The sequence below is a fragment of the Methylobacterium sp. WL120 genome (assembly GCF_008039465.1).
Taxonomy (GTDB): Bacteria; Pseudomonadota; Alphaproteobacteria; order Rhizobiales; family Beijerinckiaceae; genus Methylobacterium; species Methylobacterium cerastii.
This window is the reverse complement of record NZ_VRUT01000001.1, coordinates 56,505-111,207: the sequence shown is the minus strand read 5'-3', so window position 1 is coordinate 111,207 and position 54,703 is coordinate 56,505. Positions and strand designations below refer to the sequence as shown.

Below are 54,703 nucleotides of genomic sequence, written 5' to 3'. Positions count from 1 at the left end.
GGCGGCGGCCGTGGGCCGCCTCCAGGCCGAGGGCCAGCGCGCCGGCGGCGTCGCGGTCGAACGGCGCGCCGAGGGAGACCAGCCAGTCGATCAGCCGCGGGCCTTCCGCGGCGACCCGCAGGGCGACCGCGGGATCGGTGAGGCCTGCGCCGGCGGCCTCGGTGTCGGCGGCATGAAGCGACGGCGCGTCGTCGGCGCCGATCGCGGCGGCGATGCCGCCCTGGGCCCAGCCGGTGGCGGTGCCGAGCCCGAGCGGCGCGGCGCTGACGAGCGTCACCGGTCGCGGCGCGAGCCGCAGGGCGACGCTCAAGCCGGCGACGCCGGCGCCGACGACGACGACGCGGTCGGCGGGGTTGCGCGAGAACGCGTTCATCGCGCACCCACCGCGAGCATGCGCTCCACGGCGGCCCGCGCCCGGTCGGCCAGCGCGGGATCGACGACGACCTCGTGGGTCATGGTCTCCAGGGCGTGCCGGATGTTCGACAGGCTCATGCGCTTCATGTGCGGGCACATGTTGCAGGGCTTGATGAACTCGATGTCCGGGTTGGCGGCGGCGATGTTGTCGGCCATCGAACACTCGGTGACGAGCACGACCTGGGCCGGGCGCTTCTCCAGGACGAAGTTCATCATCATCGCGGTCGAGCCCGAGAAGTCGGATTCGGCCACCACGTCCGGCGGGCATTCGGGGTGAGCGATGACGGTGACGCCGGGATAGCTCTCGCGCACGTCGCGGATGTCGGCGGGCGTGAAGCGCTCGTGCACCTCGCAGTGGCCGGCCCAGGTCAGGATCTCGATCTCGGGCAGCACCGCCTGGACGTTCTGCGCCAGGAACTCGTCCGGGATCATCAGCACGCGCTTCACGCCGAGCGAGCGGATCACCTCCACCGCGTTGCCAGAGGTGCAGCACAGGTCGGACTCGGCCTTCACCGCGGCCGAGGTGTTGACGTAGGTCACGATCGGCACGCCGGGGTACTTCGCGCGCAGGCCGCGCACGTCCGCGGCGGTGATCGAGTCGGCGAGCGAGCAGCCGGCGGCGAGGTCCGGGATCAGCACGGTCTTGCCCGGATTGAGGAGCTTGGCGGTCTCGGCCATGAAGTGCACGCCGGCGAGCACGATCACGTCGGCCTTCACCGTCACCGCCTCGCGGGCGAGCGCCAGGCTGTCGCCGACGATGTCGGCCACCGTGTGGAAGATTTCCGGCGCCTGGTAGTTGTGCGCCAGGATCACGGCGTTGCGCTCGCGCTTGAGGCGGAGGATCGCCTCGATGTCGGGCACGAGGGCCGGCCACTCGATCGCCGGGATGTGCCGGCTGACGCGGGCGTAGATGTCGGGCAGCGGCATCCCGGCGGGGACGGCGCGGGGGGCGGAGACAGGAAACGCGGTCGACGCCATGGCGCCCTCCATTATGCTCAGTTTGAGCATTGTGCCGCCTAAGTTAGGCGCGCCGCATCGCCCTGTCTAGATATGCTGAGACTGAGCATAACGGTTTTGCGACGCACCCGCCCGCATGCGTCGCGACACGCCGCCCGTCCACACGAGCCGCGTCGGCGCCGACCCAGATCGCCGCAGGCCGAAATCGCTCGAAGATAACCTATGTTGCTGCGGTGCCCGAACGATTGCGCGAAATCCCGATTGGGTGCCGAGGCGCCATCGGAACTCCAGCTGCGCGGGGCACGATGCTCATCACCACGGAAGACTGTAACGGCACCTCGGAATCCCTGTCCGTCGAGGCGCCGAAACTGTCCGATGCTATCCGCATCCACCTGGGTGAGCATCTAAGAACCACCTATGCCGCCTCGATGCAGGCCCCGCCGCCGCCGCATCTCGGCGACCTGCTGGCGCGGCTCGAGGCCCTGCTCGCCGACGCGAAGGGGCGCGACGACGCGGCGTTCCGCGCCGGCCTCCTCGAAGCGGCGACCAGCCTGCACAGCTTCGCCATCTCGCTGACGCGCAACCCGTCGGCAGCCGACGACCTGGTGCAGGACACGATGCTGCGCGCCTGGCGCAGCCGCGGCAGCTTCAAGGTCGGCACCAACCTCGGTGCGTGGCTGTTCACGATCATGCGGAACGCTTTCTACAGCGTGCACCGCAAGCACGCCCGCGAGGTCGCCGACAGCGACGGCGACCACGCCGCACGCCTGACGAGCCTGCCCGAGCAGGGCGGCCATCTCGACCTGCAGGACGTGCAGGCCGCGCTCGGGCGGCTGTCGCCGCCGATGCGCGAGGCGCTGATCCTGGTGGCGGTCGAGAACGTGTCCTACGAGGAGGCGGCCGCGATCCTCAAATGCCGGATCGGCACGGTGAAGAGCCGGGTCTGGCGCGCCCGCGACCAGCTCGCCCACATGCTCGGCTACACCGGCGCCGAGGTCGGGGCGGACCACCTCACCCTGTCGGCGATCGGCGAAAGCGCCGTCGGCGTCGGAGCCTGACCGAAGCGGCGGCGCGCCTGCGAGCCTCCACGACGCCGCCTGCGCGACGCCCGGTTGCTTTCTGCCGATCGCATTCTTCATCCAGTTGCGCCGATACGGCGCAGTTTGGAACGGATCGAATCAATCCGTCTGGCGTTCCCGTTGCGACACCGCCCTGCGGGCACGCCCTTCGCCCGCACCACAGCGCCCGGCATGCCGGCCGCACGGGACAGCGAGCATGACGGACAAGACACGAGACGGCGCCTTCGCGCTGACCCGGCGGACGCTGGTGGAAAGCTGTGCGGCCGCCGCGGCGGCCACGGGCTTCGGCGTTTCGGCAAGGCCTGCCTTCGCCACGGAGCCCGGCGACCCGGCCCCGCAGATGCTGCCGGTCCGCCTGACCGTGAACGGCACGGCGCACGACCTCACCCTCGACACCCGCACGACGCTCCTCGACGCGTTGCGCGAGCATCTCGACCTCAACGGCTCGAAGAAGGGTTGCGACCACGGCCAGTGCGGCGCCTGCACGGTTCTGATCGACGGGCGCCGGATCAATTCCTGCCTGACGCTGGCCGCGATGCACGAGGGCGACGCGATCACCACCATCGAGGGCCTCGGCACCGAAGAGCAGCTTCACCCGCTTCAGGCCGCCTTCCTCCACCATGACGGCTTCCAGTGCGGATACTGCACGCCGGGCCAGATCTGCTCCAGTGTCGGCATGCTGTCGGAGGCCAAGGCCGGCTGGCCGAGCCACGTCACCGAGGACCTCGTCGGCAAGGCCGACTTCACCGATGCCGAGATCCGCGAGCGGATGAGCGGCAACCTCTGTCGCTGCAGCGCCTACCCGAACATCGTCGCCGCGATCCGCGAAGTGGCGGATTCCTCCGCCGGCACCGAACTCTAAAGGGCGCGCGCGATGAAAGCCTTCACCTACGAGCGCCCCGCCACCGTGCGCGACGCCGCCCGCCTCGCGGCCGAGCGGCCGAACGCCAAGTTCATCGCCGGCGGCACCAACCTGCTCGACCTGATGAAGCTGCAGGTCGAGACGCCGACGACCTTGATCGACATCAACCGCCTACCGCTCGACAAGGTGGAAGCCACCGCCGACGGCGGCCTGCGCATCGGCGCACTTGTGCGCAACTCGGACCTCGCCGCCGACCCTCGGGTGCGCAAGGATTACGCGGTGCTGGCCAAGGCCCTGCTCGCGGGCGCCTCAGGGCAGCTGCGCAATAAGGCGACCACCGCTGGAAACCTGCTTCAGCGCACCCGATGCTACTACTTCTACGACACGTCGAAACCCTGCAACAAACGCGAGCCCGGCTCGGGCTGCTCAGCGATCGGCGGGTTCAACCGCATCATGGCGGTGCTCGACACCAGCGACGCCTGCATCGCCACCAACCCGTCCGACATGAACGTCGCGATGCGCGTCCTCGATGCCGGCGTCGAGACCCTGTCGCCGAACGGCGCGACCCGCACGATCCCGATGGCGCAGTTCCACCGCCTGCCGGGCGACACCCCGCAGATCGAGACCGCTCTGCAACCCGGCGAGATCATCACCGCGGTGACGCTGCCGAAGCCGGTCGAGGGCCTGCACGTCTACCGCAAGGTCCGCGACCGCGCCTCCTACGCCTTCGCTACCGTCTCGATCGCCGCGGTGATCGGGAAGGCGGACGGCAAGATCACCCAGGCGCGGATGGCGTTCGGCGGGCTCGCGCACAAGCCGTGGCGGGTCGAGGCGGCCGAGGCCACGCTCGCGAAGGGCGGCAGCGCGGACGACGCCGCCGACGCGGTGCTCGCCGGCGCCCGCGGCTACGGCACCAACGACTTCAAGATCCCGCTGACCCGGCGGACGCTCCGCGCGGTGGTGACCGACGCCACCCGGACCTGACCGTCCCAAGCTTCCAGGATGAACGCCATGGAGATGAACCAGCCGGTCGGCAAGACGCCGCTCGACGACAAGGCCGACGGCCTCGTCGGGCGGCCGATCGACCGCATCGACGGCCGCCTCAAGGTGATGGGGCGCGCGCCCTACGCCTACGAGACCCGCGAGGTGAAGAACCCGGCCTATGGCTTCATCGTCGGCGCGACGATCGCCGCCGGCACGATCCGCTCGATCGACACGGCCGCAGCCGTGAAGGCGCCGGGCGTCATCCATGTGATGACCCACGAGAACGTGCCCGCGCAGGGCGAGAAGAAGGAGCAGGTCTGGCCCCAGCTCACCGGGACGAATGTCGCGTTCTTCGACCAGCCGGTGGCCTTCGTCGTCGCCGAGACCTTCGAGCAGGCCCGTGCCGCGGCCAAGCTCGTCAAGGTCGCCTACGACGTCCGGACGCCCAAGGCATCGCTTCGGGCGGCCCTGCCGCAGGCGATCGAGCCGAAGAAGGTCCAGACCGACCCGGACTCGAAGCTCGGCGACTTCGACGGCGCGTTCGCGTCCGCCCCGGTCAAGCTCGATGTCGAGTACACCACCCCGACGCAGATCCACGCCCAGATGGAGCCGCATGCCACCATCGCCTCCTGGGAGGGCGACAAGGTCGTGCTCTATACGGCGAACCAGATGCTCAACCGAGGGCAGAAGTCGTTGGCCTCGGTGCTGAAGCTGCCGGTCGAGAACGTCCGGCTGGTGAGCCACTACATCGGCGGCGGCTTCGGTTCGAAGCTCCAGCCGATGCCGGAGGCGACGCTGGCGGCGCTGGCCTCCAAGGCGACCGGGCGCCCGGTGAAGGTCGCGCTGACCCGGCAGCAGGAATTCCACGTCGCGACCCACCGCACCGACACGATCCAGCGCATTCGGCTGGCCTCGGATCGCGATGGCAAGCTGACGGCTCTGTCGCACGAATCGTGGTCCGACACCGCGCAGGGCGACGAGTTCTACGAAACCTCGGCCAACGTCACGCGCTCGCTCTACGCCGCGCCGAACCGCATCACCCGCCACCGCCTGGCCAAGCTCGACCTACCGATCGCCTCGTCGATGCGCGCGCCCGGCGAGGCCGTCGGCATGTTGGCCTTCGAGTGCGCCATGGACGAGCTGGCCGAGCAGATCGGCCTCGATCCGATCGAGTTGCGCGTCCGCAACGAGCCGACGCAGGACCCCGAGAAGCAGGTGCCGTTCACGGTGCGCCAGCTCGTACCGTGCATGCGGGAAGGGGCCAAGCTCTTCGGCTGGGACCGGCGTAAGCCCGCCGGCACGACGCATGACGGCAACTGGATGGTCGGCATGGGCATGTCGGCGGCGGCCCGCCTCAACCCGCTGATGCCCTCTTCGGCTTCGGTGAAGCTCGGTGCCGACGGATACCTCACCGTGCGGATGGCGATGACCGACATCGGGACGGGCACCTACACCATCCTCGCTCAGATCGCCGGGGAGATGATGGGCCTACCAATCGAGCGCATCCGCGTCGAGATCGGCGACACCGCCTACCCGGCGGCCTCCGGCTCCGGCGGATCGTTCGGGGCGGGCTCGGCCGGCTCAGCGCTCTACGTCGCCTGCGCGGCTTTGCGCGACAAGCTCGTGGCGGCGACCGACCTGCACCCGGATGGCGTCGTCTTCGCCGACGGGCGCGTCACCTCCGGCAACCGCTCGGAGGCGCTGGTGGACCTCGCCGGCGCCGACGGCGTCTCGGCGGAGGGCGAGATCAAGCCGGGCGCCTTGAAGGAGAAGTACTCGCACTACTCGTTCGGCGCGCACTTCGCCGAGGTCGGCGTCGATCGCGACACCGGCGAGATCCGGCTCCGCCGGATGCTCGGCGTCTTCACCGGTGGGCGCATCCTCAATGCGAAGACCGCCCGAAGCCAGGCGATCGGCGGGATGACCTTCGGCGTCGGCGCAGCATTGATGGAGGATGCGGTGATCGACGAACGCACCGCCACCTACGTCAACCACGACCTCGCCGAGTACCATGTCCCGGTGCACGCCGACATTCCGGCGATGGATGCGGTGTTCCTCCCCGAGGTCGACGACAAGGCCAACCCGCTCAAGAGCAAGGGCCTCGGCGAGCTGGGCATCTGCGGCGCCGGCGCGGCTCTGGCCAACGCCGTCTACAACGCCACCGGCATCCGCATCCGCGACTACCCGCTGACGCTGGACAAGGTGCTGAAGGGTTTCGAGGAGCAGGACGGACGGGCCCCGCGCCGGGCATGATCGACACCGCAGGTTGACGGCGGCACGTTCGGTGGACATCCCGCGATGAGCCAACATCCGGGAGCCACACCATGGTGTCCGCCGACCGCCATCCCCCGCCCCGCTTCAACGCGACGCGCTACTGCCTCGGGGTGAACGCCGAGGCGCGGTCGGAGAAGACTGCGCTGATCCTGGTCGGCGCGGACGACGCGGTCGAGAGCCTGACCTTCGCCGAGGCCGACCGGGCCGTGCGCGGAATCGCGGCCGGGCTCCTCGCCCGTGGGCTGCGCCGCGGCGACCGGGTGATGATCCGGATGGGCAACGAGGCCGACTACGTCCTCGTCTACTTCGCTGCGCTCGCCGCCGGGCTCGTCGCCCTGCCCTCCTCGCCGCAGCTGACGCCGGCCGAGGCGGCGTTCCTCATGGAGAATTCCGGCGCGGCCGCGGTCGCCGTCGGCGGAGGCTGCGTGATCGAGCCGGCCGACCTCGGCGACCGCATCCTCCTCGACGGCGCCGCGATCGCCGCGATGAAGGCCGGAGACCCGATCCCCGACTACGCCGACACGGCCGCCGACGACCCGGCGACCCTGGTCTACACCTCCGGCACCACGAGCCGGCCGAAGGGCGTGCTGCACGCCCACCGCACGATCTACGGGCGGCGCCCGATGCTCGACCACTGGCTCGGACTGTCGGAAGCCGACACGATGCTGCATGCCGGCACGATGAACTGGACCTATACGCTCGGCGTCGGCATCACCGATCCGTGGTCGGTCGGGGCGACGGCGGTGCTCTACAACGGCCCGCGCGACCCGGTCGTCTGGCCGCGGCTGATCGCGCGCCATCGCGCCACGATCTTCGCCGCCGTCCCGAGCCTCTACCGCCAGATCCTCAAATACGGCGACCCGGCCGCCTTCGACCTGTCGAGCCTGCGCCACGGCTGCACCGCGGGCGAGGCGCTCCCCGGGGACGTGCTCGACGCCTGGACCCAAGCCACGGGAAAGCCGCTCTACGAGGCGCTGGGCATGAGCGAGATCTCGACCTACGTCTCGACCGGGCCGACGATCCCGCAGCGCCGCGGCTCGCCCGGCAAGCCGCAGCCGGGCCGTCACGTGGCGATCCTCCCCGTCGCCGGACCGCCCGAGCCGCTGCCGCCCGGCGAGACCGGCCTCCTCGCCGTCCACCGCTCGGAGCCTGGCCTGATGCTCGGCTACTGGAACCGCCCCGACGAGGAGGCGCAGGTGATGCGCGGCGACTGGTTCGCCGGGGGCGACCTCGCCTGCCTCGATGCGGAGGGCTACCTCTGGTTCGAGGGCCGCAACGACGACCTGATGAATGCGATGGGCTACCGCGTCTCGCCCAACGAGGTCGAGGGCGCGCTGATCGCCCATCCGAGCGTCGCCGAGGCCGGTGTCGCCGAGTTGCCGGTGCGGGCCGACGTGTCGGTGATCTGCGGCTTCGTTGTGCTGCAGCCGGGCGCGGAGCCGGATGCCGACGCGCTGATCGCGTGGTGTGCCGAGCGGCTGGCCGCCTACAAGCGCCCGCGCGAGATCCGCTTCCTCGACGCCCTCCCCCGCACCGCCAACGGCAAGGTGCAGCGCAAGCGGCTCGCCGCCGCGGCCGGAGCTCGTAGCACGTGACCGCGAACCCGCCGAACGGCACGATCGCCCTGCCGATCTCCGTCTTCATCATCGCCCGCAACGAGGCGGACCGCATCGGCGCGACGATCCGCGCGGTGCGAGACCTCACCGACGACCTCGTCGTGGTCGATTCCGGCTCGACCGACGGGACTCAGGCGCTGGCCGCCTCGCTCGGCGCCCGGGTGATCCACAACGACTGGCCGGGCTACGGCCCGCAGAAGCGCTTCGCCGAGGACCGGTGCCGCCACGACTGGCTCCTGAACCTCGACGCCGACGAGGTGGTGCCCCCCGACCTCGCGAGTGACATCCGCGCCCTGTTCGCCGAGGGCGAGCCCGGCAAGGCCGCCTGGCGCATCGCCATCGCCGAGGTCTTCCCCGGCGAGAGCCGCCCCCACCGCTGGGCCTACGCGCTGACGCCGGTGCGGCTCTACCGGAAGGACCGCGGGCGCTATTCGCCCTCCCCCGTCCACGACCGCGTGGCGCTCGAGCCCGGCGTCGAGCCCGGGCGGCTGAAGGGGGTGATCCACCATTTCTCGGTGCGCTCGCTCGGCGACCAGCTCGACAAGCTCAACCGCTATTCCGACCAGCAGGCCGACGACCTCGAGGCGCGCGGCGTCGCGATCCCGACCTGGCGAGTGTTCGTCGAGCTGCCCGGCAACTTCCTGAAGGCGTATCTCGGCCGCCGCCACTGCATGCGCGGCGTCTACGGCTTCCTCACCGCGATGAACTACGCGATCTCGCGCCACCTGCGCATCGCGAAACACTACGAGCGCCGAAGGGCCTCCGCGGCCTCTCCGCCCCGAGATTCGCTTGACCGCCCCGGTCCGACCTCTTAGAGCCGACGACGCTGGAGACGTGGCCGAGCGGCTGAAGGCACTCGTTTGCTAAATGAGCATACCCAGAAATGGGTATCGAGGGTTCGAATCCCTCCGTCTCCGCCACCCATGCGTGGCCCCGAAAAGCGAAGCGATTTCAACGGGTCGCAAACATCTACGCCGATCCTCGTACCGCACACGTACCGCAAATCGCCGGCCCGTGCGTACCGCGCCGGGGGCCGCCATCCACAAGGATCGGCCGCCCGATCCTTCCGCACTCACCGCCCCGCGGCCCGCGCCGCGTCCCGGTCCCGGCGCTCCCGCCCCAACTTTCTCGCCAGGTCGGCCGGCCTCGATGCCCGCACGTAGCCGCGGCTGACCTGCCCGGACACGGTCGCCAGTTCCTGCAGGGCGTCGCCCAGCGCCCGCCGCAGAGCGTCGCGCGCGTCGCCGTCGGCCGCCTCCAGATAGGCCTGCTCCATCTCGTCCACGGCGCGCTCCATTGATTCGTCCATCAGAACAAATGGAGAACAAATCCGCCGCGGAGTCGATCCCTGGCCGCGGCATTTCGCGACCTCCAACGTATCGCGGACGGGACCGTATCGGCCGTGCCGCATCATCTACGGAACGCCCCGGCGCGGACCGGCGGGCCGACGTCGGGCGCACGTGCGCCCATGTGCTCCCGTGTGCGCCTTCCGTATACCCTAGGCTATACTTTCCGAATTCGAGCGCCGTTGCAGTCGTTTATGGGTCAGGTATAGCAACGGTCATATTACGGGATCGGCGTTACCAGTGTTCCTTGCCCGTTCGGCACCTTGTCAACCAGTGGCCGCCCCTCGATACGGATGAGACCGCCGGTCCGCATAAGGGCGGCGTGGGCTTCGGCCATCTCCTCGAAGGTCAGGTACCGATCGGCGGGAGGCAGGTAGGGCGCAGCCTCAATCGCCTCGCTCAGGGGGATGACCTTGAAGATGTCGGACATCGGCATGTCAGGCCTCCGCCTGTAGCAACGCGATCGCCTCGAAAAGCTGCTGGTCAGGCAATGGGGCGGTCTGCTGGCTGAGGACGTCCTCCAGGATGGGGATCACCTTGGCGAGGCGCCCGGCCGGGACGACCCGCTCGACGAGGCGAACCTCCCGCCGGGACAGCGGCTGCTCATAGTCCGAGCCGATCTCCGTGATCCCGTACGGCTCGTCACCCTGGAACGAGATGGAGGCTGGCTCCAGCGGCACGCCCTCGCACGTCTCGACCCACCAGAACTCGTCCGGGCGGTTCGGCACGGGCTCGGGCTGCGGCTCGCGCCTCGGCAGGGGCCACCCGAAAGATGCGGTCACGTTCATCGTCCCCTCCCTCAGCTGAAAAACGACCCGCACGCCGGCAGCCCGCCGCCGCGGCGGATCCGGGCGTCCTCGTGCGTGAAGCGGTCCAACGACAGTTCGGTGTGCCCTCCCCGCGGGAGGCCTTGCGCCGGCGCCGGGACGGCCCGAGAATCGTGGGCATGCGCTACGTCCTCGACATCAACCCGAGCCGCCGCGAGCCTGGCCGGCTGAACGTTCAGCTGACCGTCGGCCCGAGCGGCTGCCCCGTCCTGCTGGACACCCTGGACGGGCCGGAGATCCCCCGCGCCGTCATGGAGGCTCTCAGCCAGGATTTGGCGATCCGCCTGACGGGCGAGCCAGGCGGCGTGCCCGGGGTTGCCGGCGAACCGCTTGGAGAGCCGGGCGAGTAGGGCGGGCGACAGCGTCCCTTGCGAGGGACGGTGGTAGCTATCCGACATGCGCATCGACCTCGCTGAACTCGGCCCCGCCATCCGCGCCCGCAGGCTCGCCCTGCGGATGCCGCTCGCCCGCCTCGCCGATCAGGCCCGGATCCCGCGGGGACAGCTCGCCGCCCTGGAGCGCGGCGAGATCGAGGACCTCCCGTTCGGCCGGCTGCAGCGCGTCCTCGTCGCCCTCGGCGCCGACATGTACCTCGGCACCTTCAACCACGGCCGGCCGACCCTGGATGAGATGCAGCGGGCGAACGACGCCGCGGAGCGCATCGACCGCCGCTCGACCGGCCTCGACCTGTGGTTCTACGGGCCCTGACGTTGCCGGGGCTGGAGAGCGGCAAACGTAGAACAGACCCGTCATGGCCATGACCGAGGCGTAGGCCGCCAGCGTCACGGGATCTCCGGATCGGGCGGGATCCAAGACCGTGCCGTCGTTCAGCATGACGACAAGATGGCCGCCCGGGCCGCCAGCATCCACGAGGCAGAGGTGCACGGGGGGCCACGGGGCCGCGGGCCAGACGTCGCGCTTCGCCTGTGTGAGTTGGTGGACGCGGAACAGGTGCTGGACCGCGTACCCCTGAGCCGCCAGGAACTCGCTCCAGGCGCCATCAGTGAGGCCTCGGCCCGGATCCCCGATCTCGGCCCTGACATCATCGTAGGTGCGCCCCAGGACTGTCGCCAGGCACGCCACCGCACATCCGAACCTGTCCTTCTGCTGGACGGCCTTGACCTCGCGCATTCTCCAGACGTGCTTCGCGTGCCGGGTCATCCCTTCCTCCTCGCGGCGGCCTTCGCGCGCCTGCAGACATCCCAGCACTCGGCGTTCCCCTCGGCCCGATCGAGGCATCCCCCGTTGCACCGGGCGTAGGCCCCGAGCATGCGGGCGAACGCCGGGTCGGCGGGCTCGCCTGTCAGGTACGGGGCGACGGCCTCGCGGGCCCGGGCCGGCGCAGGGGTGGCGGGGCGGCTCATGCCGCGGCCCGCTCCGGGTAGAGCAGGTTGAAGCGGGCGAGGCGGTCCCGGGCCACGCGGATCGCCTCGGCGGCCGTGCGGTAGGCCAGCATCGACTCGCCGGTCAGCTCGCCGCGCTTGTCGACCATGGCGAAGCGGGACGCGAACTCGTCCTCGGCGATCGCCTCGTCGAGGTGCGCCTGCAGGCCCCGGCGCGCCAGGGCGATCATGTCGAACTCGGTGGGCTCGATGGTCATCACTCGGCTCCCGGATGCGCCGGCGTCGGCGTGTTGTCTGTCCTGAGCAGCCGCGGATCGACCTTGCGGCCCCGCGGGGTGACGGCGACCTCTCCGGCCGCGGTGAGCCGGATCCGCAGCGGGCCGGCCCCGGCCACCAGGCCGAGGGTCACCAGCCGCAGCCACGTGTCCGCCAGGAACGGCAGGCGCTCGCCGGCCGCGACGACGCCACCATGCCTGTCGATCGCCCCCTCGCCGCCGGCCGCGCGCAGGGCGGACAGGGCGTCCCGCTGGGAATCCGTGAGGGTCATGGGGTGTGGATCGCCCAAGTCGGACGAGGCACGTCCTTGGCGATCTCCTCCACCAGCTTCTTCTTCGGCTGGGGCAGCGAGGTCGCGAACCCGCTGTGGTTCTCACCGGTGAGGGCATCTAGGCCCCGGAGGAGCCAGTGCTTGAGCGAGGGCCCGTTCTCGATCGGGCGGCCGCGACGGGCCATGCCCTCGATCTCGGTCACGACCTCCCGGATCCGGGTGATCGCCTCGGGCAGGTCCACCTTGGCGTCCCGGCCTCGACCTTCCGCGAGTTCGCGAACCTCATCGACGATGTCGTAGATCTCGAATTCGTGCCGGGGACCGTGCAGGTGGTGGACGATGTTCCGGATCCCGACCTCCCAGCGGTTCTCGCGGGCATGGTTCGGCAGTGGTCCGGTCAGACGCGCGAAGCCGGCATCCACCAGCCCCCTGGCAACCGCGAGCACGTCGAGGTCGAATATCGTCGGACCGCGACGGGCATCCTTCAGGATGAAGTCCAGAGCCTGGAAGTCGCCCAACGCCCGCAGCTTGGCGACCCGTGACGCATCGGCGTCCTTGGCCCGTACGTCGGCCAGCATGCCGTCGAAGTAGTCCCGCTCCGCCTGGGGCAGCCCGGCGACCGCGCGCGCCATCTCGGCGACCTGTTCGATTTCCATGGAGGCTTGCCTCGAATAAGCGGCCATGACCGGAGCGCCCCGGTCATGGCCTTCACTGCGGCGGTCGCTGCCGGACGACACTGAGGAGGCCGTCGGAACCCTCACCGGCATCCCCCGGTGCTGAGGCCTCTCCCAGGCAACTGAGAGGAAGAGGCGTGCCCCTCTGTTCGTCCGGGACCTGAGTGATCCCGGCTCGCCGCCGCGGGCCATCCACAGGGTCGCACCGGTTCCGGATTCGTACAGAGGCGCGCAAGCAACACCGAACCGACATCCGAGACGTACAGACGGCCGGGGACTCCCCAATACTGTCGGGCGGCAGCATCTTCGGGTCATGCAGCGGCCAACACGGCGCTGCCCCCGCCCTGGTCGCGGGGATGACACTGGCTGGCCCCCTCGTGCACGAGGTGACCCTGCCCCCTGCAGAAGACATGCAGGGATGAAACATTCAGGCAGCCGAATGGCCGCCCGTCTCGACCTTCCCTGCCTCGGCGGGGATGACACGCGGCTTATCCCGGAGTGCGCGGGAAACGGCCTCCCCCGCCAGGTTGAGCGGGGATGACACTCCCTGGACCGCAAGTGCAGCGGCTACCGCGGGCAAATCCCCCGCCCGGTTCGGGCGGGATCGACAAGGGAAGGCCTCGGGGAAACCCGGGGCCTTCTCTGTTACAAAGTGATGACCGATCCGCTGATCTGTCATCATCTTGTAACGCCGCCCCCAGAGCCCAGGGATTTCTTTACCAGGTCATCGATCGCCCGTTGCCCCGGGATTCCTCGTCTGTCATGGTCCTCGCCATGAGCACGCTCCTGAAATCGAAACGCGCCGCCTTCCTCGCCGCCTGAGCCCAGCGCTCGGCGCCCTGCGCGTCCTCGATCCAGTGAGTATCCCCCGTGTCCAAGATGAATGCCTCGGCCGTGAAGGCCGTGCGGAAGCACCTGTCCGCCTACACGCAGCCCCGCTGGCACACGCCCGGCAACCCGCTCCCCACGACCGTGGAACTGCTGTCCGGCGCCGAGTTCGTCGACGGCTCGGCGCTGGTGGACATGGAGGCTGTCCTTCGGCCGCTCATCGCGCCGGAGAGCAAGCACCGGCTGCCGAAGGGCCTGGCGCGGGCCATCAGGGCCGCGCTCGCCAAGCCGCGGATCAGCACCCTGCGCGCCCTGGAGGCCGAGTGCCTCGCCATCGTCGAGCAGGCGGAATCCGGCGACGCGCCGGTGCTGTCCGAGACGCTGGTCGTCATCCGCGACATTCACGAGCGGGCGGCCGTCTACGGCGCGGCGCTGGGCTGCGAGCATGCCTGCGCGCGCTGCGCGGTCCTGTGCACGCGCTACTGGATGCAGCGGCCGCACCACAGCTTCGTCGACGCCATCACATACGGCCTGATACGGAGCACGGTCGACTACCTGGCGACGGCCGACTCGCCCTGCATCGACGATGGCGAGAGCTATCTCCCCGAAAGCAGGCACATCCAGATCGACATCCTCGACAAGTCGGTCTGGGGCCTCGCCCACGTGCTGGGCGTCGTGCACGAGGCGATCGCCGCCGGCGAGATCGGCTCGGTCGACGCGCTGAACGAGGAGTTCGCCGCGATCGAGGCGGCCGCCGTCGCCGAGGACCGCGCCGGAATCGTGCGCCGGCCCGCCGAGAAGGTGGAGCCCCGCCCCGATCCGGTCGACGGCGGGCTCGACCTCGACGGGTGGCTGCCGACGGGACCGGGCCTACGGGTCGTCGGCGACGTCTCCCACGTCAGGAAGGGGTCCAAGGGGGACGACCCGGTCAAGGAAGCCGAGGCGATCGTCGGCAAGCGCCTGCCGCTCGTGATGCCGCCGGACGACCTGGCGGCGGTGCGGGCCGAGCTGCTGGCCGAGTTCCCGCACTGCGCGCGCATCATCGACCGGCTCCTGCGCCCACTCGCGATGCAGGACTCGATCCGGCTGCCGCACGTCCTCCTGTGGGGACCTCCGGGCGGGGGCAAGACCCGGTTCGCCCGGCGCCTCGGCGAGGTTCTGCACCTGCAGCCAGCGGTCTATTCGATGGCCGCCGCGATGGATGCCATGACAATTCTCGGAACAGCGAGGGGCTGGGCCACCGCAAATTTCTCGGCGCCAGTCCGGGATCTGATCAGGACGAAGATCGCCAACCCGGTCCTGATCGTCGACGAGGCCGACAAGATGAGCACGTCGCGGCACAACGGCAACGCGGCGGACGCCCTCGTGAATATGCTGGGGTCAGAGACGTCGGAGCGGTACCGCGACATCTATCTGACCGCCGACGTCAATATCTCCCGCGTGCAGTGGATCCTCACGGCCAACGGCCTCGCCACCGTCCCGCGGGCACTGCTCGACAGGTGTCTTGTCCTGCGCGTCGACGAGCCGGGTCCGGAGCACCTGCGCACGCTGGCGACGTCGATCCTGGAGGACGTGAAGGCCGACCGCGGCCTGGACGATGTCTGGGCACCCCCGTTCGACGGCGTGGAATGGGCTGCCCTGGAGGAGAACTGGTCTCAGGGTGGCAGCCTACGCGCCCTCCGCCGCCTGATCGAGGTCGTCCTCGACGCCCGCGAGGGGGGGCCCCGCCAATGAGCGTCGTCCTCTCCGAGCTGCGCGCCCTGCGCGCCGACGTGGAGGCCGACGTCGAGATGGAGCGCGTCGACGCCCACCTCGGCCGCGGCGTCCACGGGTACCTGGGGGCACTCGCCCGCCTCGTCGCCGACGGGGACCGGGATCCCACCCGGGCCCTGAACGAAGGCCGCTCGGCTGCGGGATTCCTCCGCGCCGTCCCCCGCCTGCCAGCCCCCCGCCCATGGAGCGACCGATGCCGCGCGTGATCCCCCACGAGGCCATGCAGTTCCTCCGCGGCGCGCTGGGCGATGACGGCGCCATCGGGATCGCCGTCGAGGGCGTCGATCAGACCCCGGCGGGCCCCCGCGTGCGGTTCGTCGTGCCCCGCCTGCGCCGGGCCCGCGTCGACCCACAGCGCGTGCCGGACCGCGATTCGATCTCGGAGCTCGTCAGCCGGATGGTCGCGATGCGCTGGCGCTACGGCGCCGCGCCGCGCCCCGTCCCGGTCGAGAGCGGCCTCGTCCTGATGGAGACGCACCCCGAGATCTACAGCGGCCCCACGGAGACCGGCGACGGCTGGCACTGGCTTCTGGCCACTGTCGCCGAGTGGATCAAGGAAGGCGGGGTCCCGGCGGAGTGGCAGGACGAACAGGTCAAGGAGAAGTACGGGACGCTGCGGTTCTACGCGAGCGGCGTCGACGGCCGCACCGCCAGGATCCTCGCCGGTGCGGAGTGGGTGTCCGGAGCGGTGTGCGAAACCTGCGGCGCCCCGGGGCGGACGCAGGCGAGCGGGTGGGTCAGGACGGCGTGCGACGCCCACGCCGAGACGCACCGTGGCTGACGTCTACCGCAACCTCACCCGGCGGGCGTGGTCCATCCGGATCGCGGGCCGCGTCGTCGGGCACGTCGCGGCGATCGCGCTCGCCGGCGTGACGCTCCGGACCTCGGAGGCCTCCAGGCTCCGGTGCCTGCGCCTCGGGATCCGCGACGTCCACGCATGGGCCCGGGGCGTCCCCGTCCCGGGACTGCCCCGGCCGGCGGATGCGGTCCGGATCCGGTACCGGGTCGACCGCCCCGGGTTCCGGGATCCGGATGGCCGTCCCGTCGCCCTAGCGGATGCTTGCTGGTTCGAGGCTGACGGCAGCGCATGGTGCCTTGCAGGGCCGGGTGAGAGGCTGGGGGCGGGAGGGACCGACATGGCCAGACCTGACGACCGCAAGATCCTGAGCTCCGACCTCGCGCACGTGTCGCGCGCCGGGCTGCTGGATGACTGGGCATTCCAGCGCGCCGGCCGCCGCGGTGACGGCCTCGTCCTCGTCGGGACCGACGAGCAGGGGCGCGTCCGGGAGACCGGCGCCGTCCAAGGTTTCGACGTCGAAGCCGGCTGGGCCTGGGTGACGGGCACGGGACTGCTCCGCCTCGGCACACCCCGATCCGCCATCCCCACGACCGGAGTGACGCTGTGAGACCACGCGACCTCCGCCCCGACGAACTGGTGGAGATGGCGCTCCGGCGCGCCCGCCTCCGCGAGGTCCTGGAGAACCTCCGGACCGACTGGAATCCGGGCGTGGCCGCCGTCGCCGCGGCCCCCTATCTCGACCGGTGGGAAACCGCCCGGCACCCATGGACGGGCCAGCCTTGCCTAAAGGGTACGGTCTACGGCCACCCGGTCCATGGCGATGCCTTCCTGACGACCAGCGCCATCCGCCACGAGGGCAACGGGTTCGCCATCACCGAGAGCTCGGGGCGGCTCTACGTCCTCGGCCGAGAGGACCGGCAGCACAAGCGCACCCGGATCCTGAGCGGCCGCCGCGGCGCGTTCCGGCCCGCTCAGGCCGCCCCGCCGCCCCCGTCCGAGGACACCCACGACGACCTCCCCGAACTCGAAGGACCCCCGCTGTGATGCGTACCCTGTTCCTCGCCGCGGCCGTCGCCGCCATCGCCACGCCGTCCCTCGCGGAGGATGTGACCTGGCTCCTGCCCGCCCCCGGGTTCTATTGCCCGATCGGCGAGAACGTCATGCCGATCCGGATCAAGGAGGACGGCGGAATGGTGATCGACTCCCTGGACTGCGGGAGGGTGCGCCTGGAAGGCGGCCAGGTGCTGTCGCCGTCGTGCGTCACGAACGGCGGCGACCGGGTGCCCTACACGACCGATCTGGAGGTCCTGCCCTCGGGCGCGATGGTGCACGATGGGGTGACGTTCCGGCGCCGCGACGGCCGGCCGCCCTGCCCGTAGGCCGACGTCGGGCGCACGTGCGCCCGTGTGCGCCTTCCGGTTAGCCTATGCTATACTTTCCGAATTCTTGCGGCCTGAAAGCATCTTAGCGGTCAGGTATAGCAACGGGCATAATCCCGGATCCGCGTTACCACTCTTTCAGGCGGCCTTCACGACCGGCATCGAGCTCGCGTCGTAGGCCTTGAGGATCCGGATGGTCTCGGGGCTGCGGATCCGGCCGTCTAGGAACGTCCCGGCGTCGATCGCATCCAGGAGGATCGCGCAGGTCGCCCGGATGTGGGCGAGGTGGCTGACGCCGGACTGGTCGTCCGCGTCCTCGCCGGCGGTCCACAGCGTCAGGTGCCGCTCGATGGCGCCGACGTATGTCTCGGCGTCGATCGGGTCGGTGCGCCAGTTGTGCCGTCCGTAGGCCTTGGCCGGGCAGTCGGCGCCGAGCCCGAGGACGGCCGCCTCCTGCACCAGTGCGATGCGCGGGATCAGCTCCAGGGGGAGCTTGCGGATGCCGACGGTGCGCTTCGGGTTCTCGCGCGGCGCCGGGGCCGCGTCCTGCAGGGCCTCGATCGCGGCGCGAGCGTCGTCCTCGTAGGGGCAGGGCTTCAAGGTGTTGACGCAGCAGCTGTCGCCGAGTCCGCACAGGGCCGCGGCGACCAGGTGCACGGTGTTCGCGTTACTTGGCATAGAACGCCCCGATCATGTCCTCGCCGGCCAGCCAGCCGGCCGGGGCGGTGACCATGGTGCCCGGGGTGAGGTGCAACGGCTCGACCGGCTGCACCCTCGTCCCGGCCGGGAGGTGGATCTCGGTGAGGCCCTTCAGGACCTCCAGGGTGGTCTCGCCGGCGTAGGGCTTCTCGGGCAGCACCGCCGTCCAGACCTCGCGCATCAGGTCCGGGTGGAACAGCGGAAGCGCCGGGTAGCCCTCGTCCGGCCCGGCTTCCATCGAGCCGATGGCGTAGGCGCCGCTGTCGTGCTGGCCGACGGGCTGGACGTAGTAGACCGGTAGCCGGGCCTCGTGGGCCCATACGATCTCCTGCGCGATGCCCTTGGACCGCTCCCACCCCGGCAGCATGACGACGACGACGAGCTGGCAGGCCAGCAGCATGGCCTTGTCGCGGATCATCCAGTCGGCGTGCGTGAGCTTCGCGCCGCCGATCGCCTCGACCCCGTAGGAATCGGCGATCGGCGAGTAGACCGCGAGCGGCGTGCAGGCCTGCAGCGCGGCCGCGGCCCTGCAGGCGTCCTTCCAGGCCATCTCCTTCGTCGGGTACACCGTGAAGGGGCTCGCCATGTAGATGCGGCTGCCGATGGCGTGCTGCAGGCAGGCGCGCAGGGCGACGTTGTCGGTGCGGATCATCAGGCGTTCCCCTCGGGCTGCGCGTCGAGGATGGCCTCGCGGGCTCGCGACACCTCCCCGTAGGCGCGGTGATAGGTGATGGTCTGGATCGAGCGCCCGGACAGGAGGCCGGCGCCATAATGCCAGGCGTCCTGCGCCACCGGCACCTGGTGGGACTCGGCCACGACCGCGCCGGCCTCGAAGCCCAGCAGCCGCTTGTGGTGGATGTGGAAGCCGTGAGCGTAGCGGAACCGTGTCAGGCCCCAGTCCTCGGCGCGCCGGGCCGCCATGACGCCAGGCAGGTCCTGGAGCTTCGTCTCGTAGCCGTTAGTGGCGGCCAGCATCACCCGGCCGAACCGGGCGTACCAGAACAGCGACGGGTCGAGGTCGACGGCGACCCGGGGCTCGTTGCGGTACAAGGCGTAGAGGAAGTGGGCGATCGCGACGGCGCAGTGCTCGTCGTGGTTCCCCTTGAGGATCCGGACGACGACGCGGTCGTGCCTGCGCAGCATGGCATCGACGGTCCGGACGGTGAGCCGGGAGGCGACGTCGAACACCTTCGGGTACCGGCCGTCGACGTCGAGCTGGTTTCCGGACCGGGCGGTGCGGTTGTCCTGGTTGTCGGCGTGCATCAGGTCGCCGCCCCCGAGGACGACGCCGAGGCCCGAGGCCGGGGACCGCTCGACGACGTTCTCGACGGCGCGGCCGATGACCTCTTCGGCGATCTTCAGGTCCCAGTCCGTCCCGGTCTCGCGGCCCAAGCTGTGCGCCCCGATGTGCCAGTCGGCCAGAGGCAGCAGCGTCAGCAGGTCGGCTCCCGCGGCCGCCGGCGCCGGGATCGGCTCGTGCCGGCCCTCGTAGCCCTCGAAGGCCGCCTTGATCGCCTCGATGACGTCCTGAGGGTCCCGGCCCTCGCGGGTCTTCACCCATTCCTGGGTCACCCGGCCCGAGGAATCCTTCAGGATGGACACGCCCTTCAGCACACGGCCGGCTGGAATTTCAGCCAGGCGGCCCGGGGCCTTGGACTGGGTCACGTACCCGCGGGCGACGTCGCCGTGCCTGTCGAGGACCGCCGTCGTCCGCTTCAGCTCGAAGCCCGGGAGCACCGACTTGGTGCCGAGTTCCCCGCGATAGGCACTGAAAGCCCGTTCGGTATCATTACTCTGCACCGTCCCTGAGAGCCGTTTGACGCGCTCCCAGACGCTCGATCGGGCCATCCCGAGGGCCTTGGCGGCGGCCCGGACGGAGCCGGCGTCCCGGACGGCGGACAGGATCTGGTCGTCGGTGGCGCGTGCGGCGGTCATCAGGCGGCCTTCCGGGTGAGTGTCTGTGCCATGGCCTCGGCCTCGCGGACCCGACGCTGGGTGGACGCGTTACGTCAGGGCGACCATCCGGACCGACCAGCGCCGCAGCATCCGCAGCAGGGCATCAGGCTCGACCGGGAAATCCCAGGCCGGTGCGGGGGCCGGGCGGATCGGGACGACCCAGGGCGACGTCGCCGTCTGCCGGGCCTCCAACCTTGCGAGCCTGGCGGCCATCTCCTCGATGAGGTGTTCGTGGCTGGCCAGCCTACGCAACAGGTCGGCGACCTGGTCGACCTCGGCCGGGACGATGGGGGTGGCCCGGGGCGCCGGAGCCGACTGGCGCTCGACAAGCCGTGGGGCCGGCATGGGACGCGGGGGACGGGCTGGCGGGGCCTCGACCTCCTCGACCTCGGGCCCGGCGGGCCGGGGGACGCGCCTCCAGGTCTCGCCGGCCACCTTCATGCGGCGACCTTCCTGGGCAATCGCGTGGATGAAGGCGTAGGCCCAGTGCCAGCGCTCGCGGGCGATGCCGAGGCCGTAGCCGTCGACGATCTCGGCCACCTTGCGCGGGTCGATCTCGCCGCAAAGCTGGCGGAATGTGCCGTCCTTGGGGCGGGCCATCAGGACCTCCGGGTCACGGGATTGCGGAAGGTGGAGGCGGCGAGGCGCTCGCCGGCGTCGGCGATGACGTTCCGGATCGCGGCCTCGCCGTAGCGCTGGGCGGGCCCCTTCGTCGGGGACACCGACCGCAGCAGGGCGATCTCGGCCTTGAGGAGGGTGATGTCCGAGGCGGTCATGCTGCGCGCTCTGGGCCGTAGCCGCGCAGCTCGCGGAACCGGCGCACAAGCCGGGCGAGCTCCACTGCCTTGTCCCCGATGAGTTCGACGGTCGCGATCCCGTCGCAGTCCTAGTCCGTGTCGCTCGCGACGAGGATCAGGGCGAAGCCCCGGGGCCCGGCGACCTGAACCAGTTGGTCCGCCCGATGCGGCAGGCCCTCCGATTCCAGCCAGGCGAGGATCGTCGGGGTGACGGTCGCCAAGACCTCGGCGACGTACGCGGTGGCGGGCAGGCGCCCGCGCAGGTCCTCGACGATCGAGGGGACTGTCTGGCACCCAGCGGCGGCCGGCGTCGCCGCCAGGGCCCCCAGGACGAGGAAGGCGGCGAGGCGGGTCACGCGGTGGGCGGGGGCGCATCAGTCGGCATCCCTCAGGGCTCGGGTGGCCAGTTCGCGCAGGCGGTCCCGGGCGGCGCGGTGCAGCTGGAGGTTCGCCCGCTGGAAGTCCTCGGGCTCCCAGCCCGCGTAGGTCTCCCGGACGATCGCGACGGCGGCGAAATGGGTCAGGCGATCCCCGTCGACCCGGGGCGCCCATGTGGTGGTGGCGAGCTCGTGGCCGCCGGCGACCGCCTTCACGGTGGCGTCGTCGATGCGGGCGAGCGTGAGGTCGTGGCCGCGCATCAGTATGCCCTCCGGCGCAGGTTGCGGTGGGTGAGCCCGTACCGGCCGATCAGCTCGGCCTCGGCGCGACCCTCGTGCTTGATCAGGCGGAAGGTCGTCGGCGCGTGCGCGGGCCAGAGCCGGCGGGCCAGGTTGAGCGACGTCTTCTTGTCGGCGCTGACGCCGGTGCGGGCCTTCCACAAGGTCGGGTCGACCGAGTCCCGCGGGATCGCCAGCAGGTCGAGGACCGCCAGCACCGCGCCGTAGCGGCGGCCGAAGTTGAACCGGCCCGAGATCCCCATGGCCCGGCCCTTGATCCGGGTGATCTGCCCGACGAGCTCGACGGTGGCAGCCTGGGGCGCCAGGTCGCGCCAGGTGTCGGCGAGCCTAACGACGTCGATCTCGCCGTCGGCGCCGATCGGGAAGTCGCCGGCGACCAGCAGCAGGCCGTGCCCGTCGAGGAGCGCCCAAGCCCCATGCAGGCCGGGGTCGACGCCGAGGTGCCGATCCGGGGCATCTCGGGCCGGCCCGCCTCGGAGGCGACGGCTGCGCACTCTGCCGCCGGTCCGGCCATTTTGACCTTTCACGCGACGCGGGTACCATCCTCGAATTCGTCGGTGGGAGTGCTGCCCCGTCGACGGTCCCGTTCCCCGTGCTGACCGTTGAGCCCCTTGCTCCCCTCTCCCTCAGACCGCCTTGCGCTCCAGCGCCGACACATCCGGGAACTTCACCCGCGGCGGTCGCGCGGGAAAATCTGCACGGCCCGGGCCGCTCGGGACGGCCGCGGCTGGGACGAGGGCATCGTCGCACCGTCCTCGAAGGCGCTCTCCAAGCAGATCGCCGAAGCCGAGATCGAGTACCAGGGGCAGCTCAGGTTCTCCGGCCGTCGGGGCAACGCCAACGTCACCGGCATTGGGGCGGCGTCCCTGGACTACGACTTTTACAAGCCGGGGTTGCCCTACGCCCATTTGTCGGCCGAGGAAGTCGCGGCCCTGCTCATCGAGACCTACGACAAGGCTGGGATCCCGCGGCTCTCGCTCGTTCCCGACAGCGGACAGGGATGCTACGGATCCTGGCTGTTCACCACTCAGATGGACGGCAAGGCCCTGCCGCGATGGCAACTCGCCATGCAGGGCCTGCGCGGCCCGACACTCGACAATGACGGCAACGTCCCGAAGGCGCGCCCCCGGAAAGACAAGGACGGCAACCTCGTCGAGGCCAAGGTCGACCCCAAGGTCGAGGCGTTCAACGCCCGGATGCTGCAGGTCTGGCGCCTCCATCGCGACCTCGGCCTCGACACCGGCGCCATCGACCCGGCGCGCGTTCTAAAGATCATGGGCACGGTCCACCGCGAGACGGGGCGCATGTCCAGGATGGCGTGGCCATCCTCGTGGGAGGACGTCGAGCGCGTCGATTTCGACGCCTGGTGCGACGCCCTGATGCCCTACACGCGGGCCGAGATGCGCCAGATCAGGAAGGACCGGCAGGCCTGGAAGGCCGAGAACCCGGACTACGTGCCGCCCGTCCGCAAGCCGCGCCAGGTCCTCAACGGCACGAAGTGGTGCCTGATCGGCGAGGACCTCGACCGCCTACTCGACCATCGCGGGCAGGGCTGGTTCGAGCAGCACAAGACGCGCGACTGGTGGGTCATGTTCCGGTCCATCGCCATCGCCATGACCGAGGGAGGCACAGCCCTGGAATGGGCCCAGCGGCTAGCACCCCGCATCGGCCTGCCGGTAGCCGAGGTCGCCTCGTCCCTCAAGGGCGTCGAGAACGGCATCCGCGCCCACGATGCGGGGCAGCGCAAGGACTGGAAGGGAACCGCCGACCGCCCCGCGTTCTACGACTACAGCTACACGACCGTCGCCGGACGGCTCCTCGTCGACGCCGGCGTGGCTTCGGACTTCGGGTTGCTCGTCGTGCGTCCTGACGGCGCCCCTGCGCGGACCCCTGCGGAGCGCCAGAGGGTCAGCAGGACGGCCCGCGACCCGCAGCGCGCAACGAGGGACAGCCAGTCCGAGGACCGGATCGGTTGGGGTTCCTACGCCCGCCTGATGCGCCTCGACGGCGCCACGTACCCAGAGCTCGTCGAGGCGTTCGGCAAGCACGAGGACACGATCCGCAAGGCGATCCGCGAGGCCGATGCCGCATGGATCGAGGCCGAGGCTATCCTGTCCGTCGAGACCGCCTCAGCCCGCTCGGATGTAGACGATTCTACGACCCCGACACCCGAAGGAGTGTCACACCCTATAGTGGTCATAGACCCGATCCTGCCCGCCGCCTCCACCCCCCTTCCCTCGTCGGCTCCGGCGGTTCCTGCCGGCACGGTGCGCGTCAACCGGATCACCCGGGTGTTCGCGACCGTCGAGACCGCCACCGGGACGTGGGAGTGGCTTAGGATCGAGGACTGGTGGTCTCGGGGGTCCGTGGAGGTCAACGCCCGCCTGCTGACGGATCCTGCCGCTGTTTCCCCGGCCGATGCCGCCCTCGCCGCCGCCGCCTTCCAGGACCTCGCCACGGCCTCCGCCAAGCCCGTCAGGACGTCGTTCCGTGCCGACCGCCGTCGTGTCTCCCGGCGCCGTCCCTTGCCCATCCAGCCGGCCGCGCTGGCTCCGCTCGACATCGCGGCGGACCGGGTCCGGGAGGTCGAACTCTATCGGGAAGCATCCGGTGGCGGTGGTCTCCGGCACCGCATCGGCCTTGTCGCTGCCTAGGCGCTGCGGTATATTCTTCAGGCGTATCAGCACGCGGGATGCAGCACATCTCGAACGCCCTCTCGGTCTCCGGGGGGGCGTTCCTCGTTTGAGGCCGCACGTCACGCCATTGTCCCTTGCAGGGGACGGGCGGACACTCCGGGATCGCAACCCGGAGCCCATCCCATGCCTCGCCGTCGTCTCTCCAAGGATCAGCTCGCCCGCCAGCGCCTCCTCGGTGCGGAGAGGGCCCGCCGGTATCGCGAGCGGCATGCCGCCAACGTCTACGCCCTGGAGGCCACGGCGGCGATCGCGGCCGTCGACGCCGCCCTGGTCGATGCCCTAATCGCTGAGCACGTCCGGCTCAGGGACGCGACCGGCGACCGGGATGCCGCCCTGCCACTCCGCGGCATCGTCAGGCTCGCCAGGGAGCGCCTGATGGCCGACGGGATGGCGGAGCTCGATGCCCACGCCGCCGTCCGTGAACGGCTCCGTACCGGCGCCCTGAGCCTCCCCGGGGATCCCGCCCCGAGGCTGTTGGCCGCCGCCTGAGGGGGGTACAATCCGAATCGCCGCGCTTCCGGGTGCGGGTGTGCTGACCTCGGGGCCGGCGGGACAGCCTCCCGGCCCCGCCTTTTCGCGAGGATCCCGTGTCCGGTCTTGACGTGCGCTTCGACATCGGAAAGGCCGTCCGGGACGCGCAGCGCGCCTTCGAGGAGTTCGGCGCCGACCGGCTTCCCCGCGCCATCTAGTTCTCCTTGACCGGCGTCGTCATGGACGGCGTGAACCGGTGGCGGCGGTCGGTCGACACGACCTTCAGCCACCCCAACAGGCTCACCCGCGACGCCGTCCGCTACACCGTGGACCGCGACCTCATCGGCAAGGTGACGACCGTCTGCGAGGCCTCGGCCGCGGTGTTCGTCCTGCCGCTGCAGTCCACATGGATGAAGTACAGCTTCGGCGACGGGATGCAGACCCGCCTGCCCGGCGACGTCGGCGTGGACGCCTATTTCGCCGACCAGACGACGCTGAAGATCCCAAACGCGCACGCGATCTCCTATACCGGGTTCGGCTCCCCCGGCGCCGGCGACAAGGTCCCGTCCCGCGACGCCAGGAACATCGCCCGCCTCGCGGCCCGGGGCTACCAGCGCAACACCGGCACGCCCGGCATGACCGCCGGATCCGCCCGCTGGGGGGTGTTCGAGGTCAAGGCGGGGGACAAGGCGCTCAACGGCTGGACCAACCACCCGGGCATCTGGGCGCGTCCCCCGAGGGTCGTGGCCAGCGTCGGCCGCAAGCGGATCGCCAAGGCCATCAAGGCCGGGCGGATGTCCGCCCCGACGACCGAGTTCAGCTTCATCCTCGCTCACACCAAGCTCGCGCGCGGCTTCGATGAACCGGCGGTGCTGATACTCAGGCGTCAGCTTTTCTGCGCCTCAAAGAACCGAGGCAATCGCGAGAACAACGTTCTCTTGTCCATGCCCGGCTTGCGAGTACGCACCCGGCGGAACGGTCCTGGAAGCATGGCCGTTCAAAGGTGTCGCCGAATTGGTCTCTGACCCGATCCAGGCCACCAACAACCTGAGAGGAAGCCTCATGAGGAAGTCCCTGTTCGCCGTCGCCGCCCTAGCTGCGCTCGGCGCCATCGGCATCGCCGCACCTGCCTCCGCCGCTCCCGGTGTGATCGGCGCCGTCGATGCCACGACCAACATCGTCGACGTCCGCATGGACGGCATGCACGGCCATCGCGGGCACGGCCGCATGATGGGGCATCGTCACGGTCACCGCCACATGATGCGCCACCATCACCACCGCGGCCACATGATGCGCCATGGTCATGGCCATCGCCACCACCGCATGTGATCGTGAAGGGGTCCTTCGGGGCCCCTTTCCATATCTGCGTTCGTCCTTGGACAGCACAAGCGTCGGCCTGACCGCCTTCCCCTCACGGCCCCGAATCGATTGACCCTGGGTCACACGAGACCTGGATCGGACGAAGCCCCGGACTTCATCCCGCCGGAGATCGATATCGATGGCCTATCGCTCCTCGCTGTCGAACACGCGCACCTTCAGCCAATTCGGATTGCTGTCCGGTATGAAGTGCTTCACATGCCGCTCCGAGAGTTGATAGGCGTCATGCGCTTTCTGTCCGTCGAATACGATGTGGAACGAGACATCGAACTCGTCGTCATTATGGAGGTACTGATAGCCGACCCAATGATCCGCATTTCACCACCAAAGTTCCGCATTGAATCAACCTAGAGTAAAACAAAGGCCGCCTCCGAAAGGAGGGCGGCCTTTGTCGTTCCTGAGCGGTGATGCTCAATGCGAAGCATGGGTGGCCTAGCTCGGTGCGCCGACGGTGTCGGCACGCAAGAGCCTGGGCGCCTACCCTTCCGGCGATGCAAGGAGGTTCCCGGAGGAGGGCCGCGGGATGCGCTTTCCGCGTCCTTCGAAGTCGAGAACGAGTGAAGGCGGCGCCCCCTTTCGGAGACCCGCCTTCTGGATTTGTCCACGGGAGGGGTCAAAGGTAGATCGACGACGATCTCCAGGGACAACCTGTCCGCAGCCCACGGAGCGAAGTCTACCGAATGAAGCCGACGGCTTCGAGCTTCACGCGTCCCACGCCGCGCCAAGGCGCCATTCGCCTAACGAAGCCGCATGCCAAGCAGCCGCAGCGCATTGCCCGTGACGAGCACCGTGGCTCCGGTGTCAGCCAGGATGGCCGGCCACAGACCGGTGATGCCGGCGACGGTGGTGACCAGGAACACGAGCTTCAGTCCGAGCGCGATGGCGATGTTCGCGCGGATGTTCGCCAGCGTCCGGCGGGATAGCTCGACCATCCGCGCCACGTCGGCGACGCGCCCGTGCAGCACCGCGGCATCGGCCGTCTCCAGCGCGACGTCGGTGCCGCCACCCATCGCGATGCCGACATCGGCGGCCGCGAGCGCCGGGGCGTCGTTGATGCCGTCCCCGACCTTCGCCACGACCGCACCCCCGGCCTGGAGCTCGCGCACGATCCGCTGCTTATCCTCCGGCAGGAGCTCGGCCCGTGCCTCGATGCCGAGCGTTCCCGCCACAGACCGGGCGGTGCGGGCGTTGTCGCCGGTCAGCATGACCGCCCCGATGCCTTCCGCCGCGAGACGGTCGATTCCGGCCTTGGCGTCGGACCGGGGCTCGTCGCGCATGCCCAACAGCCCGACCAACGCCCCGTTCGCCAGCAGGGCGGCGACCGTCTTGCCCTCGCCCTGCAGGGTGGAGATCCGCGCCTCCTGCTCCGCCTTGAGCGTCACGCGCGCTGCCGCCTCCCGCGGCGATCCGAGGAACAGGTCGAGGCCGCCGACATTGCCGGTGATCCCCTTGCCGCCGAGCGCCTTCGACCCGAATGCCGGAGGCATCGGTGCGCCGGCTTCCGCCGCCTTGGCCAGGACCGCCTTGGCGAGCGGATGCGAGGAGCCCGCCTCCAGCGCGGCGGCCAGGGAGAGGACCTCCCGTTCGGACCGGCCGAACGCCAGGACGTCGGTGACCACGGGCTTGCCCTCGGTCAGGGTGCCGGTCTTGTCGAAGGCCACCATGGTCACGGCGGCGAGCCGTTCCAGCACGCCGCCGCCCTTGATGAGCAGGCCCCGCCGGGCGCCTGCCGAGAGCCCCGCCGCGATGGCGGCCGGCGTCGAGATGACCAGGGCGCAGGGGCACCCGATCAGCAGGATGGCGAGCCCCTTGTAGACCCAGCCGTCCCACGAGCCCCCGAACAGCAGCGGTGGCAGGATCGCGACGAGGGCGGCCACCGCGACCACGGCCGGGGTGTAGATGCGGGAGAAGCGGTCTATCATGCGCTCGGTCGGGGCCTTGGCCTCCTGGGCCTCCTCCACCAGCCGCACGACCCGGGCGATGGTGTTGTCCCGCGCCGCCGCGGTCACCCGCACCCGAAGCGCGCCGTCCCCGTTCACGGTCCCGGCGAACACCGCATCGCCCGGTGCCTTGCGCCGCGGCACGCTCTCGCCGGTGACCGGCGCCTCGTCCACCGCGCTCTCCCCGTCGAGGACGGTTCCGTCCGCCGGGACCCGGTCACCCGGCCTCACCAGGACGGTCGCCCCGACCCGCAGGCTCGCCGCGGGCACCCGCTCCATCGATCCGTCGCCCTCCAGCAGGGCCGTGTCGGGCACCAAGCCGGTGAGACCCCGGATGCTCGCCCTGGCCCGGCCTGCGGCCACCCCTTCCAGCACCTCGCCGACCAGGAACAGGAAGACGACCGTGGCCGCCTCCTCGGTCGCCCCGATGGCGGTCGCGCCGATGGCGGCCACGGACATCAGGGTCTCGATGGAGAACGGCGTCCCGTGCCGGGCGGCCGCGACGGCACGTCGAGCAATCGGTACCAGGCCGACCGCCATGGCCGCCAGGAAAGCCCAGCGCTCCGTTGCCGGCGCGGCTTGGCCGACCGCGTAAGCCAGCACCAGGGCCGCCGCGCAGGCGAACGCCAGCAGCGCCTTCGGAGACCGCCACCAGACCGGCTCAGGTCGTTCGGCATCCGACACCGTGTCGGCGGAGGGGGCCTCGGCGCCGTAGCCCAGGCTGCGGACCGTCGCCGCGATGGCCCGGGCGTCGGTGGCGGGTCCATGCCGCACCGTCAGCGTCTCGGTCGCCACCGAGACCGAGATGTCCTCGATGCCGGGTAGGCGCCGAACGGCGTTCTCGACCTTGGCGGCGCACGAGGCGCAGTCCATCCCGGTCACGCGCAGGCGCGTCGGGGGGCTCTCGGTTCGGTCCGGGGTCGCAGCATCGCTCATGGCGGGTGCCTTCCGCATCTCTCGAAGGCACCCTACTTCCTCCAGCGACTAGAGGAGCAAGCGGAATGAAGCCCATCGCCATCGGGGAGTTGTCGCGGCGCGCCGCGGTGAAGGTCCCCACGATCCGGTTCTACGAGGAACGCGGATTGCTGCCGACGCCGGTGCGTACGGAAGGCAATCGCCGCACCTACGGAGAGGGCGACGTCCGGACGCTGCGGTTCATCCGGCACGCCCGCGAACTCGGCTTCGAGATCGCGGATATCCGAACCCTTCTCGACCTGGCCGGACATCCCGATCGGCCTTGCGGGGAGGCGGACGCCATCGCCCGGAAACACCTCGCCGACATCGACGACCGGATCGCCCGGCTTACCGGCCTCAGGCGGGAGATGCAGGCCATGGTCGAGCAGTGCTCGGGCGGCGACGTCGGGGAATGCCGCATCATCGAGGTGCTGGCCGACCACGGCGAGTGTCTCAGCGACCGGCACTGACCGAGGCCGAAACGCGGGCTTGCTCCTCTAGTGGGTAGAGGAGTTAGGCATCGATGCTTGCACCCTCAGACCGGAAGCCGAGATGACGGAACGCCACGACCACGCCGGACACGACCATTCCGAAGCCCACGCCGGGCACGCCCACGGCCCCGGACACAGCCACGCCCCGGCGAGCTTCGGGAAGGCGTTCGCCATCGGCATCGCCCTCAACGTCGGATTCGTCGTCGTCGAGGCCACCTACGGGGTGCTGGCGAACTCGATGGCCCTGCTGGCCGATGCCGGCCACAACCTTTCCGACGTGCTCGGCCTCGTGGTGGCCTGGGTCGCCATGGTGCTGGCCAAGCGCGCCCCGAGCGCCCGCTACACCTACGGGATGAAGGGCTCGTCGATCCTGGCGGCCCTGTTCAACGCGGTGTTCCTGCTGGTCGCCGTCGGCGCCATCGCCTGGGAGGCGATCCAGCGCTTCGGCGAACCAGCACCCGTCGCCGGCAAGACGGTGATGATCGTGGCCGCGGTCGGCATCCTGGTGAACGGCATCACCGCCTGGCTGTTCGCCTCCGGGGCCAAGGGCGACATCAACATCAAGGGCGCCTTCCTGCACATGGCCGCCGACGCCGCCGTCTCGGCGGGCGTGGTGATCGCCGGCCTCGTGATCCTCTACACCGGGTGGACCTGGCTCGATCCCGTCGTCAGCCTCGCCATCGTGGCGGTCATCGTCTGGAGCACCTGGGGCCTCCTGCGCGACAGCCTCACGCTGTCCCTCGCCGCCGTCCCGCCGGGCATCGATCCGGCCGACGTCCGCGCCCACCTCGAAGGACTGCCGGGCGTCGCCGCCCTGCACGACCTCCACGTTTGGGCGATGAGCACCACCGAGACCTGCCTGACCGCCCATCTCCTGATGCCCGGCGGCCGACCCGACGACGCGTTCCTCATGAACGCGGCCGCCGGCATCAAGGAACGGTTCGGCATCGGCCACACCACCCTGCAGGTCGAGACGAGCGCGGATAGCGCCTGCGCCCTCGCCCCCGCCCACGTCGTCTGAGCCATCGGGAACATACCCGAACGGAAGGGGATGCCTTCAACCCTTGCGACCGGAGGAGCCCTGCATCCGCGTCGCGAGGGATCGGTTCGGTGCTTTCGGCCGCCGGTGGATGAACGGCGGTTTCAGGCTTCGTTCAACCGTCGAAGCCGATCCTGACAGCATCATCCCTTGAGGAACGAGCCATGCGTGTCCGCATCCCTGCCTTGGTCGCAGCCAGCCTGATCCTCGCCCCGGCCGCGGCGTCCGCCCAATACTACGGCGGCGACTTCGACCGGCGAGGCGACGTCCACGTCGACCGCTATCACCACGGCGACCATGACGACGTCGTCATCCACCGTCCGCATCGGGACTACGGCGACCGGGCCTTCTATGGGGAGCGTGGGTTCTATGGCGAGCGCAGGCACCACCATCACCACCACGACGACTATTGAGGCTCGGCCCTCGTCTTGGGCCACCCGGCATGTACGGGTGGCACTGAATCGTTCATAAGGCGACCATGACCACGGGACCCCGGATCAGGGCCTACGAGATGATGCGCGGTTGGTGGGCGACCACCGTCCGCGTGCTTTCGCTCGTCCTGGTCCTGGCGCTCGTCGTCCCCGGCGCGATCCATTCCGCCGAGGCGCACTGGTCCGTCAGCCACGAACTGTCCGTATCCGCACCGACGCAGGCGACCGCTTCCGATCACGCCGATGCCTGCCCGGCCTGCCATGCCAATTGCGGGTGCCATCAGGCCCTGAACGTAGACGGGACGCCCGTTCTGCCGTCCCGCGGGACCGCGCGCGCCTCCTACGCGACCGTGACCACCGCCATCGGATCGGTCTCGCCCGACCGCCTTCCCAGGCCGCCTCGCGCCTGAGGCGACGTCGTCACGTCCGTGGCGCGTCACGGCCGGCCCCTCGCGGGTCCCGGCCCCTCACCATCGCGATCATTCAGTAAGGACCGTCCCCGGCCGCACGCGCGGCGAGGCGACGTCCCTGGCGGACCCGGCCCATTCCCATGCGTGCATTCCTCTCCGTGGCCTTCCTGGCCATCGGCATCGCCATCGGCGGTGCCTTCCCCCGCGTCTCCGAGGTCGTGCAGGGCGCACTCGCCGCCGCCGGCCTGACGAACGCCCGGGCTGCGCCACCGACCAACGCGGCCATGACCAAGCCGGCGACACCCGCAGCCGACGATGGCCACGGTCATGGCGAGCATGGCCACGAACATGCCGACGCCGAGCCCAAGCCTGCCGACGAGCACAAGCATTCCGAGAGCGAGGCCAAGCCCGAAGCCGGAGGCCACAAGCACGCCGAGGGCGAGGCGCATGGCCACGACGAGGAGGGCGAGGGCAAGATCAAGATGTCCGCCGAGCAGGCCGCGGAGCAGGACATCAAGCTCGCCACGGTCGAGGGCGGCATCCTCTCGCGCCATCTCCTGGTGCCCGGCACCATCGCCCAGGACGCCGACCGGATCGCTCGCGTCCCCGTGCGGGTCGTCGGCACCGTGGCCGAGATGCGCAAGCGCCTCGGCGAGGAGGTCGCCAAGGGCGAGGTCGTGGCCGTCCTCGACAGCCGCGAGGTGGCCGAGGCCAAGAGCGACTTCCTCACCGCGACGGTCAAGGCGGACCTGGAGAAGACCAACTTCGACCGCCAGCAGGCCCTCTGGGACAAGAGGATCTCGGCGGAATCGGCGTTTTTGAACGCGAAGGCCGCATACTCGGAGGCGACCCTCCGCGTCGACCTCGCCAGGCAGAAGCTGTCGGCCCTGGGGCTGAACGCGGCCGAGGTCGCGACGTCCGCCAAGAAGGACGAGACCACCCCGAACCTGTCGTCGCTGCGCCGCTACGAACTCAAGGCCCCGCTCTCCGGCCGGGTGGTCGAGCGCAAGGTCGACGTCGGAACCGCCGTCGGCAAGGAGGGCGATCCGGCCGACGTCTACACCGTCGCCGACCTGTCCTCCGTGTGGATCGAGCTCGCTATCCCGACCACGGAGCTCTCGAAGGTCCGGGAGGGCGCCAAGGTGACCATCGTCGGGGGCGACGACGGCCCCCGCGGCGAGGGCAAGGTCGTCTTCGTCAGCCCGATCCTCAACCCGGAGACGCGCTCGGCCCGGGTCATCGTATCCTTGCCGAACAAGGACATGGCCTGGCGACCGGGCACCTTCGTGACAACCGAGGTCGAGATCGCCCGCGACCCGGTGAAGGTGCGGTTGCCGAAGTCCGCCATCCAGACCATCGGCGGCGAGAAGGTCGTGTTCGTCCGGACCCCGGAGGGCTTCGAGCGGCGGGACGTGACGATCGGCAAGGCCGACGACGACGCGTACGAGATCCTCACCGGACTCAAGCCCGGCGACGAGGTCGCGGTGGCCAACTCCTTCGTCCTGAAGGCCGAGCTCGGCAAGGCCGAAGCCGACCACGACCATTGAGGGCGGCCATCATGATCTCGAAGATCCTCGACTTCTCCGTCCATCAGCGCTGGCTCGTGGTGCTCCTGTCGCTGCTCGCGGCGGGCTTCGGCGTGTTCTCGCTGACCAAGCTGCCCATCGACGCGGTGCCGGACATCACCAACAACCAGGTGCAGATCAACACCACGGCGCCGTCGCTCTCGCCGGTCGATATCGAGAAGCAGGTGACCTACCCCGTCGAGACCGCGCTCGCCGGGATCAAGGGCCTCGAATACACCCGCTCGCTCTCGCGGAACGGCTTCTCGCAGGTCACCGCCGTCTTCTCCGAGAAGCTCGACATCTACTTCGCACGGCAGCAGGTCGCGGAGCGGATCGGCGAGGCGAAGTCGACCCTGCCGCCGGGGGCCGAGCCGCACATGGGCCCGATCTCCACGGGCCTCGGCGAGATCTACATGTGGTCGATCCACTACGCCCAACCGAAGGATCGTAAGGTCTCCCCGGACGGCAAGGCCGGCTGGCAATCGGACGGGAGCTACCTGACCCCGGAGGGCCAGCGGCTCGCGACGGAGCTCGAACGCACCGCGTACCTGCGCACGGTCCAGGACTGGATCATCCGGCCCCAGGTGAAGACCGTGCCGGGGGTCGCCGGCGTCGACAGCATCGGCGGCTTCGACAAGCAGTACCACGTCCAGCCCGACCCGATGAAGCTGACCGCCCTCGACCTGTCGTTCGCCGACATCGGCCGGGCGCTGGAGGCCAACAACGCGAACCAGGGCGCCCGCTACCTGGAGGACAACGGCGAGGGCTACGTCGTCCGTGCCGCCGGCCGCCTGGAGACGATGGAGGACATCGGCTCCGTGGTCGTGACCACGCGCGGCGGGGTGCCGGTCCGCATCTCGGACATCGCCGAGGTCCGCATCGGGCGCGACCTGCGCACCGGGTCGGGTAGCGAGGACGGGCGCGAGGTCGTCATCGGCACCGCCCTGATGCTGATCGGCGAGAACAGCAGGACGGTCTCGGCCGCCGTCGACGCGAGGATGACGGTGATCCGGCGCACGCTCCCCCCCGGCGTCGAGGTCCAGACCGTCCTCAACCGGACCCTGCTGGTCGAGGCCACGATCCGGACGGTGGCCAAGAACCTGGCTGAGGGCGCCGCGCTCGTCATCGTCATCCTGTTCCTGCTGCTCGGCAACATCCGGGCGGCCATCGTCACGGCGCTGGTGATCCCGGTGGCGATGCTGATGACCATGACCGGCATGGTCCAGGGTCGGATCAGCGCCAACCTGATGAGCCTCGGCGCCCTCGACTTCGGCCTCATCGTCGACGGTGCCGTCATCATCACCGAGAACGCCCTGCGTCACCTCGCCGAGAGACAGGGGGAGCTCGGGCGCAAGCTCGACCTGGAGGAGCGCCTCGTCACCGTGCGCGCCTCGGCCGAGGAGATGATCAAGCCGTCCCTCTACGGGCAGGCCATCATCATCCTCGTCTACGTGCCGCTCCTCACCTTCACCGGGGTCGAGGGCAAGATGTTCGAACCGATGGCGCTCACCGTCATCATCGCCCTCGTCTCGGCGTTCGTGCTGTCGCTGACCTTCGTGCCGGCGATGATCGCCATCGTCATCACCGGCAAGGTCACGGAGACCGACAACGTCATCATCCGCGGGATCAAGGCGGCCTACCGCCCGGTCCTCGGTGCCGCCCTGCGCGTCCCGATGACCTTCGTCGCCGTCGCCCTGGTGCTGCTCGTCGGCGCCGGGTTCCTATTCAGGGGGCTGGGCCAGGAGTTCATCCCGCAGCTCGACGAGAAGAGCATCGCGCTGAATGCCCAGCGCATCCCGTCGACGTCCCTGACCCAGTCGCAGGCGATGCAGCTGAAGGTCGAGCAGGCGATCAGCCGATTCCCCCAGGTCGCCTACGTCTTCTCCAAGACCGGGACCGCAGAGGTCGCCTCCGACCCGATGCCGCCGAGCTCGTCCGACACCTTCGTCATTTTGAAGCCCCAGGAGGAATGGCCCGATCCGGACCTGTCCAAGGCCGACCTGCAGGAGCAGATCGAGAAGGCGCTCGGGGCGCTCGCCGGCAACGTCTACGAGTTTTCCCAGCCGATCCAATTGCGCTTCAACGAGCTGCTGGCCGGCACCCGCGGCGACCTCGCCGTGAAGGTGTTCGGGGAGGAGTTCGAGCCGATGCTGAAGGCCGCCAACCAGGTCGCCACGATCCTGCGCGGGACCGAGGGCGCCGACGACGTCAAGGTCGAACAGACGGCGGGCCTGCCGTTCCTGGAGATCAAGATCAACAAGACGGAGGCGGCCCGCCTCGGCCTGAGCACGTCCTCGATCCAGGACGTTATCGGCGCGGCCATCGGCGGCCGCGAGGCCGGCATGGTGTTCGAGGGCGACCGTCGCTTCCCCATCGTCGTGCGCCTGAACGACAAGGTCCGCGAGGACCGCGAGGCCCTGGAGAACATCCCGGTCCCGCTGCCCCCGGGGGTCAACGGACGGGCCTCCTCGGTGTTGCTGAAGCAGGTGGCGAGCTTCTCCGTCACCGAGGGACCGAACCAGATCTCGCGCGAGAACGGTCGCCGTCGGGTCGTGGTCACGGCCAACGTGCGTGGTCGCGACATCGGCTCGCTCGTGGCGGAGGCCCAGTCCAAGGTCGCGTCCGGGGTCCGGCTTCCCGCCGGCTACTACGTGACCTGGGGCGGGCAGTTCGAGAACCTGGCCTCCGTCCGCCAGCGCCTGATGGTGGTGGTGCCGGTGTGCTTCTTCCTGATCTTCCTGCTGCTGTTCTCGGCCCTGAACTCGGCGCGTGACGCGCTCCTGGTGTTCAGCGCAGTCCCGCTGGCACTGACCGGCGGTATCGCGGCCCTGTGGCTGCGGGGCATGCCGTTCTCGGTCCCGGCGGCGGTCGGGTTCATCGCCCTGTCCGGGGTGGCCGTCCTCAACGGCCTGGTGATGCTGACCTACATCAAGCAGCTCATCGCGGACGGGCGGCCACGGCGCGAGGCCATCCTGGAGGGTGCGATGACCCGGCTCCGTCCGGTGGCGATGACCGCCCTGGTGGCGTCGCTCGGCTTCGTGCCGATGGCGCTGGCCACTGAGACGGGCGCCGAGGTCCAGCGTCCGTTGGCGACCGTGGTCATCGGCGGCCTCATCTCGGCAACCCTGCTGACCCTCGTCGTCCTGCCGGCCCTCTACGCGCGCTTCGCCGGTGCCGTCGCCCCGAGGAAGGCTTCCGTGGAGAAGGAGGGTCCCCATGCACGCCCCGTCCTGCCGCAGGCCGCGGAGTAGGACGATGTCTTGCCGCCCCGCGCTCGCACTGACGGTGGTGGCGTGGACAGGCGCGGCCATGGCGGCGTAACCGACGGCGGGCGAGGCGCCGTTCGGATTGGCTTGGGGTCCCGTGGACCGTGTCGATGCACCCTCGATGGTCGACCGCGAGGCGAACCTGACCGGGCTGTACTATTTCCACGACCGTCCGCTCGCCTCGGGACCCGACACCGTCGAGGTGGTCCTGGTGGTGTGCAGGGAGCAGGGCCTCCAGCAGGTCGTCTGGGTCGGTCGGCCGCTCGACGGACCAGCTCATGTCACCGCACGCGAGGCCATCCGGTCACCGCACGCGAGGCCATCCGGCGCGAAGGGGGTGCGCCGCTACGGCGAGCCGCGCCCGGGCCTCGCCTCGGGGTCGCTGGTATGGCTCTCGGGCCGGGCTGTCCTGGCGACGCGCACGTTGCCGTACGGCGCCCGCGAGCTGGTGATATCCGCGTCCGGCCCGGACTATGCCGCCTGCTCAGAGAACCACCGCACCGCCACGGGCCACCCCGCCGGCGCCCACATGGCGGACCTGATCGGCGGGATGGTCCCGTGATCGTGCCGATCCGTCACGGCCAGCGGCGCTCCTCCTCGACCCATGGAGCCCATCGGCATGGGACCAGGGGGCGATGACCGGCAAGAAGCTCGCCCGGCAGATCGGGGAATTCGGCGGCGGAAGCAGGCGCCGACGCAAGGTCAGGCCGCATGTCCTGAGGGCGGCGCGACGGTCATTCCTGATGTCGGCGATGGCCATCGCCGTCGTGCTTGCGGTCTACTGCTGTTTCTACGTCCCACGGTGACGAAACTCGACCGCGGCGCCGATTGCCCCCGCGCCGGCTCAACCGTGTCCATGGCGATGATGCAGGTCGGGGTAGTGCACGTGCTTGTGCCGCATCGGCTGGTGGCGATGCCAGTGGGAGTGGGGCTCGGTCACGGGACCATCGTGGTCATGGTGGTGATGTTCGTCGTGCACGTGCCCATGCTCATGGCCTATCGCCTCGTGCGAATGCTCGTGGTCGTGCCGTTCCGCGAGGTGCAGCCAGAGGCCGACCCCCATCAGGAGCGCGGCGACGACGAGTTGCGGGGTCACTGGTTCCGGCAACAGGACCAAGGCTACGACGGCCCCGATGAACGGGGCGAGCGAGAAGTAGGCCCCCGTCCGCGCGCTGCCGAGATGGCGCAGCGCGAACACGAACAGCACCAGGCTGACGCCGACCCCGAGGAACCCGACGACGGCCGCGAAGCCGATCATGCCGGGCGGCGGCAGGCTGGCACCGCGTGCGAGGGCCATGGCGAGGTTGGCGCCCCCGGCGACGAGCCCCTTGGTCAACGCGATCACGACCGGATCGGCGGAGGACAGCTTGCGGGTCAGGTTGTTGTCGACGCCCCAGGCAAGGCAGGCCAGCGCGATCAGGCCGCCGCCCGCGTCGAGGTGGACGCCCTGGCCCTGCCACGACAACGCGACGGCGCCGGCGAGGATGGCCGCCGCGCCGAGCAGGAGGCGGCGGTCCACGTTCTCGCGGAACACCACCCAGGCGATGCCCATGGTCGCCAGCCCTTCGAGGTTGAGCAGGAGCGAGCCCGAGGCCGCCGACGTCCGTGCCAGCCCCAGCATCAGCAGCAGGGGACCCGCCACGCCCCCGAACAGCACCACCGCGAGCAGCCACGGTGCGTCCGACCTGCGCAGGGGGGCCTCCGGCGCCTCGATCCGGAGGGCGGACCGGCTGCCGTGGACGGCGGCGAGGCCGACGCCCGCACCAAGATACAGGAGGCCGGCCAGCGCCTGCGGGTCCACTGAGCCCAACAGGAGCTTGGCGAAGGGGGCCGAAGCACCGAACAGGACGGCGGATGCCAGTGCCAGCGGCACTCCGGGCCAGCGGTGCGCGTGACGATGGGCTTGCTCGAACATGCCGCACGATAGCACCGACGAAGGATGCCGTATCCGTCCTGTGATACCGTTCCATCGAAGCCAAGACCGCCCGCAGCGGCGCGAGCACATGCCTTTGGTCGCGCTAAGTTGCCCCAAGTTGTCGAGTAGCAGTTAGATCTAACGCTCGGTACCGACTGCACCCGACCCAACCCAGCCGCATGGATTGCCCGGCGCTTCCTGAAAGCGGCCATTCGTCGGCCGTCCGGCAACTTTGGCTGAGGGTGGCAAGCGGACTCCGGCCTTGCGTCCGTAAGCGGACGTTCCGCAACCGACCCTACTCGGTCATAGAAGCAAGCCAATGGAGGCCTTGAAAGCAGACGTTGCAGCTGGACGCGCGCTGCGAACGCATGCTCTCGGATTCCCGCTTCCCGCGCTCGTGAGGCCGCCCGTTCAATCCACAGTCTGCATCTGGACGACGCCGCCGAGTTCACCGGGCTTGCCCGAGACCACCACGAGGTAGCGCCGGCTCGCGCCGGCATCCGTGCGGGTGATCTGGCGGATCGGGCCGATCGCGTTGACGATGGCCGCGCCGGCCGGGTTGGTCATGAAGGCGGCGAGCGGCTCCAGGCCTGCGGCCCCCTTCGGATCGGCGGCCAGCGCCAGCACGAACGGCATCTTCGAGGGCAGTCCCGTTACCGCGGCCTGCAGCGTCTGCAACACGCCCTGGTCGAACAGGGTGACCTGCGTCGCCGGCTTGCCATCGGTACCCGCGAGCGTCAGCGCGCTGGTCTTGCCGGCTGCGCCCAGCGCTTGGAGGTTTTGCATTCCGTCGCCCTCCGGCACGGCGTTCGGGACGTAGGCGACGCCCTGCGGACCCTGCCCGATCGGCACCTCGGCGATCACCGTGTTCGACGCGGTGTCGATCACCGCCGCCTTGTCGGCGTTCTCCAGGCCGACATAGACGCGGCTGCCGTCGCCCGAGGGCCAGAGCCCGTGCGGTAGGGCGCCGGTCGGAATGGTGGCGACCTGGGTGAAGTCGTCGGTGCGAAACACCTTGACCTGGTTCAGGCCGCCGATCGTCACGTAGGCGAACTGGCCGGCCTTGGTCGAGACGATGTTGACGTGGTTGGTGATCGGCCCGGTCTCGATCGTCTTCAGCGGCGCGAATGGCGGCGTCGCAGAGAACACCTGGGTCCGGCCGACATCCTTGAGGGTGAACCACACCTGCTTGCCGTCCGGTGTCGCGGCGATGTCGGGGCAGAACGGGCTCTCCTGCTTCACGCGCCCGACGATGGAGTGGGTCTTCGTGTCGATCACCACCGTCTCGGGGCTGAAGCTGGAGCAGACATAGCCGTAGGCGCCGTCCGGCGAGAAGATCGTCATGCCGGGCCCGTTCGGCACGGTGATTCGGCGCGTCTCCTTGGCGGTCGCGGCATCGAGCACGGCGATGTAGTCCTCGCCGCGCACGCTCACCCAGACCTCTCGGCCGTCCGGCGTGAAGAAGGCCTCGTGCGGCGCGCGGCCGACATAGGCGGTGTGGCGGACCGTGTTGGTCGCCGTGTCGATGAAGCTCACGGAGTTCGAGCCGATCGAGACCGCGAGCAGCGTCCTGTGGTCGGGCGAGAAGCCCATGCCGTGGACGAGGAGCTGGCCGCGATAGAGCGGGCTCAGGTTCATCGGCGTCGGGTCGCCGAGCCGGATCACGCCGAGCAGGACGTTGGCGGCGGGATCGACCACCGAGACCGTGTTGGAGAACTGGTCCGACGTATAGAACCGGTCCCTGCCGCTGACCGGCACGTCCGGTGCAAAGGCTGCACCCGGGGCCTGCCCGGCGAGAGCCGAGCCGGAGAGCATCGCGAGCGCGAGGAGGGTGAGGGCGGTCTTCATCGGCAGATCTCCGAAGGCATCTCGGCGGCAGGGGCCGTGCCATGGTGGTGAAGGTGGGTGGCTGCGGCAGACGAATCCGGCGCGGGAGGGAGATCGGCGAGCGCCCGGCGCATCACCGCGATCTCCTGGCCCTGTTCGACGATGATCCCCTGCGCGAGGCGGCGCAGGACCGGATCCTTGCCGTAGAGCAGCTCTGCCTGGGCCATCGCGATCGCGCCCGCGTGGTGCGGGATCATCATCGCAGCGAAGTCGCGGTCCGGATCGCCCGAGGGCGGGACCATCATGTCGGCATGCATCCGCGTCATCGACTGCGCCATCATCGCGTCGAAGGACGCGGAGACGATGGCCGGCGGCTCGGCGGCGGCCAGCGTCGGGGGCATCATCATCCGGCCGCCGACGAGGCCGCCGGCCATCACGGCGGCCGTGAGCGCAAATCCCAGTGCTCCGCGCATGGGCCGTCCTCCTCGTTCGTTGTCGATGGGAGAGATGCCGGGGAAACGGCTTTATTCCCTGGCCGGGGACGAATTGGTGGCCCTGCCGATGTGATCGATCTTTTCCAAATGTCAGTGGAATAGACGCGCCCGTTCGGCATCTCTCCCGATGCGGTCATGGTAGACCGCCGGAGACCTCACTCATGCGCACCATGCTGATCCGCGCCGCCTTTGCGGCCTTCGCCTTCTCCGCCGTCGCCGCCCAGGCCGCTGCGCCTGCGATAACGGCCGAGACTGCCAAGGGGCCGGCGCTCGTCGATTCCAAGAGCATGACCCTCTACACTTTCGACAAGGACATGGGCGGCAAGTCGATGTGCAACGGCCCCTGCGCCGCCAACTGGCCGGCACTGATGGCCGCCTCCGGCTCGGCTGCTAGTGGCGACTGGACGATGGTGACGCGGGACGACGGCACGATGCAGTGGGCCCACAAGGGCAAGCCGCTCTACACCTTCGCCAAGGATACGAAGCCCGGCGACATCACCGGCGACGGATTCCTCAACGGTGCATGGCACATCGCCAAGCCCTAATCGGTAAAGCCTCGTGGACGAGATCGCCGCCCTCATCGAACCGCAGATCCTAGCGTTGCGGCGCTACGCAGTCGCACTGTTGCGGGACCGCGAAGCGGCGGACGACCTCGTCCAGGACACTTTGGAGCGGGCGTTGTCCGCCTGGTCCGGACGTCGCCGCGACGGCGACCTGCGAGCCTGGCTGTTCACGATCGAGCGCAACCTGTTCCTTGGCACTGTTCGACGCCGGGGCCGGCGCGGCATCGATGTCGGCGCTGAGGCTTTGGAGCAGGTGCCCGATCCGGGTGCCGACCCCGAGGCCGCTATGGGGGCACGCGACGTGCTCACCGGGCTCGACACCCTGCCCGAGGAGCAGCGCTCGGTGCTGCTCCTCGTCGCGGTCGAGGATCTGTCTTATGCCGAGGCGGCCCAGGTGCTCGGGGTACCGCTCGGCACGGTGATGTCGCGGTTGAGCCGGGCCCGGACGCGGATGCGCGGTTTTCTGGAAACTGGCCGGACCGGACTCTTGAGGAGGGTGAAATGAGCGGGGATCCGCGCCCGGTCGGCGAGGACGACCTCCACGGCCTGATCGACGGTCGTCTCGAACCGGAGCGGCAGGCGCTGGTCGAGGCATGGCTCAGGGGAAACCCCGCGCGGGCGGCGGAGGTCTCGGCGGATCGCGCCCTACGCGAGCGCTTGCGTGCCCGCCTCGCGCCGATCGCCGAGGAGGCGATTCCGGCGCGGCTCCGGGTGGCCAACATCCGCTCGCGACATCGCCCGATAACCTACCGCTGGCTTCCGGTCGCGGCTGCGGCCGTGCTCTGCCTCGCGGTCGGCGGCGCCGCCGGCTGGTTCGGCCATGCCGCGCGGCAGGTACCCACGGTCACGCTCGCGCGAACCGAGCCAGCGACCGACGACGCGGTGGCGGCCTTCCGCACCTACGTGGTCGAGGCGGTGCATCCGGTGGAGGTGCGCGCCGACGAGAAGCCGCACCTTGTTACGTGGCTCTCGAAGCGCCTCGGCCGGGCGGTGACCACCCCCGACCTTACGGCGTACGGCTTCCGCCTGATGGGCGGCCGGCTGCTGCCGGCGGGTTCCGAATCCGCCGCGATGCTGATGTACGATGACGACCACGGCACCCGGCTGACACTCTACAGCCGCGTAGGCGATGCGGATGGCCGCACGGTGTTCCGCTTCGCCCGCGAGGGCGACATCGCCGCCTTCTCCTGGGTCGATGGCGGCATGTCCTACGTCGTCACGGGTCGCACCGACGAGGCGCGGCTGTTGATCGTCGCGCAGTCGGTCGACGCGCAAGTCCGTGGACTGCCGGTTCCGCAGCGGCAACCATGACCCTCGACCAACTCCGCATCTTTGTGGCGGTGGCCGAGCGACAGCACGTGACGCGGGCCGCCGAAGCGCTGAACCTCGTCCAGTCGGCGGTCAGCACGGCGATCGCCAACATCGAGGGGCGACACGCCACCAAGCTCTTTCACCGGGTCGGCCGCGGGATCGAGCTGACTGAGGCGGGGCGCATATTTCTCGTCGAGGCCCGCGCCGTGCTCGCCCGGGCCGAGGCCGCCGAACTGGTGCTCGCCGACCTCAGCGGCCTGCGGCGCGGGACGCTGGCGCTCTACGCCAGCCAGACCATCGCCAGCGACTGGCTGCCTCGCCACCTCGTCGCCTTCCGCCGGGCCTACCCTGAGATCGCTATCCGGTTGGCGGTGGGCAACACCACCGACGCCGCCGACGCGGTGCGCGCCGGGCAGGCCGAACTCGGCTTCGTCGAGGGGGCGCTCGACGACCCGACGCTTGCGAGCACCACCATCGCGCAGGACCAACTGGTCCTCGTGGTCGCCCCTGGCCATGCCTTCGCCGGGGCGACCGACCTCGAACCCGAAAATCTCGCCGGGGCCGACTGGGTGCTGCGCGAGGCGGGATCGGGAACCCGCTCGGCCTTCGAGGCGGCCCTGGGTGCGGCCGGCCTCGCAGCCGCCCAGCTTCGGGTCACGCTCGAACTGCCCTCTAACGAGGCGGTGCGCGCCGCCGTCGAGGCCGGGGGCGGGGCCGCCGTCCTGTCCGAGACCGTGGTCGCCGCCGCGCTTCGGACCGGAACCCTGGTGCGGGCGGCGTTCGCCCTGCCGAGCCGGCCGTTCCGGGTGCTGCGCCACAAGGAGCGCTACCGCAGCCGGGCCGCCGACGCGTTGCTCGACCTGATCGCGACGGCGGGTGCCGGATGAGCGATCCTGCGAAACCCGTGCACCCCGACGATCCCCGGGTGAGGCTCGCCGAGGACCGGACGGTTCTGGCAGCCGAGCGTACGTTCGTGGCGTGGCTTCGCACCGGGCTCGCCTTCCTCGGCGTCGGCCTGGCCGCGCAGCGCTTCCTGCGGGAGGTGCTGGCGGTCTGGCCGCTGAAGGTGCTGTCGCTCACGTTGATCGCCTGCGCGCTTGCCTCGTTCGCCGGCGCCGCATGGCGGGACCGGGCGATCCGGGCGCGTCTCGCCGATGCCGAGATCCCGATGATGCCGCGCATCCTCACCGTCGGGATCGTGGCCTTGCTGATCGCGATCTCGGGCCTTGCGGCCACCGCCCTGCTCTGGGCGTGACGGTCAGGCCACAGTGACCCGTACCCGGTGCCAGGCGGCGCTGAGGTAGCCCTTGTAGTTCCAGGTGTCGTCGGGCGCGGCCGGCTGGGTCTGGCCGGCGGAGTCCCAGGCCCGCACCGCGAGTTCGTGCTCGCCCGCGGTCAGCTCGCGGTCGATCTCCCAGAACGTCCAGGCGTAGGGCGCGTCGGCATCGCGGTCGATCCGGGCCTGCGCCCAGCTGCGGCCGCCATCCGTCGAGACGTCGACGCGGGCGACCGCGCGATCGCTGGCGATGGCGTAGCCGCGGATCGCGTGCCGGCCGGGCTTCAACGCTGCGCCGCGGGCGGGCTCGCAGATCGCGCTGTTGAGCGGCATCGCCTCGATGGTGATGCCGTGGGCGGGGTCCGCGGTCTCGGCGGTCACGTCGGGCGGAAACAGCTTGTAGTCGTCGGCCTGCATCGGGTTGTCGGAGGGGTGGTCCTGCACCGTGATGCGGGCGAGCCATTTCGGGCTGCGGATGCCGGCAAATCCCGGCACCACCACGCGCAACGGATAGCCGTGCTCGGGGGCGAGAGGCTCGCCGTTCATCGCGAAGGCGAGCAGCGTCTCGGGCGCCAGCGCCTTGGCGAGCGGGATCGAGGCGCCGAAGCGTATGTCCGACCCCGCGATACGGTCGTGGCTCTCGAAGGCGACGTGGCGCGGACTGCCCGCATCGATCCCGGCGGCGTGCAGGACGTCGGCGAGCCGCACCCCAGTCCATTCCGCGTTGCCGATGGCGCCGGCCGCCCACGGGTCGCCGGCGACCGGGGCCACCGCCAGCATGTCGGCCCGGCGGTTGCCGGCGCATTGCATCACCGCCGTGACGGTGACGTGCGCGAAGCGTGCCTTCAGATCGGCGACGGACAATTCGAGGGGCGTCGCGATCATCCCGTCGACAGTCAGGCGGTAGCCGTCGGCGTCGAGGTCCGGGATGTCGCCGTGGCTGCGGACGTAGAAGTCGGCCTGGTCGGTGAGGAAGGCCGCCCGCAGGCGATCGAGCGGCGGCTCGGCATTGTAGGGCGCCTCGCCGTGCACGATGAGGCGGTCCTTGCGCTGGAACAGGCCGAGCATGGGGTTTTTGTCCTGCGTTCGTGACGTATCGACGACGAGAACGCGCCGGGGGCGATAAGGCCCCCGGCGCGCGTCGCCTCAGGGCTTCATCGTCGAGACCACCGCGTTCTTCGCCCGGTCCACTACGGCGACGCTGAGGTCGCGGTTGAGGACGTAGGCATGGGCGTTGTCGGCCGAGAACGCGATCGCCTGGCGCGGCTCGTTCAGGCCGGTCACCGTGGCGACGACCTTGAGGGTGCCGGTGTCGATCACCGAGAGCGAGTTGTCCTTCAGGTTGCCCGAATAGACGAAGCGCCCGTCCGGGGTCAGTGCGGCGCCGTAGGGGTCCTTGCCCACTTCCACTTCGGAGGTGACCTTATGGGCGGCGACATCGACCACGCCGATGGTATTACGGCCGCTGTTGGCGGCAAAAAGCGTCTTGCCGTCCTTGGTGATCGAGATGGCGCGCAGCTTGTCGAACCCGGCGATCTCACCGGTGATCTTGTTGGTGGCGGTATCGACCAACGTGATCTTGTCGCCAAGGAAGTTCGTGACGAACACGGTCTTGCCGTCAGGCGACAGCTTCACGCCCTGGCGCGGCTGCGCGAAGCCGGGGATCACGGCCTCGGCGAGCATGGTCCTGGTGTCGAACACGGTCAGCGTGCTCGCGGCCTCGTTGTTGACGTAGAGCTTGGCCCCGTCGGCCGAGAGCACCGTGCCGAACGCGCCGGGGCCGGCGGCGAGAACGCCGGCTTCCTTGCCGGTGGCGGTCTCATAGACCGTGATCCGGCCGGTGCCACTGTCGGAGACATAGAAGCGGGCGCCGTCCGGCGCGAAAACGATGTTGCGCGGCGTGACGAAGCCGTCGAGGCGGCGCAGCACCGTGCCCTTGGCGACGTCGTAGACGATGACGGCGCTCTCCTCGCTGTTCGACACAGCGGCGACGGTCCCAGCGGCGTTCAGCGCCAGGGCGTTGTTCTTGATCGCGCCGTCGAAGCCAGCGGCGGACCCGGGCTGGCCCTGGGCGAGGAGCAAGGCGGCTCCGGCGAGGAGGGCGCGGAGGCTGGTGCGGACGTGGGTCATGAAGCGTGTCTCTCTGGCATGCGCGCTCGTTCGGCGGCCGGGGCCTGCCGTGAGGGCTGGTTCTAATTCGGATTGCGTGATGCGAGACCGGTTTGGCCGTGCATCGCCCTGGGGAGATGCCGGAGGGCGCGGTCTATTCCCCGAGGCCGGCGAAAAAAACGCGGCGGCCTCGGGATTCGGGGGTTCAGGGCGTCGGCTTCAACGCCGTGAGGTAGTCGACGATGGTCTGCACGTCGGCCGGATCGACCGGCGCCTTGTAGACGTGAACCATCTTGTTCACGGTCTCGGTCCACTGCGCCTTCGTGAGCTTGGGCTGGGTCAGCACCATCCCGGCCGAGTGGCAGGCGAGGCAGTTGTTGTTGACCGCCTCGGCCCCCGGCCCGTCCGGGAAGATCCGGTCGGAAGTCGGGAATTCGATCGATTGCGAGGTGAAGCGCATCGGCTCGGGAGCCGAAGCGGCGAACGCCACCAGGGGAGACAGTATGAGGGCGGCGATGAGGGCCGCAGGGCGGATCGGGTTCATGGCTGTTCTCCTCAAGCGGCCTGGAAGGACACGGCCTCGATGCCGTTCTGCATGAAGCCGGCCCCGTTCCAGACCCGGTCCAGGGGCTGCGCGACGCCGTTGGTGTTGGTGCAGCGGACCCTGACCGTGTGGCTGCCGGCAGCCAATGCCGGCAAGCTGCCGTCGAAGCGGCGGAAGCTGTAGGGGCCTTCGTCCGCGCCGAGCTGCGCCGGGAACCACGTCGCGCCGCCGTCGCCTGAGAAGTCCACCGCCTTCACCCCGCAATCGCCGCCGAAGGCGATGCCGCGCAACGCCACCGGCGTTCCGGCCGCCACCTTGGCGCCATCGGTCAGGTTGGTGACGAACGAGCGCGGCACCATCCTGTTGATCGGCACCGTCTTGAAGCCGGTCTGACCGGGCTTGATGTTAGCGCCCGGCACGTCAGGAATGCGGTAAGCGGTCTTCATCCAGTACCCGTCGTCGGGCTTGTCCAGCACTTCGATGTCGGACAGCATCTTGACCCAGTAGGTCGAGTACCAGCCCGGCACCACGAGCCGGAGCGGGAAACCATTGAGCAGCGGCAATTGCTCGCCGTTCATCGCGTAGGCGATCATCACCTCACCATTGTTGGCGTGCTTGAGATCGAGCGACTTCTTGAAGTCGGGCGCGTCGTCGACCACCGGCTCGTCGAGGCCGTTGAAGCGCACCTGCACGGCACCGGCCTTCACCCCGGCCTTTTCGAGCACGTCCCTGAGGCGCACGCCGGTCCAGCGGGCGTTGCCCATCGAACCGTTTGCCCATTGCGCGCCGGTCACCCGCGGCTCGAACAACCCGCGCGAATTGCCCGAGCACTGGTTCACTGCGGCGATCTCGAAGCGCGGCAGGCCGGCGATGGCGTCGAGCGAGAGCGAGAGCTCCTTCTCGACATGGCCGTGGACCTTGAGCCGGAAGGTGCCGGCATCGACTTCGGTCGGGATCGAGGCCCAGTGCCAGCGGACGTAGAAGCGGTCGTTGGGGGTGAATACACCCTCGTCGAACACCGAGAACGGCGTCTCCAGTAGCGGCGGATGAGTGCGCTGGAGGATCATCTCGGCCTTGCCCGGAAAGGCCGTGGTCAGCGCCCGCTCGTCCGGGCCGCCGGGCAGCGGAAGCTTCACCGAGCCCGCCGCCCAGGCCGGTATGGCGGCGCCGAGGCTTCCGAGCCCTAGGCCACCCAGGACGAGGCGGCGGTTCATCGGTCTGTCCAGTCCGTGCATGGTCTCTCCCCTTGAAGGATGTCGGCGTCGATGCGTTCGAAGGCATCGGACCCGTGGCGATTCCTCGCGACCAGGGAGATGCTACGGGATACGATTTATTCCCACCAACGGTCTTTCGCGATACGAATGATCTCCAAACGCGATGATTTGAGAAGTTTCGATCTCCAATGGGACGATCAAGGACGCCGTCTCGGCGTCACGCCGCCGGCGCGCCGACGGGCGCGGTCCTGCGACACCCGAACAGGGCGTGACGCTCGGAAAAACCGCGCAAGGCGACGGTGCCGAGCGGTTCAAGGGCATGTGCCAACCCGTCGATGAAGGTGTCGGTGGCGATCAGCGGCGTGTTGTAGGTCTTGCACAGGCGCTCGACGCGGGCGAGCACGTTGAGATCGCGGCCGATCGCCGTGAAATCGACCCGGTCGCCGCCGCCGATATTGCCGTAGGCGACCTCCCCGACATGAAGTGCGACGCCGACCTCGAAGGCAGCCCTGTCACCGTTGCGCAGGGTCGCAAGCGCATCAAGCGCGGCCTCGGCGGCACGCAAGGCGGCACTGCGCGCCTCGGCCTCGTCGCGATCGGCATCGAACACGGCCAGTAGCCCGTCGCCGATGTACTTCAGCACCTCGCCGCCTTCCGCCTCGACGGCCGGCACGATGGCATCGAACATCCGGTTGAGGGCGGCCACGACACGGTCGGGGCTTTGCCGGTCGGACAGTTCGCCGAACCCGCGCAGGTCGGTCAGCATCATCGCGGCCCGCATCAAGCGTACGTCGCCGCGCCGCACCGTGCCGGTCAGGATTTGCCGCGCCGGGTCGCGTCCGACATAGGCGCTCAGCACCGCGCCTAGCATGTCGTCGAGCGCCTTGATCTCGAACAGCAGCGAGAACGGCTCGACCAGCGCCAGCAACGTGCAGATCTCGATCGGCGTGAAGCCGCCCGGTCTCGCCGTGGCCCAGGAGGCGGCGCCCATGCGTCCACGCGCGGCGCGCAGCGGCACGATGAGGTAGTCGGTTAGACCCTCGGTGCGAAGCTCGCCGAGCACGGGAAACGGCAGCGGCCCATCCCCGTCGAGACGGCATCGGAACGGGGTACGGGTCTCGACTACGCGCTCGACGGTGTTGCCGTGGAACGTCGGCGTACTCTCGATGCCGTGGCGGCGACGCAAGGCTAGGCTCGACGCTCCTGGATGCCAGACGCGCATTACCCAGCGGAACGACGGATGCAGGGTCGGCGCGTGGGTGGTGGCGCGGGCCAGTGGCAGGCCAAGCCCCGAGAGGCACGCACTGAACCCGTCGAGAAGGGCTGCCGCGTCCGCCGCTTCGCGACCCGGCCCCATCAACCATCCCGTCCCCTGCGCGACCGCCTCGGACGAAGATTGGGACGAACGTGTCACGGCAGTTCTTTCATCAAGGAGTTGGATCGATGCCATAGCGCGGATCAGACGAGGCCGAGCACGCGGATCAGGCCGAGGCTGACGGCGCCGAGGGCGAGGAGCGAGGCGACCACCGCGAGGGTCACCCGCGCCCCGGCCTTGGCGACGCTGCGCACGTCGACCCCGAGGCCGAGCGCCGCCATCGAGACCACGGTCAGCACGTTGGCGGTCTCCGACATCGGCGCGAGCGCAACCGGCGGGATCAGGCCCGTCGAGCGAAGGCCCGCGAGCGCAAGGAAGGCGAGGATGAACCACGGCACCAGGCGGTGGATCGCGAGGCCGCCGCGGGCCGGGCGGTCGCCCGCGGTGACGCCGGGGGCGGCCTCGTCGGTCTCCTCGCGCAGCCGGCTCGCGCCGAGCGAGAGCACCAGGACGATCGGGCCTAGCATCAGCACCCGGACGAGCTTCACCAGGGTTCCGACCTGGACGCTGAGCGCCGCGACCGGCGCGGTGGCGGCGAGCACCTGCGGCACGGCGTAGACGGTAAGGCCGGCGAGCACGCCGTACTGCATCGGCGACAGGCCGAGCAGCGGCACCAGCAGCGGCAGGCCGAGCACCACTAGCACGCCTAGCACCGCAGTGAAGGCAATGGAGGCGGCGACGTCCTCGCCGTCTGCGCCGATCACCGGTGCCGTGGCGGCGATCGCCGAGTTGCCGCAGATCGAGTTCCCGCAGGCCACGAGGATCGCCATGCGCGGATGCAGCCCGAGCGCTCGGCCGATGCCGTAACTCGACAGGATCGCGACCACGACGACGCCCGCGATGCCGAAAAGCAGACCCGGACCGGCGGCGAGGATCGTCGTGAGGCTGAGCGAGGCCCCGAGTAGAACGACCGCGATCTCCAGTACGGTCTTGGCCCCGAAGGCGATGCCGGGAAAGAAACGTTGCGACGGGGTCCAGGCGGTGCGGATCGCGCTCCCGAGCAGGATCGCCAGCACCAGGGCTTCGAGCCAGGCGCGACCGAACAGATGCGCCTCGACGGCCTCGAAGCCGACCGCTGCGGCGGTGACCGCCATACAGAGACCCAGTCCCGGAAGGATGGCTCTCGTGCCGGCCAAGGCACGCATTGACCGAGCGTGGGAGAAAAGTCTGGGCGCGGACATGGGTGGCTCCGATGTGATGCCGGAGAATCCCATGTTCTTTTCATTCACTCCAACGGAATGATTAGATGCTTCCCATCACTGAAATAGATGAAATAAGTGCCCCTTCGCAGATCACGGAGACCCATTGTGAGAGGCCGACAGGCGGATTCACCCGTCGATCCAGTGGGCCTTGATCGTCGTGTCCGCGGCAAGCTCATAGATCCTGACGGAGCCCGTCGCGAGTTCGAGGTGCTCGACCTCCGCCGGGCTGAGGTCTTCGAGCGCCATCACAAGCGCCCGCAGGCAATTGCCGTGGGCGACGACGAGCACGTCTCCGCCCATGACCGCCGGCTGGATGGTTCGGAGGTAGCATGGCACGATACGGGAGACGGTATCGCGCAGGCTCTCACCGTTCGGCGGCGCCTCTGCGTAGGAGCGGCGCCAGGTCTCGATCCGCTCCGCCCCCCAGCGCGCATCGGCGGCGATCTTGTCGAGCCCGCTGAGGTCCCCGTAGTCTCGCTCGTCGAGCGCGGCGAAGCTTTGGGGGACCAATCCGGGTTGCCCGAGCGCATCGAGGATAAGCCGGCCGCTCACGACGGCCCGCGTTAGCGTCGAGGTGAAGGCAGCGGAAAAGCGCCAGTTGCACTCTGCCAAACGCCGGCCGGCTGCCTCGGCTTCCCTCCGGCCCTGCTCGGTCAAGGGCGAGTCCAGCAATCCCGTGAACAGGCCGGATCGGTTGGCTACGCTCTGGCCATGCCGGACCAGCACGAGATGTCGCGTGACCGGGGCTTTGCAATCGTGAATCACCCTGTCTCCCGAGGCAGAGCACTTTCGTGCTGGTCGCATCGCCTCTGATGATGTCGGCATCCGACTTTAACGAACTTCGACCCTGCGATGGGTTGGACCGTCCATCCGGAGACGGCGGGTCATCCTAGGTCCGCTTATGAACGTCTTGCGACTGAAAGCAGCCAAGCTGCTTCCCACCCAACCCGGTCGTTGACCTCTGCCTCAACAGGCCGGGAGCGGACCTTCCGAGGGTCGGCAAGGGGCCGGGCGTGGGCCCAGGGAACGGGTTCCATCCGTCAGATTTCATCCACTAGAGATACCTGAGCCAAGCGATCTCGCGTCGGGATGTCTTGACGCGCGAGAACCAGGCCGTCGGCCAGTAGAGGGGCACGACCAGGCCGACGTACCAGACCAGCACCCAGCCGTAATCTGCCACGCCGAACACGCTGCCCTGCGTCGGGGCCCAGATGGCGGCGGCACCGTGATACAGGAGCCGCAGGATCGTCAGGTGGAGCAAGTAGAAGAACATCGGCGCACCGCCGAACACCGCCAGGGCCGAGACGACCGAAGCGTCGCGCATCCGTTCGAGAGCAACCAGGAGCAGCAACCCGATCCCGAGCGTCAGCAGCAGGAACAGCAGCGAGGGGGGATACTTCGTCAGCGCGAGGAAGCTCAAACTGGTCCGAAGCGCGTCGCCCTCGATCACGAAGCAGGGCTTGTCGCCGTAGCCGTTCGCCAGACGCAGGACCATGAAAGCGACGAGCATCCCGCAGCCGAGGGCCAGAAACCGGCGCTCGCGGGTTTGCGCCGCGACGTTGGGCAGGAACCACGGGCCAATTGCGTAGCCGAGCACGATCACGCCGATCCACGGGAGTACCGGATAGGTCGTCTTGGCGACCAGCCCGAACGGCAGCGCGATGACGTCACGCTGGTGCAGCATCGCCCAGACCGCAAAAAACGGTTGGTCAGGCTGGAGGTGGATCGGGTCAAGGAGGTTGTGGCCACCGACGATCAGCAGCCCTACCGCGAATAGAACCGGACGTGGCAGGCCGACCAGCACCGCCAGGACGATCATGCAGACGCCGATGCACCAGATGACCTGCAGCCAGAGCGTCGGACTGGCCACGCCCCAGTACAGTTCCGAGAGGTAGAAGACCTCCAGCGCCATCAGCACGAGCCCACGCTTCAGCAGGTAGGCCCGTGTCTCCGCCAGCGTATGCCTGGTACCGAACAGGTACGCGGCCACGCCGGTCAACGCGATGAAGATGGGTGCGCACAGGCTGACGACGAGGCGGGCTAGGGCCACGGCCGGCAGGGCAGTCCGGGCGTCGACCGGGTCGGCCACGGGTACGTGCAGGAACCAGGTCTCGCGCAGGTGATCGAGGAGCATCAGCACCATCACCAGTCCGCGCAGGGCATCGATGGAGGCGATGCGGCCGGACAGGGTCGATAGACTGGTCGATGCCTCCGGCGGCTCCGGACGCTCGCTCATCAAAACCGTGCCGTCATGCTGACGGTGACCCGCCGCGGCTCACCGACGCCGACCCAGAAGGTGTTGTAGGAGCGCTCGTAGTAGGTCTCGTCGAAAATGTTGTCGACGTTCAGCCCGAAGCGCAGGTTTTCGTAGCGGTAGTAGGCCAGCGCGTCCGTCAGGATGTAACCCGGCAAGCGGAAGCTCTCGACGCCGCTGTCGCCGAGCCGCGAGCCGACCGCTCGGAACCCTCCGCCGATCCCAAAACCCTTCCAGTCGCCGGCCTGGACCTCGTAGATGCCGAGCAGCGAGCCGCTATGGCGTGGAATGTTGAGCAGCGGTGATCCGACCCTCAGCACCTCGTCGCGGGTGACCGCCGCGTCGATGAAGGCGTATCCGCCGATCACCCGGAACTCGGGCGTGATCTGCCCGACCAGGCTGACGTCGAAGCCTTGGCTTCGCACGGCCCCCGCGGCGATCTGGAAGAAGAAGTCCGCCGGGTCGGTGGTGAGCACGTTCTCCTTCTCGATGTGGAAGGCGGCCGCCGTCACGCTGAGGCCGTCGAACAGGTCGAGCTTGGCCCCGACCTCGTAGGCGAAGCCCGTCTCCGGAGCGAAGGGCCGGGACGCGCTGTCGAAGCCGGTGTTGGGGCGGAACGAGGCGGCGACGTTGCCGTAGAGGGCCAGGAACGACAGCGGCTGGTAGACGAGGCCGGCCCGCGGCGAGAAGCCGGTACGGTCCTGCTCGGTCCGTTCGTTCGCGACCTTGTCGCGGAAGGTCTGGTTGTAGAAGTCGGTGCGGTTGCCCAGCAGCAGCTTCCATTCCGGGCTGAGCGCGATCTGGTCCTGGAGGTAGACCGCCGTGTTGCCGACGTTCTCGCTGGCGCTGTAGCGGCGCGTGAACGGAGGCTTGGCCTGCCCGTAGACCGGGTTGAACAGGTCGATGGCGAAGGGGTCGAGGCGCGGGGTCGAGCGCAGGAGGTTCTCGGTGCTGTTGTAGCGCTCGTGCTCCAGGCCGAGCAGCAGGGTGTGGGCGATGGGCCCGGTCTCGAAGCGCCCGACGAGTTCGGCCTGGCCGATGGCGACGCCCCAGGTGAAGTCGTGCTGGCGGAACTCGCGCAGCAGCGTTCGCCCGTCGTCGAGGATCCCGGTCGCGCCGGTCTGCACGCCGGTGAGGCTACCGGTGTTAAGGTGCGTGGCGACTCGCAAATGCCAGTCGGTGTTGAAGGCGTGCTCCAGCCGCACCTGCAGCAGCGCGCTCTCGGACACGGAATCGTCGCCCGGCTCGCCGAAGAAGCGTGAGCGCGGGACGAGGCCGAGGCGGTTGTTCACCGCGACAGTGCCGCGGTCGAAGGTCTGGCGGTTGCGCAGGTACTGCGCCTCGAACGTGATCTTGGTGTCGGGGGTGACCTGCCAGCTCACCACCGGCGCGAGCAGCACCCGATCGCCGTCGACGAAATCTCGAAAGCTGTCCTGGCGGGCGAGCGCGCCGTTGAAGCGATAGAGGACGCTGCCGTCCTCGCTCAACGCACCGCCGGCATCGACCGTGGTGCGGGCGGTGCCGAAGCTGCCGAACAGCGTGCCCATCTCGACGAAGGGTCGGGCTACGGGCTGCTTGGTGAGGATGTTGACGGTGCCGCCCGGATCGCTGCGGCCGTAGAGGGCTCCGGCCGGGCCCTTCAGGACCTCGATGGACTGGACGTTCTGGGTGTCGGGGGCGCCGTTGTAGCCGCGGGCGATGTTGAAGCCGTTCTGGAAGATATCCTGGGTTGCGAAGCCGCGCACCGAGTACAGGGCGAGGTTCTGGGCGCCGAAGTCGTTCTGTTTGCCGACGCCGGGCACGTAGTCGAGCGCGCGCTCGACGCGGGTCGCGGCTGTGTCAATCAGGACTTCCCGGGGGATTACGTCGACCTGCTGCGGTAGGTCGAGGCGGGGCGTGATCGTCTTGGTGCCGCTGTAGAGCTCCGGCACCCGGTAGGTCGGCGTGGCGGTGAGGGTCCCCTCGACCGAGAGCGCGTCGAGCACCACGGCGGTCTCCTCAGAGCGCGCCCCCTGGGCTGCGACGGCGGTGGGGATCGCGCAGGACAGGGCCAGCACGGACATCAGCGGGATGGACGGTGAACGGGACACGTTGATGGGCCTCGGGCGACGGCAGTGGCACGTCACCGCGAACGAGGCCGAACCACGC

The 54,703-nt window shown here is 69.6% G+C and carries 60 protein-coding genes and 1 tRNA gene; 32 read left to right on the top strand and 29 right to left on the bottom strand.

Translation table 11 applies throughout. From position 1 onward, the window contains the following. Both FV229_RS00575 and nadA read right to left on the bottom strand, forming a co-directional pair. Positions 1-373, bottom strand: a 373-nt coding sequence (locus FV229_RS00575; RefSeq protein WP_147750062.1) for an FAD-dependent oxidoreductase, incomplete at its 3' end; no start/stop codon positions are given. Then, positions 370-1,392 carry a quinolinate synthase NadA gene (gene nadA / locus FV229_RS00570; RefSeq protein WP_147750061.1) on the bottom strand — a complete coding sequence of 341 codons (1,023 nt, stop codon included), beginning with the start codon at positions 1,390-1,392 and terminating at the stop codon, positions 370-372. The genes nadA and FV229_RS00575, both read right to left, overlap by 4 nt. Positions 1,393-1,676: 284 nt before the next feature. Here nadA and FV229_RS00565 point away from each other — a divergent pair, with 284 nt between their 5' ends. The 7 genes from FV229_RS00565 (at position 1,677) to FV229_RS00535 (ending at position 9,106) form a co-directional block, all read left to right on the top strand. After that, the gene (locus FV229_RS00565; RefSeq protein ID WP_147750060.1) at positions 1,677-2,429 is read left to right on the top strand and encodes a sigma-70 family RNA polymerase sigma factor; all 753 of its coding nucleotides are present in this window, start codon (positions 1,677-1,679) and stop codon (positions 2,427-2,429) included. Positions 2,430-2,646: 217 nt separating this feature from the next. Next, positions 2,647-3,312, top strand: a complete 666-nt coding sequence (gene paoA / locus FV229_RS00560) for an aldehyde dehydrogenase iron-sulfur subunit PaoA (protein ID WP_147750059.1) — start codon at positions 2,647-2,649, stop codon at positions 3,310-3,312. Between the two features lie 12 nt (positions 3,313-3,324). Beyond that, the gene (locus FV229_RS00555) at positions 3,325-4,296 is read left to right on the top strand and encodes a xanthine dehydrogenase family protein subunit M (RefSeq protein WP_147750058.1); all 972 of its coding nucleotides are present in this window, start codon (positions 3,325-3,327) and stop codon (positions 4,294-4,296) included. A gap of 27 nt (positions 4,297-4,323) precedes the next feature. After that, positions 4,324-6,549: a xanthine dehydrogenase family protein molybdopterin-binding subunit gene (locus FV229_RS00550; RefSeq protein ID WP_147750057.1), complete on the top strand. Its 2,226-nt coding sequence runs from the start codon at positions 4,324-4,326 to the stop codon at positions 6,547-6,549. 71 nt (positions 6,550-6,620) lie between these two features. Then, positions 6,621-8,165 carry an AMP-binding protein gene (locus tag FV229_RS00545; RefSeq protein ID WP_147750056.1) on the top strand — a complete coding sequence of 515 codons (1,545 nt, stop codon included), beginning with the start codon at positions 6,621-6,623 and terminating at the stop codon, positions 8,163-8,165. After that, entirely contained in the window at positions 8,162-9,001 is an 840-nt protein-coding gene (locus tag FV229_RS00540; RefSeq protein WP_238272700.1) for a glycosyltransferase family 2 protein, read from the top strand. Before FV229_RS00545 ends, FV229_RS00540 begins: the two co-directional genes overlap by 4 nt. Before the next feature lie 13 nt (positions 9,002-9,014). Next, positions 9,015-9,106, top strand: a tRNA-Ser gene (locus FV229_RS00535). A 152-nt stretch (positions 9,107-9,258) separates the two neighbouring features. Here FV229_RS00535 and FV229_RS00530 read toward each other — a convergent pair. The 3 genes from FV229_RS00530 to FV229_RS00520 form a co-directional block, all read right to left on the bottom strand. After that, entirely contained in the window at positions 9,259-9,462 is a 204-nt protein-coding gene (locus tag FV229_RS00530; RefSeq protein WP_348644168.1) for a hypothetical protein, read from the bottom strand. Between the two features lie 290 nt (positions 9,463-9,752). After that, complete coding sequence (locus FV229_RS00525; protein ID WP_147750054.1) at positions 9,753-9,968, bottom strand: hypothetical protein; 216 nt, start codon at positions 9,966-9,968, stop codon at positions 9,753-9,755. Between the two features lies 1 nt (position 9,969). Continuing rightward, the gene (locus tag FV229_RS00520; protein ID WP_147750053.1) at positions 9,970-10,320 is read right to left on the bottom strand and encodes a hypothetical protein; all 351 of its coding nucleotides are present in this window, start codon (positions 10,318-10,320) and stop codon (positions 9,970-9,972) included. A gap of 158 nt (positions 10,321-10,478) precedes the next feature. On the opposite strand from FV229_RS00520, the gene FV229_RS00515 reads away from it, so the two are divergent. Next, entirely contained in the window at positions 10,479-10,709 is a 231-nt protein-coding gene (locus FV229_RS00515; protein ID WP_147750052.1) for a hypothetical protein, read from the top strand. 46 nt (positions 10,710-10,755) lie between these two features. Then, positions 10,756-11,067, top strand: coding sequence for a helix-turn-helix domain-containing protein (locus FV229_RS00510; RefSeq protein WP_147750051.1), 312 nt, complete (start codon positions 10,756-10,758; stop codon positions 11,065-11,067). 652 nt (positions 11,068-11,719) lie between these two features. Here FV229_RS00510 and FV229_RS00505 read toward each other — a convergent pair. Genes FV229_RS00505 through FV229_RS00495 form a run of 3 tightly spaced genes read right to left on the bottom strand, consistent with a single transcriptional unit; the run spans position 11,720 to position 12,932 of the window. Next, positions 11,720-11,959: a hypothetical protein gene (locus tag FV229_RS00505; RefSeq protein WP_147750050.1), complete on the bottom strand. Its 240-nt coding sequence runs from the start codon at positions 11,957-11,959 to the stop codon at positions 11,720-11,722. Then, positions 11,959-12,249 carry a hypothetical protein gene (locus FV229_RS00500; protein WP_147750049.1) on the bottom strand — a complete coding sequence of 97 codons (291 nt, stop codon included), beginning with the start codon at positions 12,247-12,249 and terminating at the stop codon, positions 11,959-11,961. The genes FV229_RS00505 and FV229_RS00500 overlap by 1 nt, the downstream gene beginning before the upstream one ends. Then, entirely contained in the window at positions 12,246-12,932 is a 687-nt protein-coding gene (locus FV229_RS00495; RefSeq protein ID WP_147750048.1) for a hypothetical protein, read from the bottom strand. The genes FV229_RS00500 and FV229_RS00495 overlap by 4 nt, the downstream gene beginning before the upstream one ends. A gap of 870 nt (positions 12,933-13,802) precedes the next feature. Between FV229_RS00495 and FV229_RS00490 the strand changes: the two genes are divergently transcribed. From FV229_RS00490 to FV229_RS00465, 6 genes are read left to right on the top strand one after another with little or no spacing between them, the layout of a single operon-like run. Next, positions 13,803-15,485, top strand: coding sequence for an AAA family ATPase (locus tag FV229_RS00490; RefSeq protein WP_147750071.1), 1,683 nt, complete (start codon positions 13,803-13,805; stop codon positions 15,483-15,485). Next, positions 15,482-15,730 carry a hypothetical protein gene (locus tag FV229_RS00485; protein WP_147750047.1) on the top strand — a complete coding sequence of 83 codons (249 nt, stop codon included), beginning with the start codon at positions 15,482-15,484 and terminating at the stop codon, positions 15,728-15,730. The genes FV229_RS00490 and FV229_RS00485 overlap by 4 nt, the downstream gene beginning before the upstream one ends. Continuing rightward, the gene (locus tag FV229_RS00480; protein ID WP_243967462.1) at positions 15,718-16,305 is read left to right on the top strand and encodes a hypothetical protein; all 588 of its coding nucleotides are present in this window, start codon (positions 15,718-15,720) and stop codon (positions 16,303-16,305) included. Before FV229_RS00485 ends, FV229_RS00480 begins: the two co-directional genes overlap by 13 nt. Further along, positions 16,298-16,930 carry a hypothetical protein gene (locus FV229_RS27865; protein WP_246687992.1) on the top strand — a complete coding sequence of 211 codons (633 nt, stop codon included), beginning with the start codon at positions 16,298-16,300 and terminating at the stop codon, positions 16,928-16,930. The genes FV229_RS00480 and FV229_RS27865 overlap by 8 nt, the downstream gene beginning before the upstream one ends. Then, complete coding sequence (locus FV229_RS00470; protein WP_147750045.1) at positions 16,927-17,367, top strand: hypothetical protein; 441 nt, start codon at positions 16,927-16,929, stop codon at positions 17,365-17,367. The genes FV229_RS27865 and FV229_RS00470 overlap by 4 nt, the downstream gene beginning before the upstream one ends. Then, on the top strand, positions 17,367-17,702 hold the full coding sequence (locus FV229_RS00465; protein ID WP_147750044.1) for a hypothetical protein: 336 nt from the start codon (positions 17,367-17,369) through the stop codon (positions 17,700-17,702). Before FV229_RS00470 ends, FV229_RS00465 begins: the two co-directional genes overlap by 1 nt. A gap of 138 nt (positions 17,703-17,840) precedes the next feature. On the opposite strand, the gene FV229_RS00460 is transcribed toward FV229_RS00465, so the two are convergent. The 8 genes from FV229_RS00460 to FV229_RS00430 form a co-directional block, all read right to left on the bottom strand. Further along, entirely contained in the window at positions 17,841-18,380 is a 540-nt protein-coding gene (locus tag FV229_RS00460; protein WP_147750043.1) for a dATP/dGTP diphosphohydrolase domain-containing protein, read from the bottom strand. Then, positions 18,370-19,053, bottom strand: coding sequence for a DUF1937 family protein (locus FV229_RS00455; RefSeq protein ID WP_147750042.1), 684 nt, complete (start codon positions 19,051-19,053; stop codon positions 18,370-18,372). Before FV229_RS00455 ends, FV229_RS00460 begins: the two co-directional genes overlap by 11 nt. Further along, complete coding sequence (locus tag FV229_RS00450; protein ID WP_147750041.1) at positions 19,053-20,336, bottom strand: LysR family transcriptional regulator; 1,284 nt, start codon at positions 20,334-20,336, stop codon at positions 19,053-19,055. Before FV229_RS00450 ends, FV229_RS00455 begins: the two co-directional genes overlap by 1 nt. Positions 20,337-20,405: 69 nt before the next feature. Further along, on the bottom strand, positions 20,406-20,957 hold the full coding sequence (locus FV229_RS00445; protein WP_147750040.1) for a hypothetical protein: 552 nt from the start codon (positions 20,955-20,957) through the stop codon (positions 20,406-20,408). Further along, a complete protein-coding gene (locus FV229_RS27145) occupies positions 20,957-21,133 on the bottom strand; it encodes a hypothetical protein (protein ID WP_187275010.1) in 177 nt (58 codons plus the stop codon). Before FV229_RS27145 ends, FV229_RS00445 begins: the two co-directional genes overlap by 1 nt. Positions 21,134-21,243: 110 nt before the next feature. Continuing rightward, a complete protein-coding gene (locus FV229_RS00440; RefSeq protein WP_147750039.1) occupies positions 21,244-21,510 on the bottom strand; it encodes a hypothetical protein in 267 nt (88 codons plus the stop codon). Positions 21,511-21,528: 18 nt separating this feature from the next. Next, on the bottom strand, positions 21,529-21,792 hold the full coding sequence (locus FV229_RS00435; protein WP_147750038.1) for a hypothetical protein: 264 nt from the start codon (positions 21,790-21,792) through the stop codon (positions 21,529-21,531). Next, positions 21,792-22,325 (bottom strand): hypothetical protein, encoded by a 534-nt coding sequence (locus FV229_RS00430; protein ID WP_147750037.1) that lies wholly within the window; start codon positions 22,323-22,325, stop codon positions 21,792-21,794. The genes FV229_RS00435 and FV229_RS00430 overlap by 1 nt, the downstream gene beginning before the upstream one ends. A 108-nt stretch (positions 22,326-22,433) precedes the next feature. On the opposite strand from FV229_RS00430, the gene FV229_RS00425 reads away from it, so the two are divergent. From FV229_RS00425 to FV229_RS00410, 4 genes are all read left to right on the top strand, one after another. Beyond that, a complete protein-coding gene (locus FV229_RS00425) occupies positions 22,434-24,485 on the top strand; it encodes a hypothetical protein (protein WP_147750036.1) in 2,052 nt (683 codons plus the stop codon). Positions 24,486-24,650: 165 nt separating this feature from the next. Then, positions 24,651-25,016, top strand: a complete 366-nt coding sequence (locus FV229_RS00420; protein ID WP_147750035.1) for a hypothetical protein — start codon at positions 24,651-24,653, stop codon at positions 25,014-25,016. Between the two features lie 221 nt (positions 25,017-25,237). Then, entirely contained in the window at positions 25,238-26,023 is a 786-nt protein-coding gene (locus FV229_RS00415; RefSeq protein WP_147750034.1) for a hypothetical protein, read from the top strand. Positions 26,024-26,060: 37 nt separating this feature from the next. Then, on the top strand, positions 26,061-26,327 hold the full coding sequence (locus tag FV229_RS00410; protein WP_147750033.1) for a hypothetical protein: 267 nt from the start codon (positions 26,061-26,063) through the stop codon (positions 26,325-26,327). Between the two features lie 785 nt (positions 26,328-27,112). Here the strand turns inward: FV229_RS00410 and FV229_RS00400 are convergent. Beyond that, complete coding sequence (locus tag FV229_RS00400; protein ID WP_147750032.1) at positions 27,113-29,251, bottom strand: heavy metal translocating P-type ATPase; 2,139 nt, start codon at positions 29,249-29,251, stop codon at positions 27,113-27,115. Between the two features lie 65 nt (positions 29,252-29,316). Between FV229_RS00400 and FV229_RS00395 the strand changes: the two genes are divergently transcribed. From FV229_RS00395 to FV229_RS27135, 8 genes are all read left to right on the top strand, one after another. Continuing rightward, positions 29,317-29,739 (top strand): helix-turn-helix domain-containing protein, encoded by a 423-nt coding sequence (locus tag FV229_RS00395; RefSeq protein ID WP_147750031.1) that lies wholly within the window; start codon positions 29,317-29,319, stop codon positions 29,737-29,739. Between the two features lie 82 nt (positions 29,740-29,821). Beyond that, entirely contained in the window at positions 29,822-30,781 is a 960-nt protein-coding gene (locus FV229_RS00390; RefSeq protein WP_147750030.1) for a cation diffusion facilitator family transporter, read from the top strand. A 182-nt stretch (positions 30,782-30,963) separates the two neighbouring features. Next, on the top strand, positions 30,964-31,212 hold the full coding sequence (locus FV229_RS27140) for a hypothetical protein (protein ID WP_187275009.1): 249 nt from the start codon (positions 30,964-30,966) through the stop codon (positions 31,210-31,212). A gap of 65 nt (positions 31,213-31,277) precedes the next feature. Beyond that, the gene (locus FV229_RS00380) at positions 31,278-31,640 is read left to right on the top strand and encodes a hypothetical protein (RefSeq protein WP_243971741.1); all 363 of its coding nucleotides are present in this window, start codon (positions 31,278-31,280) and stop codon (positions 31,638-31,640) included. A 140-nt stretch (positions 31,641-31,780) separates the two neighbouring features. Beyond that, positions 31,781-33,187 carry an efflux RND transporter periplasmic adaptor subunit gene (locus FV229_RS00375; RefSeq protein WP_147750028.1) on the top strand — a complete coding sequence of 469 codons (1,407 nt, stop codon included), beginning with the start codon at positions 31,781-31,783 and terminating at the stop codon, positions 33,185-33,187. An 11-nt stretch (positions 33,188-33,198) separates the two neighbouring features. Then, positions 33,199-36,456, top strand: a complete 3,258-nt coding sequence (locus FV229_RS00370; protein WP_147750027.1) for a CusA/CzcA family heavy metal efflux RND transporter — start codon at positions 33,199-33,201, stop codon at positions 36,454-36,456. 112 nt (positions 36,457-36,568) lie between these two features. Next, complete coding sequence (locus FV229_RS00365; RefSeq protein WP_246687991.1) at positions 36,569-37,033, top strand: threonyl-trna synthetase; 465 nt, start codon at positions 36,569-36,571, stop codon at positions 37,031-37,033. 73 nt (positions 37,034-37,106) lie between these two features. Further along, the gene (locus FV229_RS27135) at positions 37,107-37,277 is read left to right on the top strand and encodes a hypothetical protein (protein WP_187275008.1); all 171 of its coding nucleotides are present in this window, start codon (positions 37,107-37,109) and stop codon (positions 37,275-37,277) included. 38 nt (positions 37,278-37,315) lie between these two features. Here FV229_RS27135 and FV229_RS00360 read toward each other — a convergent pair whose 3' ends face one another. The 3 genes from FV229_RS00360 to FV229_RS00350 all read right to left on the bottom strand — a co-directional run bounded on the left by FV229_RS00360 (position 37,316) and on the right by FV229_RS00350 (position 40,686). Beyond that, positions 37,316-38,386, bottom strand: coding sequence for a DMT family transporter (locus FV229_RS00360; RefSeq protein WP_147750026.1), 1,071 nt, complete (start codon positions 38,384-38,386; stop codon positions 37,316-37,318). A 411-nt stretch (positions 38,387-38,797) separates the two neighbouring features. Beyond that, positions 38,798-40,234 (bottom strand): YncE family protein, encoded by a 1,437-nt coding sequence (locus tag FV229_RS00355; protein ID WP_056217678.1) that lies wholly within the window; start codon positions 40,232-40,234, stop codon positions 38,798-38,800. Continuing rightward, entirely contained in the window at positions 40,231-40,686 is a 456-nt protein-coding gene (locus tag FV229_RS00350; protein WP_056160290.1) for a DUF305 domain-containing protein, read from the bottom strand. Before FV229_RS00350 ends, FV229_RS00355 begins: the two co-directional genes overlap by 4 nt. 182 nt (positions 40,687-40,868) lie before the next feature. Here FV229_RS00350 and FV229_RS00345 point away from each other — a divergent pair, with 182 nt between their 5' ends. Genes FV229_RS00345 through FV229_RS00325 form a run of 5 tightly spaced genes read left to right on the top strand, consistent with a single transcriptional unit; the run spans position 40,869 to position 43,836 of the window. Further along, the gene (locus FV229_RS00345; protein ID WP_056160287.1) at positions 40,869-41,252 is read left to right on the top strand and encodes a hypothetical protein; all 384 of its coding nucleotides are present in this window, start codon (positions 40,869-40,871) and stop codon (positions 41,250-41,252) included. A 13-nt stretch (positions 41,253-41,265) separates the two neighbouring features. Next, positions 41,266-41,775, top strand: a complete 510-nt coding sequence (locus FV229_RS00340; protein ID WP_147750025.1) for a sigma-70 family RNA polymerase sigma factor — start codon at positions 41,266-41,268, stop codon at positions 41,773-41,775. After that, on the top strand, positions 41,772-42,581 hold the full coding sequence (locus FV229_RS00335) for an anti-sigma factor (RefSeq protein ID WP_056160280.1): 810 nt from the start codon (positions 41,772-41,774) through the stop codon (positions 42,579-42,581). Before FV229_RS00340 ends, FV229_RS00335 begins: the two co-directional genes overlap by 4 nt. After that, positions 42,578-43,468, top strand: a complete 891-nt coding sequence (locus tag FV229_RS00330) for a LysR family transcriptional regulator (protein WP_147750024.1) — start codon at positions 42,578-42,580, stop codon at positions 43,466-43,468. Before FV229_RS00335 ends, FV229_RS00330 begins: the two co-directional genes overlap by 4 nt. Next, the gene (locus FV229_RS00325; protein WP_056160273.1) at positions 43,465-43,836 is read left to right on the top strand and encodes a DUF202 domain-containing protein; all 372 of its coding nucleotides are present in this window, start codon (positions 43,465-43,467) and stop codon (positions 43,834-43,836) included. The genes FV229_RS00330 and FV229_RS00325 overlap by 4 nt, the downstream gene beginning before the upstream one ends. A 3-nt stretch (positions 43,837-43,839) precedes the next feature. Here FV229_RS00325 and FV229_RS00320 read toward each other — a convergent pair whose 3' ends face one another. The 9 genes from FV229_RS00320 to FV229_RS00280 all read right to left on the bottom strand — a co-directional run bounded on the left by FV229_RS00320 (position 43,840) and on the right by FV229_RS00280 (position 54,645). Beyond that, positions 43,840-44,925 carry a sulfite oxidase gene (locus FV229_RS00320; RefSeq protein ID WP_056160270.1) on the bottom strand — a complete coding sequence of 362 codons (1,086 nt, stop codon included), beginning with the start codon at positions 44,923-44,925 and terminating at the stop codon, positions 43,840-43,842. Between the two features lie 78 nt (positions 44,926-45,003). Then, entirely contained in the window at positions 45,004-45,987 is a 984-nt protein-coding gene (locus tag FV229_RS00315) for a beta-propeller fold lactonase family protein (protein ID WP_056160267.1), read from the bottom strand. A 184-nt stretch (positions 45,988-46,171) separates the two neighbouring features. Further along, positions 46,172-46,510, bottom strand: a complete 339-nt coding sequence (locus FV229_RS00310; RefSeq protein WP_056160265.1) for a cytochrome c — start codon at positions 46,508-46,510, stop codon at positions 46,172-46,174. A gap of 11 nt (positions 46,511-46,521) precedes the next feature. Next, entirely contained in the window at positions 46,522-47,745 is a 1,224-nt protein-coding gene (locus FV229_RS00305; protein ID WP_056217685.1) for a molybdopterin-dependent oxidoreductase, read from the bottom strand. 196 nt (positions 47,746-47,941) lie between these two features. After that, positions 47,942-49,081 (bottom strand): adenylate/guanylate cyclase domain-containing protein, encoded by a 1,140-nt coding sequence (locus FV229_RS00300; RefSeq protein ID WP_056217688.1) that lies wholly within the window; start codon positions 49,079-49,081, stop codon positions 47,942-47,944. Between the two features lie 101 nt (positions 49,082-49,182). Then, the gene (locus tag FV229_RS00295; RefSeq protein ID WP_200913232.1) at positions 49,183-50,280 is read right to left on the bottom strand and encodes a putative sulfate exporter family transporter; all 1,098 of its coding nucleotides are present in this window, start codon (positions 50,278-50,280) and stop codon (positions 49,183-49,185) included. 147 nt (positions 50,281-50,427) lie between these two features. Further along, positions 50,428-51,066, bottom strand: coding sequence for a 2,3-bisphosphoglycerate-dependent phosphoglycerate mutase (locus FV229_RS00290; RefSeq protein WP_056160253.1), 639 nt, complete (start codon positions 51,064-51,066; stop codon positions 50,428-50,430). Positions 51,067-51,355: 289 nt separating this feature from the next. After that, positions 51,356-52,537 (bottom strand): heparan-alpha-glucosaminide N-acetyltransferase domain-containing protein, encoded by a 1,182-nt coding sequence (locus FV229_RS00285; protein WP_147750023.1) that lies wholly within the window; start codon positions 52,535-52,537, stop codon positions 51,356-51,358. After that, complete coding sequence (locus FV229_RS00280; RefSeq protein WP_243971734.1) at positions 52,537-54,645, bottom strand: TonB-dependent siderophore receptor; 2,109 nt, start codon at positions 54,643-54,645, stop codon at positions 52,537-52,539. Before FV229_RS00280 ends, FV229_RS00285 begins: the two co-directional genes overlap by 1 nt. Positions 54,646-54,703: the final 58 nt, after the last annotated feature.

What these genes read in the sequence shown, in the direction of transcription:
- nadA (WP_147750061.1), bottom strand. Translation starts at nt 1,392, where the DNA reads ATGGCGTCGACCGCGTTTCCTGTCTCCGCCCCCCGCGCCGTCCCCGCC.
- FV229_RS00565 (WP_147750060.1), top strand. Translation starts at nt 1,677, where the DNA reads ATGCTCATCACCACGGAAGACTGTAACGGCACCTCGGAATCCCTGTCC.
- paoA (WP_147750059.1), top strand. Translation starts at nt 2,647, where the DNA reads ATGACGGACAAGACACGAGACGGCGCCTTCGCGCTGACCCGGCGGACG.
- FV229_RS00555 (WP_147750058.1), top strand. Translation starts at nt 3,325, where the DNA reads ATGAAAGCCTTCACCTACGAGCGCCCCGCCACCGTGCGCGACGCCGCC.
- FV229_RS00550 (WP_147750057.1), top strand. Translation starts at nt 4,324, where the DNA reads ATGGAGATGAACCAGCCGGTCGGCAAGACGCCGCTCGACGACAAGGCC.
- FV229_RS00545 (WP_147750056.1), top strand. Translation starts at nt 6,621, where the DNA reads ATGGTGTCCGCCGACCGCCATCCCCCGCCCCGCTTCAACGCGACGCGC.
- FV229_RS00530 (WP_348644168.1), bottom strand. Translation starts at nt 9,462, where the DNA reads ATGGAGCAGGCCTATCTGGAGGCGGCCGACGGCGACGCGCGCGACGCT.
- FV229_RS00525 (WP_147750054.1), bottom strand. Translation starts at nt 9,968, where the DNA reads ATGCCGATGTCCGACATCTTCAAGGTCATCCCCCTGAGCGAGGCGATT.
- FV229_RS00520 (WP_147750053.1), bottom strand. Translation starts at nt 10,320, where the DNA reads ATGAACGTGACCGCATCTTTCGGGTGGCCCCTGCCGAGGCGCGAGCCG.
- FV229_RS00515 (WP_147750052.1), top strand. Translation starts at nt 10,479, where the DNA reads ATGCGCTACGTCCTCGACATCAACCCGAGCCGCCGCGAGCCTGGCCGG.
- FV229_RS00510 (WP_147750051.1), top strand. Translation starts at nt 10,756, where the DNA reads ATGCGCATCGACCTCGCTGAACTCGGCCCCGCCATCCGCGCCCGCAGG.
- FV229_RS00505 (WP_147750050.1), bottom strand. Translation starts at nt 11,959, where the DNA reads ATGACCATCGAGCCCACCGAGTTCGACATGATCGCCCTGGCGCGCCGG.
- FV229_RS00500 (WP_147750049.1), bottom strand. Translation starts at nt 12,249, where the DNA reads ATGACCCTCACGGATTCCCAGCGGGACGCCCTGTCCGCCCTGCGCGCG.
- FV229_RS00495 (WP_147750048.1), bottom strand. Translation starts at nt 12,932, where the DNA reads ATGGCCGCTTATTCGAGGCAAGCCTCCATGGAAATCGAACAGGTCGCC.
- FV229_RS00490 (WP_147750071.1), top strand. Translation starts at nt 13,803, where the DNA reads ATGAATGCCTCGGCCGTGAAGGCCGTGCGGAAGCACCTGTCCGCCTAC.
- FV229_RS00485 (WP_147750047.1), top strand. Translation starts at nt 15,482, where the DNA reads ATGAGCGTCGTCCTCTCCGAGCTGCGCGCCCTGCGCGCCGACGTGGAG.
- FV229_RS00480 (WP_243967462.1), top strand. Translation starts at nt 15,718, where the DNA reads ATGCCGCGCGTGATCCCCCACGAGGCCATGCAGTTCCTCCGCGGCGCG.
- FV229_RS00465 (WP_147750044.1), top strand. Translation starts at nt 17,367, where the DNA reads ATGCGTACCCTGTTCCTCGCCGCGGCCGTCGCCGCCATCGCCACGCCG.
- FV229_RS00460 (WP_147750043.1), bottom strand. Translation starts at nt 18,380, where the DNA reads ATGCCAAGTAACGCGAACACCGTGCACCTGGTCGCCGCGGCCCTGTGC.
- FV229_RS00455 (WP_147750042.1), bottom strand. Translation starts at nt 19,053, where the DNA reads ATGATCCGCACCGACAACGTCGCCCTGCGCGCCTGCCTGCAGCACGCC.
- FV229_RS00450 (WP_147750041.1), bottom strand. Translation starts at nt 20,336, where the DNA reads ATGACCGCCGCACGCGCCACCGACGACCAGATCCTGTCCGCCGTCCGG.
- FV229_RS00445 (WP_147750040.1), bottom strand. Translation starts at nt 20,957, where the DNA reads ATGGCCCGCCCCAAGGACGGCACATTCCGCCAGCTTTGCGGCGAGATC.
- FV229_RS27145 (WP_187275010.1), bottom strand. Translation starts at nt 21,133, where the DNA reads ATGACCGCCTCGGACATCACCCTCCTCAAGGCCGAGATCGCCCTGCTG.
- FV229_RS00435 (WP_147750038.1), bottom strand. Translation starts at nt 21,792, where the DNA reads ATGCGCGGCCACGACCTCACGCTCGCCCGCATCGACGACGCCACCGTG.
- FV229_RS00420 (WP_147750035.1), top strand. Translation starts at nt 24,651, where the DNA reads ATGCCTCGCCGTCGTCTCTCCAAGGATCAGCTCGCCCGCCAGCGCCTC.
- FV229_RS00415 (WP_147750034.1), top strand. Translation starts at nt 25,238, where the DNA reads ATGGACGGCGTGAACCGGTGGCGGCGGTCGGTCGACACGACCTTCAGC.
- FV229_RS00410 (WP_147750033.1), top strand. Translation starts at nt 26,061, where the DNA reads ATGAGGAAGTCCCTGTTCGCCGTCGCCGCCCTAGCTGCGCTCGGCGCC.
- FV229_RS00400 (WP_147750032.1), bottom strand. Translation starts at nt 29,251, where the DNA reads ATGAGCGATGCTGCGACCCCGGACCGAACCGAGAGCCCCCCGACGCGC.
- FV229_RS00395 (WP_147750031.1), top strand. Translation starts at nt 29,317, where the DNA reads ATGAAGCCCATCGCCATCGGGGAGTTGTCGCGGCGCGCCGCGGTGAAG.
- FV229_RS00390 (WP_147750030.1), top strand. Translation starts at nt 29,822, where the DNA reads ATGACGGAACGCCACGACCACGCCGGACACGACCATTCCGAAGCCCAC.
- FV229_RS27140 (WP_187275009.1), top strand. Translation starts at nt 30,964, where the DNA reads ATGCGTGTCCGCATCCCTGCCTTGGTCGCAGCCAGCCTGATCCTCGCC.
- FV229_RS00380 (WP_243971741.1), top strand. Translation starts at nt 31,278, where the DNA reads ATGACCACGGGACCCCGGATCAGGGCCTACGAGATGATGCGCGGTTGG.
- FV229_RS00375 (WP_147750028.1), top strand. Translation starts at nt 31,781, where the DNA reads ATGCGTGCATTCCTCTCCGTGGCCTTCCTGGCCATCGGCATCGCCATC.
- FV229_RS00370 (WP_147750027.1), top strand. Translation starts at nt 33,199, where the DNA reads ATGATCTCGAAGATCCTCGACTTCTCCGTCCATCAGCGCTGGCTCGTG.
- FV229_RS27135 (WP_187275008.1), top strand. Translation starts at nt 37,107, where the DNA reads ATGACCGGCAAGAAGCTCGCCCGGCAGATCGGGGAATTCGGCGGCGGA.
- FV229_RS00360 (WP_147750026.1), bottom strand. Translation starts at nt 38,386, where the DNA reads ATGTTCGAGCAAGCCCATCGTCACGCGCACCGCTGGCCCGGAGTGCCG.
- FV229_RS00355 (WP_056217678.1), bottom strand. Translation starts at nt 40,234, where the DNA reads ATGAAGACCGCCCTCACCCTCCTCGCGCTCGCGATGCTCTCCGGCTCG.
- FV229_RS00350 (WP_056160290.1), bottom strand. Translation starts at nt 40,686, where the DNA reads ATGCGCGGAGCACTGGGATTTGCGCTCACGGCCGCCGTGATGGCCGGC.
- FV229_RS00345 (WP_056160287.1), top strand. Translation starts at nt 40,869, where the DNA reads ATGCGCACCATGCTGATCCGCGCCGCCTTTGCGGCCTTCGCCTTCTCC.
- FV229_RS00335 (WP_056160280.1), top strand. Translation starts at nt 41,772, where the DNA reads ATGAGCGGGGATCCGCGCCCGGTCGGCGAGGACGACCTCCACGGCCTG.
- FV229_RS00330 (WP_147750024.1), top strand. Translation starts at nt 42,578, where the DNA reads ATGACCCTCGACCAACTCCGCATCTTTGTGGCGGTGGCCGAGCGACAG.
- FV229_RS00325 (WP_056160273.1), top strand. Translation starts at nt 43,465, where the DNA reads ATGAGCGATCCTGCGAAACCCGTGCACCCCGACGATCCCCGGGTGAGG.
- FV229_RS00320 (WP_056160270.1), bottom strand. Translation starts at nt 44,925, where the DNA reads ATGCTCGGCCTGTTCCAGCGCAAGGACCGCCTCATCGTGCACGGCGAG.
- FV229_RS00315 (WP_056160267.1), bottom strand. Translation starts at nt 45,987, where the DNA reads ATGACCCACGTCCGCACCAGCCTCCGCGCCCTCCTCGCCGGAGCCGCC.
- FV229_RS00310 (WP_056160265.1), bottom strand. Translation starts at nt 46,510, where the DNA reads ATGAACCCGATCCGCCCTGCGGCCCTCATCGCCGCCCTCATACTGTCT.
- FV229_RS00305 (WP_056217685.1), bottom strand. Translation starts at nt 47,745, where the DNA reads ATGCACGGACTGGACAGACCGATGAACCGCCGCCTCGTCCTGGGTGGC.
- FV229_RS00300 (WP_056217688.1), bottom strand. Translation starts at nt 49,081, where the DNA reads ATGGGGCCGGGTCGCGAAGCGGCGGACGCGGCAGCCCTTCTCGACGGG.
- FV229_RS00295 (WP_200913232.1), bottom strand. Translation starts at nt 50,280, where the DNA reads ATGTCCGCGCCCAGACTTTTCTCCCACGCTCGGTCAATGCGTGCCTTG.
- FV229_RS00285 (WP_147750023.1), bottom strand. Translation starts at nt 52,537, where the DNA reads ATGAGCGAGCGTCCGGAGCCGCCGGAGGCATCGACCAGTCTATCGACC.